General features: G+C 58.7%; 38 protein-coding genes and 1 other RNA gene. 15 read left to right on the top strand and 24 right to left on the bottom strand.

Annotated features, from left to right (window positions below; all coding sequences use genetic code 11):
* The 3 genes from IPM39_25435 to IPM39_25425 form a co-directional block, all read right to left on the bottom strand.
* A partial coding sequence (locus IPM39_25435) for an alkaline phosphatase family protein (GenBank protein ID MBK8989364.1) occupies positions 1–1,244 on the bottom strand: 1,244 nt, incomplete at its 3' end.
* A gap of 14 nt (positions 1,245–1,258) precedes the next feature.
* Positions 1,259–2,872, bottom strand: a complete 1,614-nt coding sequence (locus IPM39_25430) for a glycosyltransferase family 39 protein (GenBank protein ID MBK8989363.1) — start codon at positions 2,870–2,872, stop codon at positions 1,259–1,261.
* On the bottom strand, positions 2,865–4,028 hold the full coding sequence (locus tag IPM39_25425; GenBank protein ID MBK8989362.1) for a glycosyltransferase: 1,164 nt from the start codon (positions 4,026–4,028) through the stop codon (positions 2,865–2,867). Before IPM39_25425 ends, IPM39_25430 begins: the two co-directional genes overlap by 8 nt.
* 11 nt (positions 4,029–4,039) lie before the next feature.
* Here IPM39_25425 and IPM39_25420 point away from each other — a divergent pair, with 11 nt between their 5' ends.
* Positions 4,040–4,981: an NAD-dependent epimerase/dehydratase family protein gene (locus IPM39_25420; GenBank protein ID MBK8989361.1), complete on the top strand. Its 942-nt coding sequence runs from the start codon at positions 4,040–4,042 to the stop codon at positions 4,979–4,981.
* Between the two features lie 163 nt (positions 4,982–5,144).
* Here IPM39_25420 and IPM39_25415 read toward each other — a convergent pair whose 3' ends face one another.
* The 6 genes from IPM39_25415 to IPM39_25390 all read right to left on the bottom strand — a co-directional run bounded on the left by IPM39_25415 (position 5,145) and on the right by IPM39_25390 (position 9,285).
* The gene (locus tag IPM39_25415) at positions 5,145–6,806 is read right to left on the bottom strand and encodes a tRNA uridine(34) 5-carboxymethylaminomethyl modification radical SAM/GNAT enzyme Elp3 (protein ID MBK8989360.1); all 1,662 of its coding nucleotides are present in this window, start codon (positions 6,804–6,806) and stop codon (positions 5,145–5,147) included.
* 10 nt (positions 6,807–6,816) lie between these two features.
* Positions 6,817–7,038 (bottom strand): type II toxin-antitoxin system HicA family toxin, encoded by a 222-nt coding sequence (locus tag IPM39_25410; GenBank protein ID MBK8989359.1) that lies wholly within the window; start codon positions 7,036–7,038, stop codon positions 6,817–6,819.
* A gap of 3 nt (positions 7,039–7,041) precedes the next feature.
* Positions 7,042–7,248, bottom strand: a complete 207-nt coding sequence (locus tag IPM39_25405; GenBank protein ID MBK8989358.1) for a type II toxin-antitoxin system HicB family antitoxin — start codon at positions 7,246–7,248, stop codon at positions 7,042–7,044.
* A 68-nt stretch (positions 7,249–7,316) separates the two neighbouring features.
* The gene (locus IPM39_25400; GenBank protein MBK8989357.1) at positions 7,317–7,853 is read right to left on the bottom strand and encodes an NUDIX hydrolase; all 537 of its coding nucleotides are present in this window, start codon (positions 7,851–7,853) and stop codon (positions 7,317–7,319) included.
* A gap of 7 nt (positions 7,854–7,860) precedes the next feature.
* Entirely contained in the window at positions 7,861–8,901 is a 1,041-nt protein-coding gene (locus IPM39_25395; protein MBK8989356.1) for an LLM class F420-dependent oxidoreductase, read from the bottom strand.
* A 27-nt stretch (positions 8,902–8,928) separates the two neighbouring features.
* Entirely contained in the window at positions 8,929–9,285 is a 357-nt protein-coding gene (locus IPM39_25390; protein ID MBK8989355.1) for a hypothetical protein, read from the bottom strand.
* Between the two features lie 101 nt (positions 9,286–9,386).
* Between IPM39_25390 and IPM39_25385 the strand changes: the two genes are divergently transcribed.
* Positions 9,387–14,600: a PHP domain-containing protein gene (locus tag IPM39_25385; protein ID MBK8989354.1), complete on the top strand. Its 5,214-nt coding sequence runs from the start codon at positions 9,387–9,389 to the stop codon at positions 14,598–14,600.
* A 50-nt stretch (positions 14,601–14,650) separates the two neighbouring features.
* Here the strand turns inward: IPM39_25385 and IPM39_25380 are convergent, their stop codons facing one another.
* The 7 genes from IPM39_25380 to IPM39_25350 all read right to left on the bottom strand — a co-directional run bounded on the left by IPM39_25380 (position 14,651) and on the right by IPM39_25350 (position 19,517).
* Positions 14,651–15,715 (bottom strand): membrane dipeptidase, encoded by a 1,065-nt coding sequence (locus IPM39_25380; protein MBK8989353.1) that lies wholly within the window; start codon positions 15,713–15,715, stop codon positions 14,651–14,653.
* A 5-nt stretch (positions 15,716–15,720) separates the two neighbouring features.
* On the bottom strand, positions 15,721–15,984 hold the full coding sequence (locus IPM39_25375) for a DUF2442 domain-containing protein (protein MBK8989352.1): 264 nt from the start codon (positions 15,982–15,984) through the stop codon (positions 15,721–15,723).
* A gap of 3 nt (positions 15,985–15,987) precedes the next feature.
* Positions 15,988–16,257 (bottom strand): DUF4160 domain-containing protein, encoded by a 270-nt coding sequence (locus IPM39_25370; GenBank protein MBK8989351.1) that lies wholly within the window; start codon positions 16,255–16,257, stop codon positions 15,988–15,990.
* Between the two features lie 257 nt (positions 16,258–16,514).
* Complete coding sequence (locus IPM39_25365) at positions 16,515–17,390, bottom strand: deoxyribonuclease IV (protein ID MBK8989350.1); 876 nt, start codon at positions 17,388–17,390, stop codon at positions 16,515–16,517.
* Between the two features lie 52 nt (positions 17,391–17,442).
* A complete protein-coding gene (locus IPM39_25360) occupies positions 17,443–17,667 on the bottom strand; it encodes a hypothetical protein (GenBank protein MBK8989349.1) in 225 nt (74 codons plus the stop codon).
* Between the two features lie 79 nt (positions 17,668–17,746).
* Entirely contained in the window at positions 17,747–18,538 is a 792-nt protein-coding gene (locus IPM39_25355) for a LysM peptidoglycan-binding domain-containing protein (GenBank protein ID MBK8989348.1), read from the bottom strand.
* A gap of 136 nt (positions 18,539–18,674) precedes the next feature.
* Positions 18,675–19,517 carry an SDR family oxidoreductase gene (locus tag IPM39_25350; protein MBK8989347.1) on the bottom strand — a complete coding sequence of 281 codons (843 nt, stop codon included), beginning with the start codon at positions 19,515–19,517 and terminating at the stop codon, positions 18,675–18,677.
* Between the two features lie 83 nt (positions 19,518–19,600).
* On the opposite strand from IPM39_25350, the gene IPM39_25345 reads away from it, so the two are divergent.
* The 5 genes from IPM39_25345 to IPM39_25325 all read left to right on the top strand — a co-directional run bounded on the left by IPM39_25345 (position 19,601) and on the right by IPM39_25325 (position 23,743).
* Positions 19,601–20,254, top strand: coding sequence for a hypothetical protein (locus IPM39_25345; GenBank protein ID MBK8989346.1), 654 nt, complete (start codon positions 19,601–19,603; stop codon positions 20,252–20,254).
* A 66-nt stretch (positions 20,255–20,320) separates the two neighbouring features.
* Positions 20,321–21,604, top strand: coding sequence for an insulinase family protein (locus IPM39_25340; GenBank protein ID MBK8989345.1), 1,284 nt, complete (start codon positions 20,321–20,323; stop codon positions 21,602–21,604).
* 85 nt (positions 21,605–21,689) lie between these two features.
* Positions 21,690–22,073, top strand: coding sequence for a holo-ACP synthase (gene acpS / locus IPM39_25335; protein ID MBK8989344.1), 384 nt, complete (start codon positions 21,690–21,692; stop codon positions 22,071–22,073).
* 1 nt (position 22,074) lies between these two features.
* Complete coding sequence (locus tag IPM39_25330; GenBank protein MBK8989343.1) at positions 22,075–22,839, top strand: alpha/beta fold hydrolase; 765 nt, start codon at positions 22,075–22,077, stop codon at positions 22,837–22,839.
* A gap of 55 nt (positions 22,840–22,894) precedes the next feature.
* Entirely contained in the window at positions 22,895–23,743 is an 849-nt protein-coding gene (locus IPM39_25325) for a PIG-L family deacetylase (GenBank protein MBK8989342.1), read from the top strand.
* Between the two features lie 97 nt (positions 23,744–23,840).
* Here IPM39_25325 and IPM39_25320 read toward each other — a convergent pair whose 3' ends face one another.
* The 7 genes from IPM39_25320 to IPM39_25290 form a co-directional block, all read right to left on the bottom strand.
* Entirely contained in the window at positions 23,841–24,188 is a 348-nt protein-coding gene (locus IPM39_25320; GenBank protein MBK8989341.1) for a hypothetical protein, read from the bottom strand.
* A gap of 2 nt (positions 24,189–24,190) precedes the next feature.
* Complete coding sequence (locus IPM39_25315; GenBank protein MBK8989340.1) at positions 24,191–24,976, bottom strand: GNAT family N-acetyltransferase; 786 nt, start codon at positions 24,974–24,976, stop codon at positions 24,191–24,193.
* Between the two features lie 27 nt (positions 24,977–25,003).
* Positions 25,004–26,119 (bottom strand): GNAT family N-acetyltransferase, encoded by a 1,116-nt coding sequence (locus IPM39_25310; protein ID MBK8989339.1) that lies wholly within the window; start codon positions 26,117–26,119, stop codon positions 25,004–25,006.
* Positions 26,120–26,164: 45 nt separating this feature from the next.
* Positions 26,165–27,118 carry a hypothetical protein gene (locus IPM39_25305; protein ID MBK8989338.1) on the bottom strand — a complete coding sequence of 318 codons (954 nt, stop codon included), beginning with the start codon at positions 27,116–27,118 and terminating at the stop codon, positions 26,165–26,167.
* A gap of 22 nt (positions 27,119–27,140) precedes the next feature.
* Positions 27,141–28,097 (bottom strand): ribosome small subunit-dependent GTPase A, encoded by a 957-nt coding sequence (gene rsgA, locus IPM39_25300; GenBank protein ID MBK8989337.1) that lies wholly within the window; start codon positions 28,095–28,097, stop codon positions 27,141–27,143.
* Positions 28,098–28,191: 94 nt separating this feature from the next.
* Positions 28,192–29,211, bottom strand: coding sequence for a response regulator (locus IPM39_25295; protein MBK8989336.1), 1,020 nt, complete (start codon positions 29,209–29,211; stop codon positions 28,192–28,194).
* A 56-nt stretch (positions 29,212–29,267) separates the two neighbouring features.
* Complete coding sequence (locus tag IPM39_25290; GenBank protein ID MBK8989335.1) at positions 29,268–31,283, bottom strand: S9 family peptidase; 2,016 nt, start codon at positions 31,281–31,283, stop codon at positions 29,268–29,270.
* Between the two features lie 435 nt (positions 31,284–31,718).
* Here IPM39_25290 and IPM39_25285 point away from each other — a divergent pair, with 435 nt between their 5' ends.
* The 5 genes from IPM39_25285 to IPM39_25265 all read left to right on the top strand — a co-directional run bounded on the left by IPM39_25285 (position 31,719) and on the right by IPM39_25265 (position 39,030).
* Entirely contained in the window at positions 31,719–32,267 is a 549-nt protein-coding gene (locus IPM39_25285; GenBank protein ID MBK8989334.1) for a hypothetical protein, read from the top strand.
* Between the two features lie 158 nt (positions 32,268–32,425).
* Entirely contained in the window at positions 32,426–34,804 is a 2,379-nt protein-coding gene (locus IPM39_25280) for a VWA domain-containing protein (protein ID MBK8989333.1), read from the top strand.
* A gap of 386 nt (positions 34,805–35,190) precedes the next feature.
* Positions 35,191–35,606, top strand: a transfer-messenger RNA (tmRNA) gene (ssrA, locus tag IPM39_25275).
* Positions 35,607–35,862: 256 nt separating this feature from the next.
* Positions 35,863–37,638 carry an ABC transporter ATP-binding protein gene (locus tag IPM39_25270; protein ID MBK8989332.1) on the top strand — a complete coding sequence of 592 codons (1,776 nt, stop codon included), beginning with the start codon at positions 35,863–35,865 and terminating at the stop codon, positions 37,636–37,638.
* 12 nt (positions 37,639–37,650) lie between these two features.
* Complete coding sequence (locus IPM39_25265) at positions 37,651–39,030, top strand: serine hydrolase (protein MBK8989331.1); 1,380 nt, start codon at positions 37,651–37,653, stop codon at positions 39,028–39,030.
* Here the strand turns inward: IPM39_25265 and IPM39_25260 are convergent.
* Positions 39,027–39,221 (bottom strand): YwbE family protein, encoded by a 195-nt coding sequence (locus IPM39_25260; GenBank protein MBK8989330.1) that lies wholly within the window; start codon positions 39,219–39,221, stop codon positions 39,027–39,029. The genes IPM39_25265 and IPM39_25260 overlap by 4 nt on opposite strands.
* A gap of 197 nt (positions 39,222–39,418) precedes the next feature.
* Here IPM39_25260 and IPM39_25255 point away from each other — a divergent pair, with 197 nt between their 5' ends.
* The 3 genes from IPM39_25255 to IPM39_25245 form a co-directional block, all read left to right on the top strand.
* Positions 39,419–40,561, top strand: a complete 1,143-nt coding sequence (locus IPM39_25255) for a DEAD/DEAH box helicase (GenBank protein ID MBK8989329.1) — start codon at positions 39,419–39,421, stop codon at positions 40,559–40,561.
* Positions 40,536–40,718, top strand: coding sequence for a hypothetical protein (locus IPM39_25250; protein MBK8989328.1), 183 nt, complete (start codon positions 40,536–40,538; stop codon positions 40,716–40,718). The genes IPM39_25255 and IPM39_25250 overlap by 26 nt, the downstream gene beginning before the upstream one ends.
* Positions 40,719–40,840: 122 nt before the next feature.
* A partial coding sequence (locus IPM39_25245; GenBank protein MBK8989327.1) for an SdpI family protein occupies positions 40,841–41,038 on the top strand: 198 nt, incomplete at its 3' end.

Raw genomic sequence — 41,038 nt, 5'->3', positions numbered from 1 at the left:
CGATGAACTTGCTTGATCATCGGCTGGCCGGAATCGGGGTCGCGCATGGTCAGTAGTTCGGTTATCACTTCCTGGCGGACCTGCTCGTAAGCCGCGCCAGGTTGCACCATGCCTTCTGGTTCGCGGCCGGCCACGTTGATATAGATATTACCCCCTGCCCCCAACGCATACGCCCTGGTCTGCTCCCACACGACGTTGGAGGTAAGCAGGACCGATTCAAACTCTCCCTTTACCTGGTCGAACCGCTGCGAACCGAGTCGGGTGCGCACGGTGGCGCGCCATTGGCCGGGCACGTAGCGGCGGTAGCCCAGCGCCATCTGCTTCAGCAGCCCGGTTTTAAGCTGCCGCACGCCGCTTGTTTTGTCCTGGCGGAACTGCAAAAAACCGGCATTGGCTAACCATTGGTTCAGGTTGATCATCCAGGCAAATGGCCCGGCGCCGTGGTCGGAGACGATGAAGGTGGAGAGTGGTATGGCCGAAGAAACGGCCGTTGCCGCTTCCAGCAAATGTCCCACTGCCTCATCTAACCGTTCATAAACCCGGCGAATGGTATCCCGATAATGATACTCAGGCGATCCTTCCGGCGCGTCCAGGCAGTGCCAGAATGTGTGCTGCACCTCGTCGGTCGCCATAAACACAATCATAAACAATTCCCAGGGTTCGGTTTGTAACAAATGTAGAGCAATTTTTTCGCGGTTGGCAATGCCAGTAAGCAGCTTTTGCGCGTAGTCGGCCATTGGGTCGGCGGCGCGGGAATTGTAATCTGGCAGCACAAAATAACCGGGCACGAGGCGTAAAATCTTGTCATAATAGCTGCGGGGATAAAACAATTCCGGCGTTACGGCCGGGGCAAAGGGACCACCAATTAATACGCCATTCACCGGCCGTGCCGGTGCTGTGTAGGGAATGTTGATGCCCACGACATTGCCACCTTGTTGGCCCACAAAGTCAAAAATGGAGGCGGCCTTGATGTGCGCCGCACTGGTGATCTCCAGGTTGTAGCTGTCCGGGCGGCGCGCGACAAAATCATACAGCCCGTGTTTACCCTGGTTGACGCCGGTGAGGAAAGTGGTCCAGGCGGGAGCGGTGGTGGGTTGAATGGTGGAGCGCAGTGGGCCGCTGCACCCATTTTGGATGAGGTTGGCAAGATGGGGTAAACGGCCGTCGGCCATCCACGGCTTTATCAGGTCAAACGTAGCTCCATCCAGACCAATAACCAACACACGATTTTGCACAGAGTTCATAACAACCGATTCCTTCACGAACAAGGCGGAACGCGATAAACGCGCATGGTAAAGTCCGGGTTAGACAAAAAGGAGCCATAGAGCGTTTCAACCGGGCAAAGCTGCCCCAACAACTGTTCATACGCCGGTTTTTCTGCCGGCGGCAGCCGTTGTCCGCTGTAAATTCCCTGGCTAAACACCAAGTAACTGACATCTTGTTCCAGAAACCAGTCCAGGTCGTGCTGCGAATGGCGAAACGTTCGGATAACCGGCCACACGGCCGTATCCACGTTTGGCGGAAAATAATCAACGGCAATGGTGTCACCGGTCGGCACATTTGCCGCAATCCAATCGCTCGCCGCCAGGCGCGCGTCTGGTTTTTGCAGGGTGGTAACAATCCGCAGACTGAACACAAAAGCCGGGACGAGCAGCAACAAAGAAGCCAGGAGTGGCAAGTTGGCGTGTAGGGGCACGCGCCAGTTGGCGCTTTGGTTGTCGGTTGCCAGATTGGGGGCCAACTTGCTCTGAAAATAAGCGGCGGCTGTATCTATAAACAAGGCGGCCCAGGCGGCAAAAATTGGCGCTATTGGCAGCCACATGCGCGGCTGGCGGCCTGTCTGGGTCAGGATAGCCAGGACAAAAACCAGGGCGAAGCTGTTGACAATCCAACCGCGCCGTCCCCAGCGTCTCAGGCTGAAGAAAAACCCCAGAAATCCCACCACAAAGACCGGCATCTCCCGGCTGGTGAGCAAATAATTCAGGTGCCACTGCCAGCTTGGGATAGCGAACATCTCGGCCGGCTGATTGTAAAGCCAAAATGAATAACCGGCCCACTGTAAAAACAGCGGTATATTGAGCAGCGCATAGGGGCTGGCGGCCAAAAAACCGGCGACAAAACCCAATGGCCCGCCCATTGTGCGACCGGAGAGGTACGCATCCAATGATTTGTTTTTGAGCAGCGGGACCAATAAGAGTGGGACAAGCAATGCCGCGCCATTGTATTTTGTGGAAGTTGCCAGTCCGGCGACAAAGACGGCCCCAATGTAGGCCCAGGCGGTGTCTGTGTCCCAATTGTCGTATGCCCGGACGAACAGGTACAGGGCGAACATGACCATGAAGGTGAGCAAACTATCCGGGGTGGCGTAATGGGCGTTGTCTATGAGCATGGGGGTAACGGCCGTTACCGCCGCCGCTGTTAATGCCTGCCGCTGATTCGCCAACCGTCTGGTCAACAAATAGGTTAGCAGCACAATGCCCACCCCGGCTAACGCCGACAACCAACGCGCTGCCAGAATAAACTGGGGCAGATCGTAGACCATGGGGTAGGTTCCACGCTCATAAATGGGCAATTGGGATGGGTGTTCAATGATGCCAGCGCGGGCCAGGGACAGGTAGACGATGGTGAAGACGGCCGTTAACGCATATATCTGCAAAGAACCATACTCCATCCGCTCTGGTTCCAGGTTCCCCGTTTTCAAGACGAGCAAAGCGGGCATCACCACCGCGTCTTCGTCAGGATGAAATAGATTGGGCAGGCCAAAACCCAGCGCCCACAGCCGGAGAGTGATTGCCACCACCAGAATCAACGCCAGGAGTATCTCTGACCGTCTGGCCGCCAGCCCATGTCGCAGCGAAGCCCATTTACCCATGATGAATACTTTGCAAAGCGTGGTATGTCTGGCGCCCTGTGGCGTCAATGGTGTTGCCCTGCACCCGGTTATGGGCGCTGGCAACCATATGCTCTCGCAAATCAGCGTCGGCCTGCAGGTCCAAAATCCCCTCCGCCAATGCCAGCGGATTGGCCCGCTCCACCAGATAGACATGTTCCCGATGGCCCAATTCCAGACGTATCGTCTCCGCGTCGCCAGTGATCACCGGCCGCTGCATCATCATGCCTTCCCAGATTTTATTCTGAATAGTGCAGCGCGACTGCTTCGTCGTACCAAACACACCCAGTACCACGTGTGACCGGGCGATCTCGTCCGGCAGTTCCATCTTGTCAATCCAGCCCTTAAACTGCACGTTTTCCAGTCCTAATTCCTGCGCCAATGCTTCCATGCACGGCCGTTCCTGTCCCTCGCCATAAAAATCAAACCGAATATCAGGCCGGTCTTGCAGCAGCGCGGCGGCGCGCAGCATCATCTCCACACCGTGCAGCGGGATAAACGTGCCGTAATAAATGACACGAAACATGTCGGCTGGCGGCTGCACATGAGGGCGCGGCTGGTACAGCCGATCATCCACGCCCAGCGGCACAAATTGAAAGCGCTCCGGCGACAGGCCATACTTTTGGCAATAGTAATCCCGATATTCCGGTGTGTCGGCGATGAGCATGTCCGGTAGTTTGAGGCCAATTTTTTCCAGCCAGAAGATGAGTTTGCCGGTGAACGGGCTTTGCGCGGTCAATCCCCGTTCTTCGGCGATGAGGTGCAGCGACATGAGGATGTCCAGAGCCATCGGTTTGCGCCGCCACCAGGCGAGCAGGCGGCCCAGGTATACGTCGAATTGGCCGGGATACCCTACCAGCATGATGTCGTAAGTTGGGGTGCGCCGATGGGCTTGCAGCAAACGGCCGTATGCCTTCACCACCCGCCACACAAACCGGGGGGTTTTCCAGCCACCGCCGGCCTGCGCCACCCGGTCGGCCACGCTGTGCCAGAGGGTGCTGTGGCATTCAAACACCGTCACGCCCTGCCGCCGCAAGCCCTCAATCATCACCTGATTGCGCACGTAATTGGCCCGGTACGTGCCAAAAAAGCAAACGCGCAGCGGCCATTCTTCAGACCCCACGCCATCTTCAATCATGAATCTCTCCAATGTCCTTCATTACGCCGCCGATTATAACCCGCCACCCGCTACCCGCCACCCGCCCAACCCGCTACAATATCCCTATGCAAATCCTCGTTACCGGCGCTACCGGCTTTATCGGCCGTTCCGTTATGAACAGACTAGAACGGTGCGGCTGCGACGCGCGGCCGTATCACGGCCGTATCACCGACGCCCTGGCCCTGCGCGCCGAACTCGAAGGCATCCACACCGTCATCCACCTGGCCAGCGCCGAAGGGCGCGGCCGGGCGCGCCTGCTGCAGCAGGTAGACATAGACGGAACCGAACGCCTGTTAGACCGCTGCCGCCGCGCCGACGTGCAGCGTTTTATCTACCTCAGCCGCCTCGGCGCTGTGCCCAACTCCCTTCACCCCCTGCTGGGAACCAAAGATACCGTCGAGCGCATGGTCAGAAAAAGCGGCCTCAACTACACCATCCTCCGCTCAGCCACCGCCTATGGCCCCGGCGACCGCCATTTCGAGATGATTGCCAGCCTGGTTTTGTGGAGTTGGCCCCTGGTCTGGCTGCCTGGCGGCGGCCGGCTGTGGCTCCAGCCTATCTGGGTGGAAGATGTGGCCCGCTGCCTGGTCCTGGCCCTGGACCGGCCCGATCTCAACGACAAAACCATTGCCATTGCCGGGGAAGAGCGGCTGCCTTACCGGGCGATTGTCGGCCAGATGATGGATGTGTTGGAGATTCGGCGTATTCCGCTGCCTGTGCCGCTGATTCTGCTGCGCCCCATCACCCGTTTTTTGTTTAGTTGGTGGTATTGGCCGCCGGTGAGCAACTTTTTTGTGGACCGTTTTTTTGTGCCGGAAGTGGCCGATTTCGACAGCGTTTTGCGCCAATTTGGCTACCGGCCAGCTTCCCTGGCCGAAAATCTCAACTACCTGGGCCGCCCCGGTTTGCGTTGGCGCATATTTCGCCGTTAACACGCCGCCTGGCAGGTTGTCGGAGAACTCAAAATAGGTACACGGATTGAACGGATAGAACGGATTTTCACAGCCAAATCACCAGAAAATCCGTGTAAATCCGCTAAATCCGTGTCATCCGTGTATCAATCCTTACTCTGCCGACAGGCTGCTACAACGGCCTTTACAACCCCACCGTCATGTACAAGCCAGCCAATTCAAAGCCGTGCCGGGCATAATACTCCCGCGTGCCCACAGCGCTGATGACGGCGATACGGCCGTATCCCGCCCCCCGGGACATCTCCTTCGCCTTTTCCACCAACAGCGCACCCAGCCCCATGTGCTGCGCCTCCCCCTGGCTCTCGTCGCCGATGGGCAAGGCGGGGCCGTAAACGTGGACCTCGCGGATCATCGCATGGTTCTCCAATTCTGGCAGCGGATGGGGGGTGTCCCGATTGGGTAAAGACAGACGCAGAAAACCGGCAATGCGGTCTTCCTGGCTGATAAAACTGAGGAAATGCTCCGTCGTGCCATCCGTCTCATACGTCTCAATCGTCAATCGTAAATCATCAATCGCCAATCGCTCCCGCTTCACCTCGCGGCAGCGGATGCATTGGCAGCTCAGGCCACGCCGGGCAATCTCCGCCTGGGCAAGCTGGCGCAAATTGGCCTTCTTAAAGCCCTCCACGACGTTGGTGGTGGGGATGTCGCGGATGATGCGCGTCAGGCGCGCATAGCGGGGGGTTTGCAGCTTGCACTGCACCAACACCTCTACCACTTCCTCTTCGGTGTAGGGCTGATATTCGCCGCGCTGCCAGTAGTGGTACAACTCGGCGTTTGCCAGCAGCATGGTGGGGTAGATTTTTAGCTCGTCGGGATGGAGGGCGGGGTCGGTCCAGAGACGGCCGTAATCCGCCACGTCGCTCTGCGGTGTTGCCCCCAACAAATTGGGCATCCAGTGGCCGTGAATCTTAAACCCGGCCAGGCGCAGCAAGCGAAAGGCGTCGCGGGTGGCCTGGGTATCGTGGCCGCGCCGGTTCAGCGCCAGCACCCGCTCGTCCATGCTCTGAATGCCCACCTGCACTTTGGTCACGCCCAGGGTGCGCAGCCAACGTAGTTCTTCTACGGTGATGTGGTCCTGGCGCGTTTCGACCACCAACCCGACATTACGGCGCGCGGCCGTGGCATTGATGGCCTGCGCCTCGGCCAGGGTGTCCGCTGCGACGCCGTTCATGCCATCAAAACAGCGTTTGATGAACCATTCCTGGTAGTCGCGCCGGTAGCTGGACCAGGTTCCGCCCAAAATCAGCAGTTCGATCTTGTCGGCGGGATGGCCGATTTTCTCCAAAGCGTGGATGCGCCCGGCCGTCTGGTCGTAGGGGTCGAATTTGTAGCGCTCGGCGCGCTGCGCGCCTGGCTCGTCGTGCAGATAGCTTTTGGGCATTCGCACGTCGGTGGGGCAGAAGATACATTCGCCGGGGCACGGGTACGGTTTGGTCAGCACCGTCACAACGGTAACGCCGGACTGGCTGCGCACCGGTTTGGTTTGCAAAGCGACGCGCACTTCGGGGTCGAATGTCAGGTGGCCTTGTTGGCACAACGTCTGGTAGGCTTGCAAGACCTGGCTTTTAGACAGCCAGGGCAGACCCAGGCCGATGTATTTGAGCATGGTGCGGGAGTAGGCTTTGGGCGAAGACGGCCGTTTGCCCACCAATTCCATAATCAGCGCCGCCAGCAGTTCTTCACGGCCGGCCACATCCACCGCCTCGCGTCTGGCCTGCCATTCGGCGTCGTATTCATCTATTTCCACGATGGGAACGTATGCAAACGGCTTGTGGTTGCTCATTGAAATCGGTTTAAATAAGGCTTAGAAATTCATCCGCACTCAGGTCAGCTTGCCGAATGATCGCTCGCAATGTCCCACGATCCAACTGCTGGTGATTGGGTACCACGACTTGAGCATATGGACCATCTCGACGGGGCATAATATGACTCCCACGCTGTCTTTTAAAGTAAAAGCCCGCTTTATTCAGGGCTTTTACACAATCATCACCAGAAATATTTGGTAGTTTACCCATAGATTAAACGGCTACCAGGAGGGCCTCAAGGTGATCTTCAGGTACAGGCACTCCATCTTCAACCAATACCTCAATATATAGATCAATCGCTTCGCGGATGTTGGCAATGGCTTCTTGCCGTGTTTCACCCTGGCTGATACAACCTGGCAAACTGGGACACTCGGCGATCCAAAATCCATCTTCACCAGGGTAAATGATGACTTGTCTCATAATCCACCATCTTTGCACTATAAGCCGTCGTTTCCTCTATTATACCATTCGAGCACACGATCATCGTCTTATCTCTGCCGCAGCGCTAAGGCGACAACGGCCGTCCACGGCAGCAGCTTAAACTCTCCGGCGTCCAACGCCGCCTCCACTTCCGCCCGCGAAAGCAGCAGCAGTTCCTGCTCTTCCAGGTCGTCAGCGTCTATTTCCGCCACGCGCTGCGCGTTTTGCGCCAGGTAAAAGTGGGCGTTGCCTGCGCCGCGATTGCCATCAACAGAATAGCGGCCCAGAAAGGTCCAATCTGGCGCGGCGTAGCCCGTTTCCTCCAAAAGCTCACGCTGCGCGCCCACAAAAGGGTCTTCGCCCGGCTCCAAAAAGCCACCGACCGCCGCCAGCGAAACGCCAGCAACGCTGTACTTGGTTTGCCGAAAGAAAAGAAACTGTCCGTCGCCGGTAACCGCCACCACATTGATAAAATCGGGCGTCACCACCCAGGGCCAATCGGAGATGATACGGCCGTCTGGCAGTTGTACCGTGTGTTCCTCAACTGTCAAATACTTGCTGTGCGCCAGCAGCACCTTGCGCGACACGGTTTTCCAGGGTTGCATCATCGGTCTAACCGACCTCCGCCAGCAGTTCCACCATCGTCCGCAGCGTCTCGACGTCGAAAACGGTCATGTTCAGCGTCGTCACCGGGCTGTTCAGCCAACGGCTCAGGCGTTCCTTCACCCGCGCACGCGGACCAACCAGGGCCACCTCGTCAATCAATTCGCCCGGCACTCTGGCCATGGCCGCGCCCTGGTTGCCAGACAGATACAAATCTTGAATTTCGGCTGCCGCCGCCTCATAGCCGTACCGCGCCGCCAGATCGTGGTAAAAATTCTTGCCTTTTGCCCCCATGCCGCCGATGTACAGGGCCAGAAACGGCCGTAACATGTTGTAACACACATCCAAATTATCGTTAATCACCACCGACACCGTCGGCGCGATGTCAAAATCGGCCAGCCCCTTGCCGCCGCCCGCTTTGGCAAAACCGGCCTCAATGCTTTCTTTGTAGATGGCGTCGTATTTGTCCGGCGAGAAAAAAATGGGCAGCCAGCCGTCGGCGATTTCAGCCGTCAGTTCCACGTTTTGCGGGCCGATGGCCGCCAGGTAAATAGGGATGTCTGGCTGCGCTTCCAGGGTGCTTTTAAGCGGCTTGCCCAACCCGGTGGCGTCTGCGCCACGATAGGGAATCTGGTAGATGGCCCCCTGATGGTTCAGCCGTTCTTCGCGGCGGAAAATCTGGCGCACGATTTCGACATATTCGCGGCTGCGGGCGAGCGGCCGTTTGTAGCTCACCCCGTGCCATCCTTCCACCACCTGTGGCCCGGATAGACCTAAGCCCATGAGGAAGCGGGAGCCGCTCAACTGATTCATCGTCATCGCCGTCATGGCCGCGTTGGCCGGCGTGCGCCCCGGCATCTGCATGATCGCCGTGCCCAGTTTAATCCGCTCCGTCTGCGCCCCCAACCAGGCCAGCGGCGATACCGCGTCGGAACCATATGCTTCGGCCGTCCAGACGGCATAAACGCCCAGGCGGTCCGCCTCTTGCACCAATGCCACCGGCAGTTCCACCCGCCGACCTGCATAGCCCAACATCAAACCCAGTCTCATACCCACCTCCGGGAAAATGGTCAATGGTTAATGGTCAACGAATGATACTTGGCAATTGGCAATTGGCAATGGGTGTGCTGCAAATGAGTTGAGCCGGTAGGGGCGAGACAGACGGTGGATACCTTTGCCAATCACGGCATGGTTCACTGAGCGAAACATCTGCTTTACAAATTTAGGCTGCATTGTCATTCCTTCGGCGTTGCTCAGGACAAGGTCTGAGCAACGCCGAAGGAATGACGCGATTTCTTGCCAAATTTGTAAAGCACATATCGCCTGGAATGAACCATGCCCTTTCGATCTATTGAGAATGGTATCATCGAAATACCAGAAACGTATCGAGGTCGCCAAATCCATCCTTAAAATTTCCCCCGCTGCCGTCCACATATGCTATACTCCGTGCCTGCGGGAAACCACAACAAATCCCGCGCCCAACCAACACACACCACCTACCAACCAGCAAACAAACCAATATACACACAGAAACCATGACCGATCAACAGCCCTTTGTCCATCTGCACGTCCACAGCGAGTATTCCCTGCTCGATGGCTTGAGCCGCATAGACGACCTGATCGCCCGCGCCGTGGAACTCAACCAACCGGCCATCGCCCTCACCGACCACGGGGCGATGTATGGCACAATGCCTTTCTACCGGGCGGCCAAAAGCGCTGGGATCACGCCGATCATCGGCATCGAGACTTACATCTCTATGCGCGCCATGCAAGACAAAGACCCCCAGCTAGACAAACAGCGCTTCCACATGCTGCTGCTGGCGCAAAACCAGACCGGCTACCTGAATTTGCTGCAAATTGCCAGCGCCGCGCAGTTGGAAGGCTATTACTACAAACCACGCATTGACCGCGCCTTCATGGCCCGCCACAGCGATGGCCTCATCGCCACCACCGGCTGCATGGCCGCCGAAATCCCGCGGGCCATCGGCGCGGGCAAGATGAAGCTGGCCCACGAATTAATGGGCGAATATCTGGACATCTTCGGCAAAGAACGGCTGTTCATCGAGCTGCAAGAACACCACATCCCCGAACTAACCGACATCAACAAAAAACTCATCGAAATGGCGAAACAGTTTGGCCTGGAGAAAAATTTCCTGGCGACCAACGACGTGCATTACACCCGCGCCGCCGACGCCAATCCGCACGAAGTGCTGCTGTGCATCCAAACCGGCTCCACCGTTGCCGCGCCCAAACTTTCCTTCTCTGATAAAGAGTATTACCTGAAATCGCACAGTGAAATGGCCGCGCTGTTCGGCGATGTGCCCGGCGCATTGCGCAACAGCCTGCTCATCGCGGAAATGTGCGACGTAAATCTGGACCACGAAGGCTACCATTTGCCCGAATTTACCGTCCCGGAGGGATACACAGCCGACAGCTATCTGAGCCATCTGTGCGAGAAGGGGTTGGCCTGGCGTTACGGCGCAGAGCGCGCCGCCAGCGACCCGGCGCTGCGGGCGCGATTGGAGCATGAACTAAACATCATTGGACGGATGGGTTTTGCCACTTACTTTTTGATTGTGTGGGATTTGTGCGAATGGGCCGCGCGCAGCGACGCCTGGTGGGAAATGCACGGCGATCCCTTCCCGCACAGCAGCTACCAGGAATGGAAAGACAACGACATCTGGTGGAATGTGCGCGGCTCCGGGGCGGGGTCGGTGGTGGCCTACACGTTGGGCATCACCAGTATAGACCCGCTGGTAAATGGCCTGATTTTTGAACGGTTTTTGAATCCGGGGCGCGTCTCCATGCCGGACATTGACCTGGATTATCCCGACGATGCGCGCCATTGGATGGTGGCTTATACCAAGCGGCGCTATGGCGCAGAAAAGGTGGCGCAAATCATTACCTTTGGCACGTTGGGAGCGCGGGCGGCCATCCGCGACGTGGGGCGGGCGATGGATATGCCGCTGCCAGAAGTGGACGCCATTGCCAAGTTGGTTCCAGCCATCCCCGGCAAGCCGGTGAAGATAGAAAACGTGCTGGACAAGGAGCATGAGTTTTATGCGGCTGAATTGGAGGAGCGGTATAAGGGGGAAACGGCCGTTAAAACCCTGCTCGACACCGCCCGCAACCTGGAAGGGGTCGCCCGCCACGCTTCCAGCCACGCCGCCGGCGTCATCGTCTCCGACCGGCCGCTGCACGAATACGTGCCCCTCAATCGCCCCACCAGCGGCGAAGAAGGGCTGGGCGGCGTAGACCGCGTGACCCAATGGCCGATGGAAATCGTCGAATCCATCGGCCTGCTCAAAGTAGACTTCCTCGGCCTCAGCACCCTCACCGTCATGCGCCGCGCCGCGCGCCTCATCGAGGAGCGCTATGGCACGGTCTACACCATGGACAACATCCCCTACGATGTGGGCCAGGTAGGGCCAGACCCGACAAAAAAGCCGGAGGTTTTGTTCGACATTCTTAGTCAGGGGCAGGTTGCCGGCATCTTCCAGGTGGAAGGGGCAGGCATGAAGCGGCTGATGATGGAGATGAAGCCGCACCGCTTCGACCACATCATCGCCGCCATTTCCCTCTACCGACCAGGGCCGATGGAAAACATCCCCACCTACATCAGCCGGATGCACGGACAAGAAACCGTGCAATTTCACCATCCCAGCCTGGAACCTATTTTGGGCGATACGTATGGCATCTGCGTCAGCGGCGATGCGTTGGTGCTAGACGCCATCACCGGCCAACGTTGCCGGTTGGATGAAGTCTGTGACAGCCCGGGTTTTATGATTCAAGGGGTGGATGAGGCCTGGCGGCCGGCCGTGGGGCGCGTGGTGCGGTGGATTGATAACGGCCGTAAACCCACCTACCGCGTCCTCTTACGCAACGGCCTGGAGATTAAAGTCACCGCCGATCACCAACTGCTGACCGAAGCTGGCTGGCAGCCTTTGTACGATTTGCAGGTCGGCGACTACATCGGCACGCCGCCCCACCTGATCGGCCCCGAACCGGAGCAGGCTCTGGCTGTTGAACGCGAAAAACTGCGTGTTTTGGCCTATTTGCTGGCCGATGGCAGCCTGGCGAGCATGGCCGCCGCTGATTTTGTCTCCAAAGAAGACGCCCTGTTGCAAGAATATCAGCGTTGTTTGGGCGTGTTTGAAGGGCTACGGCCGTCGTTCACTCCACAGGTGCGTGGCGTCACGCGCATTGGCGTAGCCAAAGACGCAGAAAAAGCGGACGTCCACTATCACACGCCCAACGCTTTGCTGGCCTGGTTGCGTGAATTGGGCTTAAAACATCCACCCGGCAGCGCGCCCGGTGGTCTCCGCAGCCACGAAAAATTCGTCCCGTCCTTTGTTTTTGCGCTGGACAACGAGGATGTAGCCTTCTTTTTGGCCTCTCTGTGGGATTGTGATGGCTACATTGGCCGCAAACTGTGCCACTACAAGACCATCTCTCGCCAATTGGCGACCGATGTGCAAACCCTCCTCCTTCGTCTGGGCATTCGCGCTACCATTTACACCGCCGATTACCACACGGATGGCGGGGCATCCCGGCGCAGCTATCAGGTGACGATCTACGACACAGCGCGGCTGTTGAATCAGTTGCAGCCGCACATGGCTTCGGCGAAGCGAGAACGGATCAGCACCGGGCGCGACCATTGGACCATTGCTCGCGCCCCGTTCATCGCTGAAATTGACCAGACGACGACGCTCTCGCGCCGCGCCTTGATGGCCGAATATGGCCTCAGTCGGCAGCATTTCACGCCCACGGGACGGCAGCGCGAGCGTATTGCCGCCCATGTCGTGGAACCGATTGCGGCGACCCTCCCCCTGCCGCAAACGGCGCGTCGTCTCCACGTGGTCTGGGAAGAGATTGTCGTCATCGAACCGGCCGGTGAGGAACACGTCTATGATTTGACGGTTGAAGGACTGCGTAGCTTCGTCGCCAACAATATCATCGTCCACAACTGCGTCTACCAGGAGCAAATCATCCAAATGGCTTCGCAGTTGGCGGGCTACGAGCCGGGCGAAGCGGACATGATCCGCAAGGCGGTAGCGAAAAAGAAAAAGAAGCTGATGGAGGAGCATCAGATTCAGTTCACCAATGGGGCGATGGCGCGGGGCCTGAGCCAGGCGGTGTGCGACGCGATCTGGGGCGACATTGAGTTCTTTGCTCGTTATGGTTTTAACAAAGCCCACGCCGCCGACTACGCCAAAGTAACCTGCCAGACGGCGTTTCTGAAGGCGCATTATCCGGTGGAGTATCTGACGGCCATGCTCTCGGTGGAACGGGACAATACCGACAAAGTGCGCCGTTATTTCGCCGAGGCCAAAAACCTGGGCATAGACGTGGCCCCACCGGACATCAACAAATCGGGGTTGGATTTTACGATTGAGGATGATGGGCAACGGCCGTTAATCCGTTTCGGTCTTGGCGCCATTAAAAACGCCGGGGCAGCCGCCATGAATGTGATGTTGGCGGAACGGGAGGCAAACGGCCGTTACACCAGCCTGCAAGACCTCTGCGACCGGGTAGACATGCGCCGCGTGGGCAAACGGGCGCTGGAATATGCCATCAAGGCCCACGTCTTCGACGCCTGGGGCACGCCATCGCAAATGATGGACGCCCTGGACCGCCTTGTCAACTACAGCGGCGGCTCACACGCCGCCGCCGCGCAAGGGCAGATGAGCTTGTTTGGCGGCTTAACCGGTGGTCCGGCGCTGCAAATGGCCGTAGATTTGCTGCACCCGGCGGATAATATTGAAAAAGTAGACCACAAGGTACTATTGGAATGGGAGAAAGAAGCATTGGGCGTACACGTATCAGAACATCCGTTGGAACGGCCGTTGGCCCAACTCCAGCCGCTCACCAATACCACCATCGGCGACATCCAGGCCAGCGACAACGGCAAACAGGTTAAAATCGCCGGGATGATCAGCAGCCTGCGCACTCTGACAACCAAAAAGGGCGAGCCAATGGCCTTTGGCGCGCTGGAAGACCTGGACCACAAAATCGAAGTTGTTTTCTTCCCGCGCACCTGGAAGGAGTACCGCCAACTGGTGGCCGTAGACCAGGTGATGCTGGTCTGGGGCAAGGTGCAGTTAAAAGGCGACGAAGTCAATGTGATTGTAGACCGGGTGCAGACGAAGGTGGAGAATGGCGCGCCGACAGAGGAAACTTTGCCGCAGAATGGACGCGGAAATAGAAACGGCCGTCTCCATGAAACCCCATCCCCGTACATCCCCCCCCCGCCACCCACCGACTACCCCGAAGACAGCTACCCGGACGATGATTCCAGCTACGCCGGCCCGCCGCCCCCGCCCAACTTCGATGAAGACAGCCCGGCGCGGCCTAACAATCAACGGCTGACGGTAAGCAGTGAGCGGACAGCGGTTGAGGCTGCGGCCGTTCACCAGCCAACCAATCAACCAACCCAACCAACCAGCCCGACGCCTGCCCACCACACACCACCCCCCGCCCCGCTCATCTTTGGCGACAAAAAGGCCAGCCAGGTCGCCAACAATATCAAAACCATTGTGGTAGAGATTAAACCGGTGGGGAACTGGAAAGAGGTATGCCGCACGGCCGTTGCGGAAGCCGCCAAATATGAAGGCCACGACGGCCTGAGTCTGGAACTAACCGGGCATGGCTGGGCCATAGACTTCCCCAACCAACAAACCCGCATCTGCCAGGACCTCATCAGCGCCCTGCGTCGTCTGCCCGGCATCGCCAACGTCAAAGCGGTCTGATGGATGACAAGGCGGCGGATAACGGCTGACGCCTTCCCCCACCTCAGGCGTCAAGGAAGGGCGCGGCGCAGGATGCGCCGCCAGTTGCCGCCCAGGATGTTGTCCACGTCGGACGGTTCGTAGCCGCGCTCCAGCAGCGCCGCGCCAATTTTGCCCAGGTCGGCGATGCTGTCCAGCCCGGCCGGAATGTGTTCCGCGCCGAAGCCGCCATCCAGGTCGCTGCCAATGCCCACGTGCCGCGCATCGCCCAACAACTGGCAGATGTGGTCTACATGGGCGATGACATGGGCCAACGTCACCGCTTCCTTGCGGTCCCCTTTGCGCCAGCCATTCAGCAAAAAAGCGTTGTACAACACCACGCCAACCACGCCGTCCCGCTCGCCCAGCAGGCGGATTTGCGTATCGCTGAGCTGGCGCGTGCCCTCCACCAGGGCGCGGCAGTTGCTGTGGCTGGCAATCACCGCGCCTTCGTAGCGCTCCAACGCCTGGATGGTAGATTTTTCGCTCATGTGGGTCAGGTCGAGGATGAAGCCCAGGTCGGCCATCACTTCCAGCAGCCGATAGCCGTCTTTGGTTAAGCCCTGATCGTCGCGGCTCCAGCCGCCGGTGGCGTAGCGCGTATCGTCCCAGGCCAGGCCAATCAGGCGCAAGCCGCGTTCGTACCACATCTCCGCTTCTTCAGGCACACGAATGGGGTCCGCGCCCTCCATCGAAGCGATGATGCCCAGCAGCGGGGCGGGATTGTCGGCGGTATGGCTTTGCCACACTTCATCCAGGTCGGCTTGATCGCGGACAAGGCGGATGAAGGCGTTTTCGTCGGCCAGCCGGTGGTAATAGTCTAACTGCTGCATGGCATAACCATGCGCCTGGTCAGCGTTGTGGTAGACCATTTTTTCGCCGAGGATGGGGATTTTGGCGTGGCTGGGGGTGACAAACAGCGTGCCGACGACCAGGCCCACACCGCCCTTCAGCATGTCGGGTAAGGCGACGGTGGCTGTGCCGCGTGTGCTATCGGCCGTTTCTTGTTGGCGGATGTGAGCGAGGGGTTGGAGGGGAGAACGGCCGTGATTCAGCGCGTTGTAGGCAATGTCCAGGTGTGCGTCTACAATGAACATGAGTTTTACCCTGCTTCTGTGACTGATTCTTGGATTACCGCGCGACTGAGTTCATACAGTACATCAGGGCAAAAATCCTGACCATTTTTCCACTGAACGCTTCCTAAGAAGGGTCTAACTGAATTGAAGTACCCAGGGTCCTGCAATTCTCGAAAGATACCCTTATCCAAATAAGGCTTTACATCAAAAACTCGTTGTTCTCCGTTGGTAAACTCCAGTGTCACAGTGTAATTAGCGTTTGGCTTTACGTTTTCTACTCTTGGATTCATACGTTACCTCAGGGGATCAATCTTAAATATTGATTCGCCTTGACTGGCTAATTCCCAGTTTGCCATTAGCTCGTCGCGATGAATCTCAATCCAAGCCTGTACCAGTTTCATCCGGCTGATTTTGAGTTCGCCTTCCAATACATCGCCTTCAGGAATTGCCAAAACGACCTCCTGTTCCTGGTACTTTACATGAATATGTGGCCGATGATGCCTCTGGTTGTCAAAGTAGTACATTGACACGATTATGCCGTAGAACATGGAAATAACAGCCATATATTCGACCATCCTTTACCAATTTTCGGCATGGTTCATTCCAGGCGATATGTGCTTTACAAATTTGGCAAAAAAGCGCGTCATGCTGAGAGCCTGTGCTGAGCGAAGCCGAAGCATCCCCCGAAGCATCCCCCTCCTCTGACGGGAGCGGGATGCTTCGCTCCGAAGACTCCGCTCAGCATGACAACGCAGCGCAAATTTGTAAAGAAGATGTCTTGCTTGATGAACCATGCCCAATTTTCTAAAGTTGTGAGTGGTCAACTACGAATCAACCCACGCAGCACGGCCAGATTCACGGGATCCATTTCTATTTCACGGCCGTTTTCATCCTCTTCCGTCTTGGGTGTTTCCAGGTGGGCGGCATGGTTGGCCCAACGTGAATCATTCACAAAATTGTCAAAACCGGCCGCGCCAATAAAACCCCGGCCAATGTGTTCGTGGCGGTCCTTGTTAGAACCCAACTCATGTTTGCTGTCGTTGAAGTGGAAAAACTTGATCTGCTCCAGGCCAACCACCTGGTCAAACTCGGCCATCGTCGCTGCATAGGTCTCTGGCGTGCGAATGTCGTAACCGGCGGCAAAGACATGGCAGGTATCAAAGCAAACGCCCAACCGCTCGCTGGGGCCAACGTCGCCCAAAATTTGCGCCAACTGCGCGAAGGTACAGCCCAGGTTGGTCCCCTGCCCGGCCATTGTTTCCGGGCAAATGGTCACGTTGGGCGCGCTGGCCTCCGTTTCTAGCAGCAGCCGCTTCAGTGCGCGGACAATGTGCGCCAGCCCTGTCGCCTCATCGCCGCCAACGTAGGAGCCGGGGTGGAAGGTGAGCAGCGGAATGCCCAACTGCCCGCAGCGCTCCACCTCAATTTTGAGCGCCTGGTACGATTTTTCCCACAGCGCCTCGTCGGGCGAGGCGATATTGATCAAATAGCTGGCATGGACGGCTACCGGGTAAATATGGCTGTACGCCTGCGCCGCCTGGCGGAATTGGGCGATGTCTGCGTCCGTGAGGGGTTTAGCCTGCCATTGGCGGTTGCTTTTGGTGAAGATCAGCATGGTCTCGCAGCCAGTTTCTTCACCGCGTTTGAAGGCGGTATATGCGCCGCCGGCCGTACTCATGTGTGCGCCTAATCGCATCGTTTCCTCTTGATCGGTGATGGGGTGGCCGTGTGTCCACCCCATCACACGCTTACCACATCATTTCTTCTGGCACATCGCCGCCAAAGTAACCGATGGTTTCCGAACCATCCAGCGTGTATACGCCATCGCCCACCACACGCCAGACGGGTTTCCCGGCCAGGTCCACAATAAATTCGCCTTCGCGCCGACCGGAAGCTACACCTTCCAGATCATATAAAACTTGCCCGCGTAACACGGCAAACTGTTCCCCTTTTTTGTCTATCAAACCACGCATGAAGTTCTCTCCTTATAGTGGGGAGTGAGGAGTTGTTGGTGAAGAAGCGCTGGCGACAAGCTATCCACTATCCACTATCTCAAGGAATCCTGTAGGTAGTCTGGATAGACCCGGCGGCATCGGTGAGGGTGACGGTTTTTCCCGACTGCCAGATGGGGGATTCCAAACCTAAATATAAATCCGTTGCGCCGTTGGTCCCGGCTTCGGTGTGGATGAGAATGCCGGCCCCTTCGCCAAAGAGAGTCACTTGCCCAAAGGTATAGACAATACGGCCCTCGTCGCGCAAGGTCCAGCCAGCCAGGTTCACTTGCCGCGTGCCGGAATTGGTGATTTGCACCGCTTCTTCGGTTAAAACGCCTGGGCTGAGGACGGCGCCAATCTGCAGGATGGCTTCGCCTTGCGTGGGGGCCGCTTCGGTGGCGATGGGGGTGGGCGGGACGCCGGGCGGCGGCGTGTCGGTGGGCGGCGGTGTCGCGGTGGCAAAGCCGCCGATGGGGATGAGGAGCTGCTGGCCGATGCTGAGGATGTTGGGATTGGCGATGTCGTTGGCGGCCATGATGTCTTCCAGGGAAACTTCGTAGCGGGCGCTGATGCTGCCCAGGGTTTCGCCGGCCTGGACGGTGTGGGTGGTGGGGCCATCGTTCACGGCCGTTTCCGCCCCACCCTCTGCTCCATCGTCAGCCAACGAGGCCACATCTCCCGCCGGTAAAGCATTGATGTCTGGCGTGGGAATCACGGCCGTCGCCGTGGCCCGTACCGCTGTCTGGTCGCCGCCGTCACGGCCGTCCCACCAATACAAAATTGCCAGCACCACCGCCGCCGACAGCAAGATATTCAGCAAAAGGAAAGGGGCCATCCGACGAAAAGACATCTATTTCTCCTGGGTGTGTTGATCTTATTGTACAAGAAGCGGGGAACGATAGCCAGAGTGAGCCGCCAGACCGCCGCAGTTATGGCAGCCTGGTAGATTTGCGACAAAACAGAATCCGGGGCCAAAGGAACGGCCGTTACCCCAGTCCCACCAACCGCTCACTCACCTGCCAGAGCTGCCGGGCAACGGCCATATCCTGCGCCCGCCCCGTCAACGAAACCGCCTTCTTCTTGACAAAGTATTTGCCGGTTATCCCGGCTACCTCCGCCGACGTCGCCAGATAGAGCGGCGTCTCCGCCCCCGCCTCTTCGCTGATGGCGAACAGACGCTGCGTCAGCTTCATGCCAAAGCGCAGCGCGCCGCCATTGTTCAGACCAAAATTAGAGGCCACAAAGCCGGGATGCAGGGCATTAACGGTGACGCCCGTGCCTTGCAGCCGATTCGCTAACTCCTGCGTAAACAGGATGTTGGCTAATTTGGAGTTGGCGTAAACCTGAAAGCCGCGATACCGCCGCTCTGCTTGCAGGTCGGCAAAATCTAGCTGCGCTCCTTTGTAGGCGTCGGAGGAAACGACGATGATGCGCGCCGGGGCAGCGGCGCGTATCTGTTCCAACAGCAGATTGGTCAACAGAAAATAACCGAGATGGTTGAGGGCAAACGTCATTTCCAGGCCATCGGCGCTTTCCAGCCGCTGGTTAAAAAAGGCTCCGGCGTTGTTGACCAGAATGTGCAAACGGCCGTACCGTCCCTGAAACTCCGCCGCCGCCCGGCGCACATCCGCCTGCACCGACAAATCAGCCAGAATCAAATCCACCGCGTCGCTGCCGCTGGCCTGCCGGATTTCTGCCTGGGCTGCTTCGCCCCGCTCCCGGCTGCGGCACACCATCACCACCTGCGCCCCCTGCCGGGCCAACGCCAAAGCCACCACCCGGCCAATGCCGGCATTGGCCCCGGTGACCATACAAATTTTATCGCGCATATCCATTGCTCCTTTTAGTAACAACCCAATTATGCTCCAGAATCAGCAAATCGTGTATCATAAGCAGGTATGGGAGCAGTGTCATGACTACGAACACGCGAACAAACGTACCTTTAGGCTACATTTTTCATCCTGGCCCCAGCCATTTTGGCAGCGCCGGCTTCGACGCCATTCTGACGACCAAACCAACCCAACAGCATTTTGACCCAGACTATCTACACGTCACGGCCGGCGCGGCGCGGGGGACGCAGCGTCTGGAAATTCACCACCCCTGGCGGCTGGCAGACCATTATGCTGTTTGCGCCGGCCGTATCTTGCTGTCCGACCGGTTCAAAAAATGTGTCGAGGTCTTCACCTTTGGCGGGCAGCTAACCATTGTCACCAGCGAGGAACAGACCCTCTGCACGTTTGCCTCGGCCGCGCCGTTTCTGGACCTGGTGACCAGCCATTCCGTGACCACCCTGTTCACCAATGAAGTAGAAATTTTGCTGGCGCAGCGCCGCGCGGCGCGGAATCTGCACGTCTCTGGCGAATTTGACGCGATCCTGCTGCGCCTGGACCCGCTGCTGCTGTACGTTTCCTGTCTGGCCGAAATCCGGCAGAAATTCAAACTCTACCCGGCCCACGACGATCAGGTAGTCCAGCGCTTCAAGTATCGAATTGAGCAAGAAATTGGCCGTCTGCAACAAGAAGGCCTCTGGCCGGCCCACATCCCCAAACCAGCGGAGATCATTTAATCTAACGGTTGGCTGACACTCAGCCCGGTGGTATCATACGCGCCACTCGTCCTAAAAGGAACAACCATGAACAACGTCCATTACCCTGGACCAGAAACAATTCACCGCCGCGTCTTGCCCAATGGCCTCACCATCCTGGCTTATGAAAACTTTGCCAGCCAATCCATTGTCATTGAAGGGTCGGTGCGCGCCGGTGCGCTGGCGGAGAGCGCCGACAAGGCCGGGCTGGCCGCTTTTACGGCCGCCCTGCTAGACCGGGGCACAGCGCAGCGCAGTTTCGCCGACATTTACGAAGCGCTGGAAGCGGTGGGCGCCGACATCGGCTTTAGCTGCGACAAACATCAGGCTGATTTGGGGGCCAGCAGTCTGGTGGAAGATGTGGACCTGGCCCTGGCGCTGCTGGCCGAATCGCTGCGCCAGCCGATATTTCCGGCGCAGCAGGTGGAACAAATACGCGGCCAGATTTTGACTAACCTGGTGATGCGCGCCAACGACACCGGACGCATGGCCCGCCTGGCTTTTCACGAACTGCTGTACCCTGACCACCCTTACGGCCGTTCCGTCACCGGCTACCAGGAAACCATTCAGACCATCACTCGCGAAGAAATTGCCCAATTTCACCACGACTACTACGGGCCGCAGGGCGCGATTCTGGTCATCGTCGGGGCGATTGAGGCGCAGAAGGCGATTGAGAAGGCAGCGGCCGTTTTCGGCGACTGGCACAATCCACAACAAAAACAACTCCCGGCTGTGGCCCCGGCGGCACGGCCGTCTGGCCTCATCCGCGCCCACGTACCCATGCCCGACAAAGTCCAATCAGACCTGCTGTTGGGGCTGCCCGGCCCTCTGCGCGCCGCGCCCGATTACCTGGACGCCAGCCTGATGAACACCATCCTCGGCGTTTTTGGCATGATGGGGCGCATCGGCCAGAGCGTACGCGAGGAGCAAGGGCTGGCCTACTACGCTTACAGCCGTCTGCAAGGCAGCCTGGGGCCAGTCCCCTGGTCGGCCGGCGCCGGAGCCGCGCCGCAAAACGTAGAGCAGGCCATCGCCGCCATCCGCACCGAAATCGGCCGCATCCAGACTGAACTGGTCCCGGCGGAAGAACTGGCAGACAGCCAGGCCTTCCGCATCGGTTCCGTGCCGGTAAGTCTGGAGACCAACAGCGGGCTGGCCGGGGTCATCGGCGACCTGGAACTGCACGGATTAGGGCTAGATTATTTGCAGCGCTTCCCAGCCCTGATCCGGGCCATCACGCCGGAGCGGGTAATGGCCGCCGCGCAAAAATACCTGAGTACCGACCAACTGGCGGTAGCCGTGGCCGGACCGATTGATGTTCGTGTTCCGTAATCCTGTTCGGTGTTCGGTGTAGGGCAGTCTGGCAAATGCCAACGGATTACGGTTTACGGCTGTTAAGGCCCTAAAATGAGTTAATATGCTAACCAGCGGTGTGGATATGATCGAAATTGCACGGCTCGAACGCAGCGTCGCCCGGCATGGGCAGCGTTTCCTGGACCGTGTGTTCACGCCGCAGGAACAGGTGTACTGCGCCGGCCAGTCCGCCAGTCTGGCCGGCCGTTTTGCGGTGAAAGAGGCCGTAGCCAAAGCATTGGGCACGGGCATCGGTGATGTGGGCTGGAAGGATATTGAGGTGGTGGGGGCGCAAAACGGCCGTCCTACCCTGGTACTACATCGTCAGGCGCGGCAGTTGGCCGAACAGTTGGGTCTGGACGAATGGTCTATTAGCATTTCACACACCGACAAACTGGCGGTGGCGTTGGCCGTAGCCGTCGGTCGTCAGCGGCGACAAGAGGAGTAACATGAGTACCTGGACAGCAAATGATGGAACCGTTATCAATTACGAGGTGCATGGCACAGACCCACAAAAAGAAACCCTGCTCTTACTGCCAGGGCTGATGGGGGCCATCGGTCGGCAGTGGTCGAATTTTGTGCCCACTTTGTCGGCCGATTTTCGCCTGGTGTTGATGGATTTGCGCGGGCACGGCCGTTCTGGTAACGCCGCCCCCACCCTCAACACAGAGCACATGGTGCAAGACGTAGTGGGGCTGTTGGATGCGCTGAAGATAACGGCCGTTCACGTCGCCGGTTACAATTTAGGTGGCTACCTGGGGCTGCAACTGCTGCTCACCCAACCGCGCCGCGTCCACACCCTGCTTATGCACGCTTCCAAGTTTTATTGGACCCAGGAAGCGGCGGCCAAAATGCGCGCCCAACTAGACCCCGACGATCTGGCGGCCAAAGTGCCCACCTACGCCGACCAGCTTGTGCAAGATCATGGCGGCCGTCAGTGGCGTATTCTCGTCCGTCAGGCGGCCGACCTCATCGCCAGTCTGGTAAACAACGGCCTGACCGAAGGCATGGTCAAGCGCATCCAGACGCCGATCCTGGTTAGCGTCGGCGACCGGGACGAGCTGATCCCGTTGAACGAAGCCCAACGCCTGAGCCGAATACTGCCGAACGGCCGTCTCTTGGTGCTGCCCGGCGTGCGCCATCCCTACCAAACCATTCCCGCCATCCCCCTCATCCCCATGATGCAAGAATTCCACCGGGCCAACCGGAGATAACTTGCTCCGAAGGCCCGAAGGGTTTCTGGAACCCTTCGGGCCTACCAACAACCCTATGACCAACAAACGACTCCTGGCTGTATTGGCCCACCCCGATGATGAATCCTTTGGCCCCGGCGGTACTTTCGCCCGCTACACCGCCGAAGGCGTTGCTGTCCACGTCGTGATCGCCACCGATGGCGTGGCCGGTTCCGTAGCCGAGGGGTACGAAGACACCCTGCAAGACCTGGTGGCCGTGCGCGCCAGAGAATTGGATGCGGCCGTGGCCATCCTCGGCGTGACGCTGCATCAATTGGGCTACCGCGACTCCGGCTACATCAACGACCCGGCCAACCACCATCCAGAAGCGTTCATCAACAGCGATGAACTGGCGGCCGTCGGCAAAGTGGTGCGGCTCATTCGGGAAATTCGGCCGCAGGTGGTTGTCACCCACGACGAGACGGGTGGCTACTTCCACCCCGACCACATCCACTGCTGGAAAATTACCCTGGCGGCCTTCCACGCCGCCGCTGATCCGCAGCAATACCCGGACATTGGTCCTGAACCGTACCAAGCGCAGCGGTTGTATTACACCGCCTTCCCCAACCGCGCCATCAAACTTTTTACGTTGATGATGCGGCTGCGCGGCCAGGACCCCACCCGCGCCGGCCGTAATAAGGACATAGATTTCACCAAACTGGGTTTCCCGGCAGAGAAGCTGCACGCCCACATAGATTACCGGCGCTATTGGGATGTGAAGGTGGCGGCCAGCGCCCAACATTCCAGCCAGGGCGGCGGCACAACGCGCAGCCGCATGTTCCCCCCCTGGCTGCAAAAGTTGATCCTCGCCAAAGACACCTTCATTCGGGCGTATCCCCCGGCCCCGCCTGGCCTGCGCGAGACGGATTTATTTGCCAAAGAGTAGCTGAACGGGGGACAAGGGGGACAAGGAGACAAGGGGACAAGGGGAACATGCCTTTTTGTGTAACCAATGCGTCCTCTGTCCATTCAATCGTCAATCGTCAATCTCCTTCCTCCCCCATGCACCAGCCAATCAGGCGGCGGACGAAATCGGCCGTGGGGTAGGGTTTGCTGTCGTGTTTCCAGCGTGGCACTTCCACTTCTTTGGCGTGGGGTTGGCGCGGGAACAGCGGGCCTTCCACCCGCAGCCGGGCGGTCAGTTCGCCGGGCTGCGGCAGGCGGTAGTGGACGATGAACTGCTTGTTGCTGCTGATGATGTGCAGCACACGAATCGGGCCAGTTTCCACAAAACCTTGTTCGGGAATCCAGGCGTCGGCCTCGTTGACGTGCCAGAGGTACTGCCGCCCTTTGTAGTTGACTTTGCGTAAGCCCTTTTTGCTAACGGCCATGATCATTCATATTCGCAGGGGTAAGAATAGGTCAGAAAGCGGAAGCCGTGGCGAGCGACGATAGGACGGCTCATGGGGCTGGCGTCTATGGTGAGAAAACGGTAGCCACGCCGGATGGCTTCCTGGACTCGTGCGGCGAGAACGGCCGTATACAACCCCATCTTGCGAAATTCTGGTCGCGTTGAACCGCCCCACAGGCTGGCAAACTGGCTCTGGGGCGTAAAGTTGATCCAGGCGGCACAGGCGGCCACGCCGCCCACATAAACCAGGTAAACCGAGAGCAAATCAGGCGTCAGGCGCATTTCTTCGGCCAGGCGCGCACCCCACGCGCTGCGGTCACCGCCCCAAACAGCTTCTTCGATGGGCACAATCAGGTGGGCATCATCGGGCTTGGTCAGGCGGCGCACGTCGGCCCTGACTGGTTGGAGCAAGGCCGGTGGCGCTGCCTGCAAATCCAACGCCATAATAGCCTCGGCCTCGCCGATGGCAAAGCCATGCGCCGCCAACCGCTGGCGCAGATCGGGCGGCGTGTCGTGGTCATACAGTTTCCATTCAAAAGAGCGGCCGAGCGCCGCAAAGTAGGCGATTTGCGCCTGGATGGCCTGGTCGGCGTTTTCCGCCGTCAGGCGGCTGTAGAGGACAAAATTCGCCTGAGCAGCGGCCGTTTCATCCACACAGCGCACCACTTCACCGCCCGCTTCGTGGTCCAATTCACGTCGCATCCCTGGAAAGTGCAGGTTGCGGCGCTGCTCCTGGTCATACAATGCCAACAATTCATCATCGGTCATTAGCGCCTCGCTGAAGAGGGATAGTGTTCAGGTCAGCCGCGCCAGCAGCGCCGTCCACTGCGGTCTGTCGTGCAGCGGGCGGAAATGTTCGGACTGTTCCAATGCGGCCCGGTCAGCAAAACCGGCGGCAACGGCGCGGTTCAGATTGGCGAAAACTTGCGTCTGGTTGCCCACATGGGCATAGGCGCAGGCCGCGTTCCAAAACAACCAGACCGGACCATCTCCCAGACTGAGCGCTTTTTCGTACCAGACGACGGCTTGGTGATACTGCCCCTGGCGGAAACGGCCGTTGCCATGCACGCCATAGTTGATCACCGGGTCAAAAAAGGCGTAATAGGTCGGGTCTTCGTGCCACAGTTGAAAGCCAAGTTTTTGGGCGGCAGCTATGGAGGGTTGGTTGTCGGCGTCGCAAATCCAGCCAATTTCCGTATACCCCCGCCTGACCGCTTCACGGATAACGGCCGTGGCCGTGGCGCGGGCCAGGCCGCGCCGCTGGTAGGCGTCGGCTGTTTCAATGCCCAATTCGCAGCGCCCGCCAGTGTTGTACTCCGACATACACCAGCCGACGATGCGCGGGCCATCCAGCACGCACACCCCAAAACTTTGCGCCAGGAAATCGGCGGCGGACGGCCGTTCCGAAACCATCTCCTCAGCCACATATTCCCGGTTGACGACGGTCGGGTCGGCCAGCAAGTCGGCGTCTACCGGGCGGAGGGTAAAGCCGGGCGGCAGCGCCGGTTCCCAGGCATGGCGGGCTGGGTCCAAACGGAAGCACAACCGTCGGCCGGTTAACGGCTCTTTGCCCGCCAGCACAACATCCATCACCCGCTCCCAGCCCGGCGTAAAAACGAGGGTAAAGGCGCCATTGCCCAACCCACTGGCGAGCATGGCCGGGTAATAAACGTCGGTCAGCAGGTCGGCCAAAGCGCGGTTGACTGCGGCGCGGCTGCGGTCGCCGGTGAGGAAGAGGCGGCGCTTGAACCAGGCAACGGCCGTTTTGGGACGTCGCGCATCATCCACAAACACCCGCCCCGGCGTCAACCCGGCCAGGATAGATTCGATGGCGAGATGATGGGCCAGCGGAGTGAATAACGGCCGTGCGCGGACCAAATCTTCGGGAGCAAGTTCATGCAAGATGCTCATAACTTCCTTCTGGGTGGATGATGGGTTGATGGGGTCTATGACCGACTACCACCAAGTCTTGTAGGTAACGACTGTTTCGCCGATGATACGGCCGTCGCTGCCTCTGGCGTATAGGCGGAGGCTGACTTGTTCGCCAGGTGGCACAGGCACCGCCAGGGGATAGGTGATCTGGCCGTTGTCGTTGGTGGAACCCAGAGCGATGGTCTGGCTGTTTTCGCCGTAGGTTAATGTCAGGTCTACTGGCAGGCCGGTGACCGGGTCGCCGCCCGGCGTTTGCGCCGTGACGTACAAGGTTTGCGTTTCGCCGCCGTAGAGGATGGGGGCCTTCACGTAAGCGTTCAGCACCACCATGCTGACGCCGGCCGAGGAGACAGGGCGGGCGTCGCGGCTTTCCTGGTAAATGAAGCGCATCTCGCTGTCGAAATGGGCCTGCCCCAACGGGCTGAGCTGCACCCGCAGATCGGTAGGCGCTTCGGGCCGCCATTCCAGACGGCCGTTGGCAAAATATTGCACCCGCAAATCATCGGCGTTCAACTGGGGCGACATGGCCGGCCCGAGCAGCGTATCGCCACTGTAACGGCTGTAGAAGGTAAAAAATTCATCTTGAATGGGATACGGGGCGCCGGCCGACGGCTGTGCCGGGCTGCCCGGCGTCAGGGCGGGGATGGGTTCGCGCAGCCCTTCCAGCGCCCAAACGCCCAACGGCGTTACCACAATTTGTCCGGTGGCGGCGTCGTATTCCAGGCGAACGTTTTGGAAGTATTGCAGGGAACGGCCGTTTTCTTCGGCCACAAACAGCTCAGAAATAGGGTCGCCCAGGATGCGTCGCCCGCCGTACTCCTGGTAGAATGGAAGAAATTCGGCGGCGACTGGCAGGCCATTGCGGCCAACGGCCGTTTGCGGCAGGTCTGGCTTGGCGGTGCAGGCGGCCAGCAGCCCGACCAACAGCCCAGCTACCAAGACAAACGCCCAACCACCAATCAATCGCCTGTCGCCCATACTCGCTGACCAACTTCCTCCCTTATTCATACGCCGACCGGTCTAGCATCTCGTGTTCCTCACGTAGGCGCAAATAGCTTTCGTACCGTTCCGGGGCGATACGGCCGTCGGCGACGGCCGCCAACACGGCGCAGTTTGGTTCGTGGCGATGGCTGCAATCGCTAAACTGGCATTCTTCTACCAGCGGGGCGATCTCCCGGAAATAGGCGTCTATTTCCCACGGCTCCAGGTCATACAGCGCCAGACCACGAATGCCCGGCGTATCGGCCACGTAACCGCCCTCAGCCAGGGGAAACAGCTCCGCGTAGCGGGTAGTGTGCAGCCCTTTGCCGCTGGTGAGGCTTACGGTGCGCACTTTTAAGCCCAGGCCCGGTTCAACGGCATTGAGCAGGCTGGATTTGCCGACGCCAGAAGAGCCGGTGAGGACGGAAATTTTATCCCGCAGACAGTCACGCAGCTCGGCGACGCCTACACCGGTAGTGGCGCTGGCGTAAATGACCTGGTAGCCAATGTCCTGGTACATCTGGAATTGACGTTGGGCCACATTCGGCCCAACCAGATCTATTTTGTTGACGCAGATGACGGCCGTTAACCCATTCACCTCCGCCACCACTAAAAAACGATCCAACTTGCGCAGGTTGGTGGCCGGGTTTTGCGTGGCAAACACCAGCACCAGTTGGTCCAGATTTGCCACCAACACCTGCTCCTGGTCGGCGAGCAGGCGGCGAGCTTCGGCCGAAGGACGGGTGCGGGAAAGCACAGAATGGCGTTCAGCTACCGAATCAATCGTGCCCGTTCCATCGCCATTCAAGGAGATAGTCACGTGATCGCCTACGGCGACAATGGAACTATTTTGCCATTCCTGCTTCAAGCGACCCGGCAGTTGGGCCACAATGGAGCCTTGTTCCGTTTGCACCGTAAAAAAGCCGCTAATCGCCTTAACAACCAGGCCGGATAGATGATCTTGATTCAGATACAAATCCTCCTTGGATGATAATCCTTGTGAATTATAGCCATTTTTATAAATTTGCGGGATTGTGGCCTGACGATGGGAAGTTGGTTGGGTTTGCAGGCTATCTGCTCACAATCTGGAAAATCTCCAATAAACCTTTGCCTTTGACGGGAATGGAGCCTTTGGCCTCGGCCGGCCACCAGTGAGCGACCTGTTCATAGGCGGCCCGGCTGAGGTTGATGGTTCCCGGTTCGCCCTGGCTTTCAATGCGCTGCGCTGTATTCACCGTATCGCCCCACAAATCAAACAAATACTGCCGGTGGCCGACAATACCAGCAATCACCGGCCCGACGTGAATGCCCACACGCACCTGCCAACCCGCCGGCAGCGCCGGGGCAACACTGATCATCTTCAGGCCAGAACGCACACAGTGGGCCACCGGGTTATCCAGCAGGTTCAACAAACCAGCCGTGGCCATGAAGGCATCGCCAACGGTCTTGATCTTTTGCAGGTCATAGGCCAGCGTGATCTTTTCATACGCCTCCACCAGGACCTGTAAATTGGTGATCACCTCTTCGGGGGTGTGAGTTTCGCAGTAAGGGGTAAAACCCACCACATCAGCGAACAGGACGGCCACATTTTGGTACAGGCGGGGCTGCACCTGGTCGGTCGCTTTTAGCTCGGCCACGATGGCGTTGGGCAGAATAACATGCAGCAGTTCGTCGGCGCGCCGTTTTTCAGCTTCGATTTGCTGCAAATGGTGCTTTTCCCGGTCACGCAGGCGCTTTTTTTCCAGGCATGTTTCAATGCGCGCTTGCAGCAGCACTCGTTCAAACGGCTTGGGCAAATAATCTTCGGCGCCCAGTTTGATGCCTTTGACGATATTGTCCATGTCGTCCAGCGCGGAGATGATCAACACCGGGATGTCACGCAGGTCTGGGTCAGCTTTGAGATGGGTGAGTACCTCGAAGCCGTCCATCTCCGGCATCATGATGTCTAGCAAGATAAGGTCTGGCGGGGCGGCTCTGGCGGAGGAAAGGGCGATACGGCCGTTTTTTGCCGGCCGCACCGCAAAGCCCATGCCGTCTAATATTTGCGCCAACAAACGCAAATTCAGCAGGTTGTCATCCACAACCAGCACGTTGGGTTGGGGGATAGGGCGGTCTGGATTGTTGTCATGGGTCAGCCAATCGTCAATCACTTCAAATACTGGTCGAACCAGCGCAGGATGTGATTCAGGCGGCTAATGCGGCGGTCGGTACGGCCGTTTCGACTCAACTCGTGTCCCTCTTCTGGGAACAAAATCAATTCTGTCTCCACCCCCAGCAGCTTTAGAGCCACAAACACCTGCTCGCCTTGTTCTGGCGGGCAGCGCTTGTCTTGCTCGCCGTGGATAACCAGCGTCGGCGTTTTCGCCTGGCCGATGGCGCTCATGGGGGACATTGCCCAATACTGGCCGAAGGCTTCCCAGGGTGGCTGTACCACACCAACCAGGCTTTGTGTTCGCGTGCCATTCAGATCGCTGCCCCCGTAAAAGCTCAAGAGGTTGCTCACCACCCGCTGGGCCACAGCCGCCTTAAAACGATCTGTCCGGCCGATAATCAGCGTGGTCATGTAGCCGCCATAGCTGCCACCAGTCACGCCCATACGCGCCGGGTCGGTGTATGGCTGCGTCGCCAGGTAATCGGCCCAGGCCATCACGTCGTCGTAGTCCACTGTGCCCCACTGCCCGGCGATGGCCGCCAGGTGGTTTTGGCCGTACCCCTGCCCGCCGCGTGGATTGCTCCAGTAGACGATGTAACCCTGGGCGGCCAGATAATAAAATTCGTGCATAAACGCCCGGCCGTACTGCCCCATTGGCCCGCCATGAATCTGCAAAATGGACGGGTATTGGCGCGACGGGTCAAAATCGGGCGGGAAGGTGATCCAGCCGTGCAGTTGGCGGCCGTCGGCGGCCGGAAACCAGACTTCTTCGGTGTGGCCCAGGTCCACGTCGGCCAGCCAATCGGCGTTGGGGTCGGCCAGCAGGCGGCTTGCGCCGCTGTCCATCTCGCGCAGCCAGATTTGGCCCGGTTTGTCTAATGCGCCCCAGACATAGGCCAGCCGGGTGTGGGCCGCATCCAGCGAAAACGCGCCCACCAACCCCGCTCCGGCGATGACCGGCAGCGGCGGCTGCACAGCGGCGGATAGACGCAGCAGCGGTTGGTCACCGGTCTGGGTGACGACGGTGAAGATGGCCTGCCCGTCGGCGCTCCAGGTGGGTGGGGTGGCCGGTGAACCACTGCCCACGTCGGTCATGGTGGCCGGACCGCAGTGCAAGTCGTAGGCGGCGGAGAGGTTGCGCGTCTGACGGCCGTCTACGGCCGTTACATACAAACAATCGTTCTGATACCACGTGCCGGCCTGCTCCCGCCCCAGGTAAGCGATGAATTGGCCGTCGGGAGAGAATGCGCCCTCGAATTTACGGCCGTTATGCCCTGGTAGTTGTTGGATGTCGCCGCCCTGCGCCGGGATCAGGTACAGTTCAGACTGTTCCCAGTTCAGGTCGGGCGCGTCGGCGCGGACAGAGGTGAAGAGGATGGAACGGCCGTCAGGCGACCAACTCGGATTGGTTTCGTGGAAGGTTTCGCCGGTGGTTAGCTGGGTGGCGGCCCCGGTGGCCACGTCAATGATCCAGATGTGCCAGCGCTCTTCGGGCAGGTAGCCGGCGCCCTCGGCGCGAAAATCCAACCGGGTGATGCGCCGGTCAACCACGCCGAGCTTCTTTTTTTGTTCGTCTTTGTCGCGGACGACGGCCGTTTGGTCTTTCTGGCGCAGTTGGCAGACAAACTGCGCGCCATCCGGCGACCAGGCAAAGGAGGCGATAGCTCCATTCAGCTGGGTGATGGGCTGCGCTTCGCCGCCATCCAGACCAATGCGGTAAATCTGGCTCTGCTTTTCGTCGGCGCGGTTAGAGAGGAAGGCAATGGTACGGCCGTTGGGCGACCAGCGGGGGTGGCTATCGCGCTGTTTGCCAAAGGTAAACTGGCGGGCCGGCGCGGAGCCATCGGCCGCAACCAGCCAGAGGTGGCTGTGTTTTTTCTCGGTGGCCTGTTCAAGGGTCTGCACGCAGAATACGACGTGTTTTCCGTCCGGTGAAATTTGCGGATCAGACACAATTTGCAAACGATACAGGTCTTCGGCCGTTATGCGGCGTTTGTTCTCAGCAGCCATTGGACTTCCTTCGGGTCTATAAAAATTGAATTCCATAGGACCTGGCACTTTTTCAGAAAGCTGTCAGGTCTAGTAGGTGGATTATACTGGACTCAAGCATTTTGGTCAGCGCCGGAAGTGGCAAGTTGGTTTGTTGGTTGGCAAACAAACTGTAGATCGAAACGGAGCGCGGGCATCTTGCCCGCATTGGCAGGCGTCCCGCCTGCGCTCCCATATCATCTCGATCTACTAAAACGATCAAACCAACCAACTCTTGGCCATTGAGCTGTTACCCAAAATCGGCGTAAACGGAACAAAAGCGTCGTCATAGGCGTTTTATTGGTATAGTGGGCATGTGCGTCGCGCCAATAATGACGCCACCATCACGCCACTTGGGTCGCGGACAAAACGGCCGCGCCAAAATAATTGCCCCAAACAAGCAAATGGAGGATATAGATGATGAAAAAAATGATGAGTCTACTTATAGTGGTTGCCAGTGTGCTGTTGGCTTCTTGCGCCGCCAGTGAACCGTCGGAGGTGGAACCGCCGGTGTCGGTGACGCCGGTGGCAGAAGAGGGGACGGCCGTTCCCACTCCCACCACTACCCAGCCCTACCCTGCCCAGGACCCAGGCAGCGTTCCCGATGTCGCTTATCCCGTCGAGGTAGACCTGTCGCGGATAACGCCGCAGCCCGGCGATGGCACGCCACAGGAGATGCCCCAGCCGGGTGTACCTGGTGGTTTGTCATCCATGAGCCAACTGGTCAGCCGCGATCTGGCGCAGCGCCTGGGCAAAGAGATCAGTGATATAACCGTCATCAGCCAGCAGGGGGTTGAATGGTCCGACGGCGCGTTGGGCTGCCCTGGGCCTAACATGGCGTATATCCAGGTCATCATCCCCGGCTTCAAAATTGTTTTGCAGGCAGACGGCCGTACCTACAACTACCACACCGACACCGGCAGTAGTTTCGTCTTGTGTGGCCCTAATGGGCAGCCGGTCCCTTAGAAGCCGTGAACCGAAGTCGGTGTTCCGAAGGAATCGAGAAAAGGAGCCTCATTGCGAGGCTCTTTTTGTTTACTGCCTGTTTGGGGGAACCGAACGGCCGTTGCGTGCGTCTTAATGGCAGCAAACACAGGCGCAGTTAACCCAAGGAGGATGCAGTGATGAAAAAATCTATTGTTTTGTTTGTGGTGATCGGAGTCATGTTGGTGTGGGGCAACGGCCGTTTCGCCTATGCCCAGGAAACGCCCATTGCCATCGAACCCACCGGCCGGCCGCCAATTGTTGATCGCGGCGACCTGACCATCAAATATCAGCGCGTAGATGTGACCATCGAAAATCAGGTTGCCACGACCCACATCGAACAGTTGTTTGTTAACAACAACGACTGGATGCTGGAAGGCACATACCTCTTCCCCCTACCCGAAGGCGCGGCCATCAACCAGCTCACCATGTGGGTAGATGGGCAGCCTATTGAGGCCAAAATCCTGGGGCGCGACGAAGCGCGGCAAATCTACGATGACATCGTGCGCCAACTACGCGACCCGGCCCTGTTGGAATACGTGGGCACACAGGCCGTCCAGGCCAACGTCTTCCCCATCCCGCCCCGCGACGAGCGGCGCATCGAAATTGAATATACCCAGGTGCTGCCGGCCGACAATGGCATCATCCATTACGTTTATCCCCAATCCACCAAGCTGTATACCAATGCCCCGCTGCAAACCCAAAGCATCCGCGTAGACCTGCGCAGCAACGAGGCCATCCGCGCCATCTATTCGCCCAGTCACCCGGCAGCCATAAGCCGCCAGGGGGATTACCAGGCGGTGGTGGGCTACGAAGGCAGCAACGTGGTCGCCGACCAGGATTTTGAGCTGTATTACACTGTTACCCCCGAAGACATTGGCCTGAATTTGCTCAGCTACAAAGAGGCTGGCGAAGATGGCTTTTTCCTGCTATTGGTGGCCCCCAGCGTGGCGGCGACCCAGGCTATTGCCAAAGATGTGATTTTGGTGATGGACACTTCTGGCAGCATGGAAGGTGAAAAAATCCAGCAGACGAAGGCCGCCGCCCATTATGTCATCGAACATCTACAGCCGGGCGACCGCTTCAACATTGTGTCTTTCAGCACTGGTGTGCGTACCTACCAACCAGATTTGGTGACGGCCGTTCAGCCAGGCAGCTACCAACCCTTCATCAACGGCCTGGAAGCGCTGGGCGGAACCAACATCAGCATGGCTTTGCTGGAAGCGGCCAACATGGTAGACACACAGCGACCCACAACCATCATCTTCCTCACCGATGGGTTGGCGACGGAGGGCATTGTGGAGACGCCGCTGCTGCTAAGCGCTGTGGAACAGGCGATGCCGACCAATGCGCGGCTCTTTGTCTTTGGCGTGGGCGATGATTTAGACCCCAACTTGCTGGATGCCCTGGCGGAAAACCACCGGGGCACAACGACCTATGTACGGCCGTTCCAATCCATTGACGAGGAAGTGAGCAGCTTCTATGCCAAAGTCAGCGCGCCGGTGTTGTCGGACATCAGCCTGGACTTCGGCGGCGTGGTGGTGGAACAAATGTATCCGCAAACGCTGCCCGACCTGTTTGCCGGAACGCAGTTGGCGTTGGTCGGGCGTTACCGCCAGGGCGCGCCAACGACCATCACCCTGCGCGGAGCCGTCAACGGTGAACCGCAGCTCTTCACCTACCAAGACAACCAGTTCCGCACCCAGGGCGGCGAGGATTTCATCCCGCGCCTGTGGGCCACGCGGGCCATCGGCCACCTGCTGCGCGAAATTCGGCTGCGCGGCGAGCAGCCAGAACTGGTGCAAAGCGTGGTCAATTTGTCCATCCGCTACGGCATCATCACCCCCTACACCAGCTACCTGATTGAAGAAAAAGACATCTTTACCCAAACCGGGCGGGAGGACATCGCCGCCCAGGCGACCAGCGCGCCAACGGCCAGCGGCATCAGCCGGGAAGCGGTGGAGCAGGCGGCGGCGGCGGCCGATATGGCCGCGGCGGAAGCGCCAATGGCCTTGCCCACAATAATCGCCAGCACCGCGCCGGCGCCAGGCGAAACGGCCGTCACCCAGGCCGGGCAAATTCGGCTGGTGGGCAGCAAAACCTTTGTGCTGCGCGATGGCGTATGGCTAGACACCGCCTATGACCCTGAACGCTTCACGCCGCAGGCCATCGGCTTTGCCAGCGACGCCTACTTCGATTTGCTGGCGGCCGTGCCGGAACTAGGCCAATATCTGGCGCTGGGACCGCGCGTGGTGGTGGTGATGGGCAGCCAGGTCTATGAAGTAGTGGCCGAGGGCGAGGGGGTGGCAGCGGCCGTACTGCCCACCGAGATAGCAGCGGCCGCCAATGAACCGACAACAACCGCGTCGGCCAGCAGCGTCACCACAGTGCCAGCCGATGCTTCAGCCGATACCCCAGCCCGCACAGGACCGTGCGCCAGCATCATGATCATGCCCTTGTTTTTGGTGACGGGCGGAGTATTGGGCTGGTATGGGCGATGGTCGGGTAAGCGGCGGTAAAGCAGGGGAAGAGAGAAGCAGCAATCCTCAATTTGCCCTGGTGTACTAGTAGGGGCGGGACGGCGCGGACAAGGAACAGCCGCAGCGGACGGTATTTTCCCGCGCTGTCTCGCCCAATAGGACCCAAAGAGGGGCGAGACAGACGGGAGGCAAGGCATTGGTGATTGGCAAAGACGTGGCGCCGCCTGTCCCGCCCCTACGGCTGGATTGCAAAATGAAAATTGCTGAGAGAGAAGTTAGCAACGGCCGTTCACCTCATTGCAGATCGCGGGCGAATCGCCGCACCTTAATGTTCATGGACGGCCGTTCCCCCATATGGTACAATATCATTGCATTGGCCCATTGGCTCTTTAACATGCACCATGCGGCAAACAAAACCCTGTTCCGGGGATGACAGGCTTCGACGGGGAAGGCTGGTCCTGGACTGCAAGCCGAGCACGCTTTACACCTCGTAAAACTGGAAGCAAACAATTAAGTGCCAATAACAATGCACGCTCCTACAACGCTCTCCCGTTGGCTGCCTAAACGCAGCCGCCGGAAGGCGTTAGATGAGTCCTGAAATGGACTCCCGTCTGCCTCGACCGTTCGTTGGCCGCGACAGAGCAGGCGACACTTTTGTCAACGTGCGCGAACTCGATACCGATAGAGTTCGCTAAGGACCCTTTTGGGGGTCATCGGATCGCTGTTGACTGACCTTGCCGACCGGGGCGCTCAGCAGTTAAAACAAATGGTTTGGCTAAGCTTGTAGACGTCTAGCGGCTGAATTTTTCGGACGCGGGTTCGATTCCCGCCATCTCCACTTTAAAAAAGCGCCCTAATGGGGCGCTTTTTTTGTGTTGAGCGGGGAATCTTTTATCCTTCGTTCATTCCCCCCGCTTTCCTGGCAAACAACGCCTCGATTTTCCCATCGCCGGCCGTCCAAAATGTGTTAAACTAACAGCCCTGCGTTAGATGAATATCTAACACAGGGCAGCGCCTCCAGCCAATGGGTGTGCTGGCATATGCGGGGAAGTGACGGCCGTCGTTTCCCCGTGTGAAAAAGGAAAATGGATGTTGTTATGAAAAAACCAGATGTCTATCGCCGCCTGCTGGGCTATTTACGGCCGTATCCCAAGCCCTTCATCCTCGGCTACGCGGCCATGCTGTTTGCCACTGTACTTAACCTCATCGTGCCCCAACTCATCAAAGTTGCCATAGACGAAGGGCTGGCCGACGGCCGTGCCGCCTCGCTCTTTATCACCGGCGGCCTCATTTTGCTCATCGCCCTGGTGCGCGGCGTGGCCGGGTTTGCCCAACGCTACTACGGCGAATGGCTCACCCACCGCGTCGCCTACGACCTGCGCAACGAGTTCTACAACAGCGTGCAGTTCCAACCCTTCGCCTTCCACGACCGCACCCACACCGGCGACCTGATGAGCCGCGCTACCAGCGACGTGACAGAGACGGAGCAGTTTGTAGGCATTGGCCTGATGGATTTATTGTCCACCCTGCTGCTGCTCATTGGCGTTATTGGCGCCATGCTGTGGGAGTCGCCCACCCTGGCGCTGCTGGCGATGATTCCCTTCCCCATCTTGCTCTATGCCACCATTCATTTTGGCGGCACAGTGCGGCCCATGTTCAAAATTATTCAGGAGCAAATGGGCGTTTTATCTACCATTATGCAAGAAAGTCTCACCGGTATTCGCGTGGTGAAGGCGTTTGCCCGCGAGCCATATGAGCTGGAAAAATTCGACAGCGGCAACGCTGTCTGGTTTGATCGGCGCTTTAAGTTGATCCAAACTTGGGCCAACTATTGGCCTTTTTTCACCTTTTTGGTCGCCCTGAGCATCTTTTTGCTGCTCTGGTTTGGCGCGCCAATGGCCCTGGATGGAACCCTGACCGTAGGCGCGTTGTTTGCCATGATCTCCTACGTCCTCATGCTTTCCGCGCCAGTGCAGCGCCTCGGCTTCCTGACCAATCTGATGGCGACGGCCGGCGCCAGCGCCACCCGCGTCTTTGAGATCATAGACACACCGGGGGAAATTATGGAGCGCGACAACCCCATTTCTTTGCCTGAAGTGCGGGGCGAAGTAGTGTTTGAGGCTGTGGGTTTTGCTTATGGCGGCGGCGGCAAAATTTTGGATGATGTCACGTTTTATGCCCAACCGGGGCAAAAAGTGGCGCTCATCGGCCCCACCGGTTCCGGCAAATCCACCATTACCAACCTCATCCCACGCTTTTATGACGCCACCGAGGGGCGCATTTTGGTGGATGGGTATGATGTGCGCGACCTGAAAATTCATGATCTACGCCAGCATATTGGCATTGTGCTGCAAGACCCGTTCTTATTCAGCCAGACAGTGGCCGAAAATATCGCCTACGGCCGTCCCGCAGCCACTCTGGAAGATGTTTACGCCGCCGCCCGCGCCGCCCACGCCCATGAGTTCATCCTCAACCTGAGCGACGGCTACGACACCCGTGTCGGCGAACGAGGCGTCACTCTCAGCGGTGGGCAAAAGCAGCGCATCGCCATTGCCCGTGCTTTGCTCAGAAACCCACGTATCCTTATTCTGGACGATTCTACCAGCAGTGTGGACACGGAAACGGAGCATCTGATCCAACAGGCGTTGGCGACGCTGATGGAAGGGCGCACCACGTTTATCATCGCCCAACGGCTGCTGACGCTGAAAAACGCCGATTACATTTTGGTGCTGGATCACGGCCGTATTGTCGAACGCGGACAACATGATTCTTTGTTGGCTCACAATGGTCTGTACCGAGAAATCTATGACCTGCAGCTGCGCGACCAGGAAGAATTTGTGGCTCTCCAGGCTGAAATGGACAAACAGGAGTAGGGGATTAACTCAATGAACAACGTCACACCTTCCGATGACATATTCCAACAACTGGCCGATGTGATTCAGGCGGAGATGGCGCGCTGGCGCGTGCCGGGCGTGTCCGTGGGCATCTGGTACAAAGGCCAGGCATACACGGCCGGTTTTGGCGTTACCAACATCGAACACCCGCTGCCGGTGGATGAGAATACACTGTTCCAAATTGGCTCAACGACGAAGACGATGACGGCGACGGCCGTTCTGCGCCTCGTCGAGCAGGGGCAACTGGACCTGGACGCGCCGGTACGGAGCTATGTGCCGGAACTGCGGCTGCGCGATGAGGCAACGGCCGTTCGCGTCACCACCCGCCATCTGCTCACCCACACCGGCGGCTGGGCCGGCGATTACTTCGCCGACACCGGCCTGGGCGATGACGCCCTGGCCCACTACGTGAGCAATCTGGTCCACCTGCCCCAGGTGACGCCATTAGGCGCTATGTGGTCCTACAACAACGCCGGGTTCAGCCTGGCCGGCCGGGTGATTGAGGCGGTGACGGGGCAGACATATGAAACGGCCGTGCAAGCCCTGGTTCTCGATCCATTGGGCCTGGGCCACAGCCTTTTCTTCGCCCACGACGCCATCACCCACCGCGTCGCCGCCGGGCACACCTACGACGACGCCAACGACGCCATCAAAGTGCTGCGCCCCTGGGCATTGGCCCGCTCGGCCCACAGCGCCGGGGGCATTACCGCCACCGTCGGCGACCAACTGCGCTACGCCCGCTTCCACCTGGGGGATGGCGCAGCCGAAAATGGCGGCCGCCTGCTGTCGGCCGCGACCATGCGCCTGATGCAAACGCCGCAGGTCAGCGCCAATCTGGACCGGCAGATGGGACTAAGCTGGTTCCTCAACGACTTGGCCGGGACGCGCCTGGTGTCGCACGGCGGGGCGACCAACGGCCAGCTTTCCGCTTTTGTGCTGGCGCCGTCACGCAATTTTGCCTTCATCAGTCTGACCAATGCCAACCGCGGCCGTAAACTTAATGAAGCCATCACCGATTGGGTGCTGGCCCATTACCTGGGTCTGGCAGCGCCGCAGCCGGTGCATCTGGACACGCCGCACAGCGCGCTGGCCGAATACGCCGGCCGCTACGAAGCCTATATGTCTGATCTGGCTGTGTCGGTGAGCGACGGCCGTTTGCTGCTGCAAGTCATCCCCAAGGGTGGTTTCCCAGACGTGGATTCGCCGCCGGAACCGGCCCCACCGCCTACCCGGCTGGCCTTTTTCCAGCCAGACCGGGTGATTGCCCTGGACCGGCCGTTGACGGGCGATAAGTTGGAGTTTTTGCGAGATGGCGACGGCCGTATCGTCTGGCTGCGTACCAGCCGTTTGCACAAACGGATAGAGAACTAGACCACTATGTCCTTCACCCGGCCCACCGCGCCGCTTTCCAGGCGCACTTTGATGCCGTGCGGGTGGGTGGGTGAGTTGGTCAGGATGTCTTTGACAATGCCTTCCGTCAGTTTACCGCTGCGCTGGTCTTGCTTCAGCACAATCGCCACGCGCTGGCCCGGTTTGATGTTGCTGCGTTTTGTTCCGTCCATGGACAGTATTCTACCACTTTTGGTTGGGAGCATGAGCAAAGTTGGCGCAACGGCCGTACCCGGTCTATACTCCCCTGTCGGATTGCGGCTGCTACAGCATTGCATCCCGATTGGTTGCCAGGCGATTGGTTAACCCAACTATAACGAATTTCGGGCTGAGAGTGCGACTTGGCTCAACGAAGTCAAGGAGACTTTCATTGAATTTTGAACAATTTTCTCTTGATGCGCGCCTGAACGTCGGCATCAAATCTATGGGCTATACCACGCCCACCCCCATCCAACAACAAGCCATCCCCCATGTGCTGCAAGGCCGTGATGTGCTTGGTCTGGCGCAAACCGGAACAGGCAAAACGGCCGCGTTCATGCTGCCGATCATGCAAGGACTGCTCGCCGGGCCAACGCGCCGTGTGCGTGTCCTCATTGTGGCTCCCACCCGTGAACTGGCGGAACAAATCCACCAGACGGCCGTAGACCTGGGCAAACGCACCCAAATTCGCAGCGCCACCGTGTACGGCGGCGTCGGCAAAGGCCGCCAGGTGGAGGCGTTGAAGCGCGGCGCGGAAATCGTCGTGGCCTGCCCCGGACGCCTGCTGGACCTGGTGAGCGAGAGCAGCATTGACCTCTCCACGGTGGAAGTGCTGGTGCTGGACGAAGCCGACCGCATGTTCGACATGGGCTTTTTGCCCGACATTCGCCGCATCCTCAAACTGGTTCCCCAGCGGCGGCAAACCCTCTTCTTCTCGGCCACCATGCCCGACGACATCCGCAAACTCGCCAATGACATCCTGAAAAACCCGGTCACGGTGCAGGTAGACGTGATTGCGCCGGCCAAAACGGTGTCCCACGCCCTTTATCCCGTCCCCGAAGGGCTGAAGAAAAAGCTGCTCTTTTCCATGCTAAACCAGACCAACACCGGGCGCGTGTTGATTTTTACCCGCACCAAGCGGCGCGCCCGTTTCCTGGCCCAAGACCTGGAAAAAGAAGGCCACAACGTGCAGGCGCTGCAAGGCAATATGTCGCAAAACAAGCGGCAGCAGGCGATTGATGGCTTCCGCGGCGGCAAGTACGACATTCTGGTGGCGACGGACATCGCGGCGCGGGGCATAGACGTGACCGATATTTCGCACGTCATTAACTTCGACATGCCAGACACAGTGGACGCCTATACCCATCGCATCGGACGCACCGGCCGCGCCCAGGAGACAGGCGAAGCCTTTACCTTTGCCACGCAAGATGACCATGTGATGATACGCGACATCGAAAAGGTGTTGGGCGCGCCGATTGAGCGGCGGCAGTTAGACGGGTTTGATTACAATGGTTACACGGCCTGGCCCGGCTAAACCGGCCAACGGCCGTCCGCCCACCCAGCCCAATAACCATCGGCCCAACCAGCCAAACGGCCGTCAACCTAAGCAACTGAACGGCCGTGTCGCCAACCCATCACAAAACCGCCGCCCGCCACAGAACCAACGGCCGGCAATGCGCGGCAACGGGTAGTTGGGTAACGGCGAAGGCGTGTTTCACTATTTCGTGGGTGCACCATCTTTAAGACCTGGCAGGTTTTGCGAAATCTGCCGGGTCCAACCTGAACCCGAGCGAGGTTCTCGGGGGCTGCCGTTATGTTAGCCCTTCTTCTCATGTATGTTGGCGGCGGCGTTTTGCTGGCGCTGTTGGCGCTGCCACTGTATTTGCAAAAAATCGGCCCCAATCCAGTATACGGCTTCCGCATCTCCCCCGCATACGAAAACCCTAAGCTCTGGTATCCCGTTAACCGCTACGCCGCCAACTGGTTGTTTGCCAGCGCCATCAGCCTCATC

Origin of the sequence: Candidatus Leptovillus gracilis, assembly GCA_016716065.1 — a bacterium.
In the GTDB taxonomy this organism is placed as follows: Bacteria; Chloroflexota; Anaerolineae; order Promineifilales; family Promineifilaceae; genus Leptovillus; species Leptovillus gracilis.
Note: the sequence above shows the minus strand (reverse complement) of the source record. Positions and strands in the feature narration are given on the sequence as shown.

Coding starts and splice junctions, on each gene's coding strand:
- IPM39_25410 (MBK8989359.1), bottom strand. CDS start 7,038: ATGGGTAAACTACCAAATATTTCTGGTGATGATTGTGTAAAAGCCCTG.
- IPM39_25365 (MBK8989350.1), bottom strand. CDS start 17,390: ATGCGATTAGGCGCACACATGAGTACGGCCGGCGGCGCATATACCGCC.
- IPM39_25350 (MBK8989347.1), bottom strand. CDS start 19,517: ATGCGCGATAAAATTTGTATGGTCACCGGGGCCAATGCCGGCATTGGC.
- IPM39_25305 (MBK8989338.1), bottom strand. CDS start 27,118: ATGGGCGACAGGCGATTGATTGGTGGTTGGGCGTTTGTCTTGGTAGCT.
- IPM39_25380 (MBK8989353.1), bottom strand. CDS start 15,715: ATGTTCATTGTAGACGCACACCTGGACATTGCCTACAACGCGCTGAAT.
- IPM39_25325 (MBK8989342.1), top strand. CDS start 22,895: ATGACCAACAAACGACTCCTGGCTGTATTGGCCCACCCCGATGATGAA.
- IPM39_25280 (MBK8989333.1), top strand. CDS start 32,426: ATGAAAAAATCTATTGTTTTGTTTGTGGTGATCGGAGTCATGTTGGTG.
- IPM39_25375 (MBK8989352.1), bottom strand. CDS start 15,984: ATGAATCCAAGAGTAGAAAACGTAAAGCCAAACGCTAATTACACTGTG.
- IPM39_25270 (MBK8989332.1), top strand. CDS start 35,863: ATGAAAAAACCAGATGTCTATCGCCGCCTGCTGGGCTATTTACGGCCG.
- IPM39_25415 (MBK8989360.1), bottom strand. CDS start 6,806: ATGAGCAACCACAAGCCGTTTGCATACGTTCCCATCGTGGAAATAGAT.
- IPM39_25250 (MBK8989328.1), top strand. CDS start 40,536: ATGGTTACACGGCCTGGCCCGGCTAAACCGGCCAACGGCCGTCCGCCC.
- IPM39_25430 (MBK8989363.1), bottom strand. CDS start 2,872: ATGGGTAAATGGGCTTCGCTGCGACATGGGCTGGCGGCCAGACGGTCA.
- IPM39_25425 (MBK8989362.1), bottom strand. CDS start 4,028: ATGATTGAAGATGGCGTGGGGTCTGAAGAATGGCCGCTGCGCGTTTGC.
- IPM39_25265 (MBK8989331.1), top strand. CDS start 37,651: ATGAACAACGTCACACCTTCCGATGACATATTCCAACAACTGGCCGAT.
- IPM39_25285 (MBK8989334.1), top strand. CDS start 31,719: ATGATGAAAAAAATGATGAGTCTACTTATAGTGGTTGCCAGTGTGCTG.
- IPM39_25310 (MBK8989339.1), bottom strand. CDS start 26,119: ATGAGCATCTTGCATGAACTTGCTCCCGAAGATTTGGTCCGCGCACGG.
- IPM39_25260 (MBK8989330.1), bottom strand. CDS start 39,221: ATGGACGGAACAAAACGCAGCAACATCAAACCGGGCCAGCGCGTGGCG.
- IPM39_25345 (MBK8989346.1), top strand. CDS start 19,601: ATGACTACGAACACGCGAACAAACGTACCTTTAGGCTACATTTTTCAT.
- IPM39_25370 (MBK8989351.1), bottom strand. CDS start 16,257: ATGGCTGTTATTTCCATGTTCTACGGCATAATCGTGTCAATGTACTAC.
- IPM39_25420 (MBK8989361.1), top strand. CDS start 4,040: ATGTCCTTCATTACGCCGCCGATTATAACCCGCCACCCGCTACCCGCC.
- IPM39_25395 (MBK8989356.1), bottom strand. CDS start 8,901: ATGAGACTGGGTTTGATGTTGGGCTATGCAGGTCGGCGGGTGGAACTG.
- IPM39_25290 (MBK8989335.1), bottom strand. CDS start 31,283: ATGGCTGCTGAGAACAAACGCCGCATAACGGCCGAAGACCTGTATCGT.
- IPM39_25315 (MBK8989340.1), bottom strand. CDS start 24,976: ATGACCGATGATGAATTGTTGGCATTGTATGACCAGGAGCAGCGCCGC.
- IPM39_25320 (MBK8989341.1), bottom strand. CDS start 24,188: ATGGCCGTTAGCAAAAAGGGCTTACGCAAAGTCAACTACAAAGGGCGG.
- IPM39_25355 (MBK8989348.1), bottom strand. CDS start 18,538: ATGTCTTTTCGTCGGATGGCCCCTTTCCTTTTGCTGAATATCTTGCTG.
- acpS (MBK8989344.1), top strand. CDS start 21,690: ATGCTAACCAGCGGTGTGGATATGATCGAAATTGCACGGCTCGAACGC.
- IPM39_25405 (MBK8989358.1), bottom strand. CDS start 7,248: ATGAGACAAGTCATCATTTACCCTGGTGAAGATGGATTTTGGATCGCC.
- IPM39_25400 (MBK8989357.1), bottom strand. CDS start 7,853: ATGCAACCCTGGAAAACCGTGTCGCGCAAGGTGCTGCTGGCGCACAGC.
- IPM39_25385 (MBK8989354.1), top strand. CDS start 9,387: ATGACCGATCAACAGCCCTTTGTCCATCTGCACGTCCACAGCGAGTAT.
- IPM39_25330 (MBK8989343.1), top strand. CDS start 22,075: ATGAGTACCTGGACAGCAAATGATGGAACCGTTATCAATTACGAGGTG.
- IPM39_25360 (MBK8989349.1), bottom strand. CDS start 17,667: ATGCGTGGTTTGATAGACAAAAAAGGGGAACAGTTTGCCGTGTTACGC.
- IPM39_25340 (MBK8989345.1), top strand. CDS start 20,321: ATGAACAACGTCCATTACCCTGGACCAGAAACAATTCACCGCCGCGTC.
- IPM39_25390 (MBK8989355.1), bottom strand. CDS start 9,285: ATGTGGACGGCAGCGGGGGAAATTTTAAGGATGGATTTGGCGACCTCG.